Origin of the sequence: Micromonospora arborensis (genome assembly GCF_003205615.1) — a bacterium.
Taxonomy (GTDB): Bacteria; Actinomycetota; Actinomycetes; order Mycobacteriales; family Micromonosporaceae; genus Micromonospora; species Micromonospora arborensis.
On record NZ_PYBV01000001.1, the window covers coordinates 4864 to 59959 of the forward strand.

Annotated in this window: 56 protein-coding genes, 1 tRNA gene and 2 pseudogenes (1 of these 59 cut by a window edge); 27 read left to right on the top strand and 32 right to left on the bottom strand. The window is 70.8% G+C overall.

From position 1 onward, the window contains the following. Nucleotides 1-61 precede the first annotated feature (61 nt). Complete coding sequence (locus tag C7C45_RS00025; protein ID WP_167454593.1) at nt 62-1054, top strand: alpha/beta hydrolase; 993 nt, start codon at nt 62-64, stop codon at nt 1052-1054. A gap of 53 nt (nt 1055-1107) precedes the next feature. Here the strand turns inward: C7C45_RS00025 and C7C45_RS00030 are convergent, their stop codons facing one another. After that, nucleotides 1108-1803, bottom strand: a complete 696-nt coding sequence (locus C7C45_RS00030) for a hypothetical protein (RefSeq protein ID WP_110561698.1) — start codon at nt 1801-1803, stop codon at nt 1108-1110. Nucleotides 1804-1963: 160 nt separating this feature from the next. Here C7C45_RS00030 and C7C45_RS00035 point away from each other — a divergent pair. Next, nucleotides 1964-2036: transfer RNA gene (locus C7C45_RS00035), tRNA-Arg, on the top strand. Nucleotides 2037-2340: 304 nt separating this feature from the next. Here the strand turns inward: C7C45_RS00035 and C7C45_RS35430 are convergent. The 5 genes and pseudogenes from C7C45_RS35430 to C7C45_RS00060 form a co-directional block, all read right to left on the bottom strand. Next, nucleotides 2341-4902: an ABC transporter permease gene (locus C7C45_RS35430; RefSeq protein ID WP_110561528.1), complete on the bottom strand. Its 2562-nt coding sequence runs from the start codon at nt 4900-4902 to the stop codon at nt 2341-2343. Further along, a pseudogene (locus tag C7C45_RS00045) lies at nt 4899-5021 on the bottom strand (ABC transporter ATP-binding protein); the annotation flags it as partial. The pseudogene C7C45_RS00045 and the gene C7C45_RS35430, both read right to left, overlap by 4 nt. A gap of 117 nt (nt 5022-5138) precedes the next feature. Beyond that, nucleotides 5139-5408 (bottom strand): annotated as a pseudogene (locus C7C45_RS00050) (flavin reductase family protein); the annotation flags it as partial. A 438-nt stretch (nt 5409-5846) separates the two neighbouring features. Continuing rightward, on the bottom strand, nt 5847-6221 hold the full coding sequence (locus C7C45_RS00055) for a DUF1304 domain-containing protein (protein ID WP_110561530.1): 375 nt from the start codon (nt 6219-6221) through the stop codon (nt 5847-5849). A 1328-nt stretch (nt 6222-7549) separates the two neighbouring features. Next, nucleotides 7550-7852 carry a helix-turn-helix domain-containing protein gene (locus C7C45_RS00060; RefSeq protein ID WP_110561531.1) on the bottom strand — a complete coding sequence of 101 codons (303 nt, stop codon included), beginning with the start codon at nt 7850-7852 and terminating at the stop codon, nt 7550-7552. Between the two features lie 709 nt (nt 7853-8561). On the opposite strand from C7C45_RS00060, the gene C7C45_RS00065 reads away from it, so the two are divergent. Then, entirely contained in the window at nt 8562-8942 is a 381-nt protein-coding gene (locus C7C45_RS00065; protein ID WP_208641016.1) for a VOC family protein, read from the top strand. 72 nt (nt 8943-9014) lie between these two features. On the opposite strand, the gene C7C45_RS00070 is transcribed toward C7C45_RS00065, so the two are convergent. The 3 genes from C7C45_RS00070 to C7C45_RS00080 all read right to left on the bottom strand — a co-directional run bounded on the left by C7C45_RS00070 (nt 9015) and on the right by C7C45_RS00080 (nt 12719). Next, nucleotides 9015-9902: a discoidin domain-containing protein gene (locus tag C7C45_RS00070; protein ID WP_167454594.1), complete on the bottom strand. Its 888-nt coding sequence runs from the start codon at nt 9900-9902 to the stop codon at nt 9015-9017. Nucleotides 9903-9913: 11 nt separating this feature from the next. Then, on the bottom strand, nt 9914-11515 hold the full coding sequence (locus C7C45_RS00075) for an alkaline phosphatase D family protein (protein WP_208641017.1): 1602 nt from the start codon (nt 11513-11515) through the stop codon (nt 9914-9916). Nucleotides 11516-11720: 205 nt separating this feature from the next. Beyond that, nucleotides 11721-12719 (bottom strand): hypothetical protein, encoded by a 999-nt coding sequence (locus C7C45_RS00080; protein ID WP_110561534.1) that lies wholly within the window; start codon nt 12717-12719, stop codon nt 11721-11723. A gap of 132 nt (nt 12720-12851) precedes the next feature. On the opposite strand from C7C45_RS00080, the gene C7C45_RS00085 reads away from it, so the two are divergent. The 5 genes from C7C45_RS00085 to C7C45_RS00105 all read left to right on the top strand — a co-directional run bounded on the left by C7C45_RS00085 (nt 12852) and on the right by C7C45_RS00105 (nt 17222). After that, nucleotides 12852-13241, top strand: coding sequence for a VOC family protein (locus C7C45_RS00085; protein WP_110561700.1), 390 nt, complete (start codon nt 12852-12854; stop codon nt 13239-13241). Between the two features lie 123 nt (nt 13242-13364). Beyond that, the gene (locus tag C7C45_RS00090) at nt 13365-14546 is read left to right on the top strand and encodes a sensor histidine kinase (protein ID WP_110561535.1); all 1182 of its coding nucleotides are present in this window, start codon (nt 13365-13367) and stop codon (nt 14544-14546) included. After that, entirely contained in the window at nt 14536-15744 is a 1209-nt protein-coding gene (locus C7C45_RS00095; RefSeq protein ID WP_110561536.1) for a hypothetical protein, read from the top strand. The genes C7C45_RS00090 and C7C45_RS00095 overlap by 11 nt, the downstream gene beginning before the upstream one ends. After that, the gene (locus tag C7C45_RS00100; RefSeq protein WP_110561537.1) at nt 15717-16430 is read left to right on the top strand and encodes a response regulator transcription factor; all 714 of its coding nucleotides are present in this window, start codon (nt 15717-15719) and stop codon (nt 16428-16430) included. Before C7C45_RS00095 ends, C7C45_RS00100 begins: the two co-directional genes overlap by 28 nt. 72 nt (nt 16431-16502) lie before the next feature. Further along, entirely contained in the window at nt 16503-17222 is a 720-nt protein-coding gene (locus tag C7C45_RS00105) for a hypothetical protein (protein WP_110561701.1), read from the top strand. 69 nt (nt 17223-17291) lie between these two features. Here C7C45_RS00105 and C7C45_RS00110 read toward each other — a convergent pair whose 3' ends face one another. The 9 genes from C7C45_RS00110 to C7C45_RS00150 form a co-directional block, all read right to left on the bottom strand. Further along, nucleotides 17292-18044 (bottom strand): lysophospholipid acyltransferase family protein, encoded by a 753-nt coding sequence (locus tag C7C45_RS00110; protein WP_110561538.1) that lies wholly within the window; start codon nt 18042-18044, stop codon nt 17292-17294. Nucleotides 18045-18138: 94 nt separating this feature from the next. Then, on the bottom strand, nt 18139-20199 hold the full coding sequence (locus tag C7C45_RS00115) for an amylo-alpha-1,6-glucosidase (RefSeq protein ID WP_110561539.1): 2061 nt from the start codon (nt 20197-20199) through the stop codon (nt 18139-18141). Then, on the bottom strand, nt 20199-20570 hold the full coding sequence (locus tag C7C45_RS00120) for an SCP2 sterol-binding domain-containing protein (protein ID WP_110561702.1): 372 nt from the start codon (nt 20568-20570) through the stop codon (nt 20199-20201). The genes C7C45_RS00115 and C7C45_RS00120 overlap by 1 nt, the downstream gene beginning before the upstream one ends. Before the next feature lie 341 nt (nt 20571-20911). Beyond that, nucleotides 20912-21328, bottom strand: a complete 417-nt coding sequence (locus C7C45_RS00125; protein ID WP_110561540.1) for a CBS domain-containing protein — start codon at nt 21326-21328, stop codon at nt 20912-20914. A gap of 73 nt (nt 21329-21401) precedes the next feature. Continuing rightward, nucleotides 21402-22085, bottom strand: a complete 684-nt coding sequence (locus C7C45_RS00130) for a TMEM175 family protein (protein ID WP_110561541.1) — start codon at nt 22083-22085, stop codon at nt 21402-21404. A gap of 129 nt (nt 22086-22214) precedes the next feature. Beyond that, the gene (locus C7C45_RS00135; protein ID WP_280101359.1) at nt 22215-22655 is read right to left on the bottom strand and encodes a PPOX class F420-dependent oxidoreductase; all 441 of its coding nucleotides are present in this window, start codon (nt 22653-22655) and stop codon (nt 22215-22217) included. A 157-nt stretch (nt 22656-22812) separates the two neighbouring features. Then, nucleotides 22813-23838, bottom strand: coding sequence for an aspartate-semialdehyde dehydrogenase (locus C7C45_RS00140; protein ID WP_110561542.1), 1026 nt, complete (start codon nt 23836-23838; stop codon nt 22813-22815). Between the two features lie 231 nt (nt 23839-24069). Further along, nucleotides 24070-25407 (bottom strand): M16 family metallopeptidase, encoded by a 1338-nt coding sequence (locus C7C45_RS00145; protein ID WP_110561543.1) that lies wholly within the window; start codon nt 25405-25407, stop codon nt 24070-24072. Beyond that, nucleotides 25404-26693: a M16 family metallopeptidase gene (locus C7C45_RS00150; protein WP_110561544.1), complete on the bottom strand. Its 1290-nt coding sequence runs from the start codon at nt 26691-26693 to the stop codon at nt 25404-25406. The genes C7C45_RS00145 and C7C45_RS00150 overlap by 4 nt, the downstream gene beginning before the upstream one ends. A 101-nt stretch (nt 26694-26794) precedes the next feature. Between C7C45_RS00150 and C7C45_RS00155 the strand changes: the two genes are divergently transcribed. After that, a complete protein-coding gene (locus C7C45_RS00155) occupies nt 26795-27037 on the top strand; it encodes a hypothetical protein (protein ID WP_110561545.1) in 243 nt (80 codons plus the stop codon). On the opposite strand, the gene C7C45_RS00160 is transcribed toward C7C45_RS00155, so the two are convergent. Continuing rightward, nucleotides 27004-27219, bottom strand: coding sequence for a hypothetical protein (locus tag C7C45_RS00160; RefSeq protein ID WP_110561546.1), 216 nt, complete (start codon nt 27217-27219; stop codon nt 27004-27006). The two genes, C7C45_RS00155 and C7C45_RS00160, sit on opposite strands and share 34 nt — an antisense overlap. Before the next feature lie 298 nt (nt 27220-27517). Here C7C45_RS00160 and C7C45_RS00165 point away from each other — a divergent pair, with 298 nt between their 5' ends. From C7C45_RS00165 to C7C45_RS00175, 3 genes are all read left to right on the top strand, one after another. Further along, nucleotides 27518-28612, top strand: a complete 1095-nt coding sequence (locus C7C45_RS00165) for a 3-deoxy-7-phosphoheptulonate synthase (protein WP_110561547.1) — start codon at nt 27518-27520, stop codon at nt 28610-28612. A 445-nt stretch (nt 28613-29057) separates the two neighbouring features. Continuing rightward, nucleotides 29058-29282, top strand: a complete 225-nt coding sequence (locus C7C45_RS00170; protein ID WP_110561548.1) for a hypothetical protein — start codon at nt 29058-29060, stop codon at nt 29280-29282. Between the two features lie 48 nt (nt 29283-29330). Further along, nucleotides 29331-29525: a hypothetical protein gene (locus tag C7C45_RS00175; protein WP_110561549.1), complete on the top strand. Its 195-nt coding sequence runs from the start codon at nt 29331-29333 to the stop codon at nt 29523-29525. A 54-nt stretch (nt 29526-29579) separates the two neighbouring features. On the opposite strand, the gene C7C45_RS00180 is transcribed toward C7C45_RS00175, so the two are convergent. Genes C7C45_RS00180 through C7C45_RS00190 form a run of 3 tightly spaced genes read right to left on the bottom strand, consistent with a single transcriptional unit; the run spans nt 29580 to nt 30847 of the window. Next, entirely contained in the window at nt 29580-30116 is a 537-nt protein-coding gene (locus tag C7C45_RS00180; RefSeq protein ID WP_110561550.1) for a DUF1360 domain-containing protein, read from the bottom strand. Nucleotides 30117-30170: 54 nt separating this feature from the next. Further along, complete coding sequence (locus C7C45_RS00185; RefSeq protein ID WP_110561551.1) at nt 30171-30509, bottom strand: SRPBCC family protein; 339 nt, start codon at nt 30507-30509, stop codon at nt 30171-30173. Beyond that, on the bottom strand, nt 30509-30847 hold the full coding sequence (locus C7C45_RS00190; RefSeq protein ID WP_110561552.1) for a DUF6158 family protein: 339 nt from the start codon (nt 30845-30847) through the stop codon (nt 30509-30511). Before C7C45_RS00190 ends, C7C45_RS00185 begins: the two co-directional genes overlap by 1 nt. A 134-nt stretch (nt 30848-30981) precedes the next feature. Here C7C45_RS00190 and C7C45_RS00195 point away from each other — a divergent pair, with 134 nt between their 5' ends. Continuing rightward, entirely contained in the window at nt 30982-31404 is a 423-nt protein-coding gene (locus C7C45_RS00195) for a hypothetical protein (RefSeq protein ID WP_208641018.1), read from the top strand. Between the two features lie 25 nt (nt 31405-31429). Beyond that, nucleotides 31430-31759: a DUF3817 domain-containing protein gene (locus C7C45_RS00200; RefSeq protein WP_110561553.1), complete on the top strand. Its 330-nt coding sequence runs from the start codon at nt 31430-31432 to the stop codon at nt 31757-31759. A 48-nt stretch (nt 31760-31807) separates the two neighbouring features. On the opposite strand, the gene C7C45_RS00205 is transcribed toward C7C45_RS00200, so the two are convergent. Further along, nucleotides 31808-32308 (bottom strand): DUF6232 family protein, encoded by a 501-nt coding sequence (locus tag C7C45_RS00205; RefSeq protein WP_244200162.1) that lies wholly within the window; start codon nt 32306-32308, stop codon nt 31808-31810. A gap of 512 nt (nt 32309-32820) precedes the next feature. On the opposite strand from C7C45_RS00205, the gene C7C45_RS00210 reads away from it, so the two are divergent. After that, nucleotides 32821-33798, top strand: coding sequence for a C40 family peptidase (locus tag C7C45_RS00210; RefSeq protein ID WP_110561555.1), 978 nt, complete (start codon nt 32821-32823; stop codon nt 33796-33798). Nucleotides 33799-33870: 72 nt separating this feature from the next. Here the strand turns inward: C7C45_RS00210 and C7C45_RS00215 are convergent, their stop codons facing one another. The 4 genes from C7C45_RS00215 to C7C45_RS00235 form a co-directional block, all read right to left on the bottom strand. Beyond that, entirely contained in the window at nt 33871-34866 is a 996-nt protein-coding gene (locus C7C45_RS00215) for a sigma-70 family RNA polymerase sigma factor (RefSeq protein ID WP_110561556.1), read from the bottom strand. A gap of 379 nt (nt 34867-35245) precedes the next feature. Beyond that, the gene (gene murQ / locus C7C45_RS00225) at nt 35246-36202 is read right to left on the bottom strand and encodes an N-acetylmuramic acid 6-phosphate etherase (protein ID WP_110561558.1); all 957 of its coding nucleotides are present in this window, start codon (nt 36200-36202) and stop codon (nt 35246-35248) included. Then, a complete protein-coding gene (locus C7C45_RS00230; protein WP_110561559.1) occupies nt 36199-37113 on the bottom strand; it encodes a MurR/RpiR family transcriptional regulator in 915 nt (304 codons plus the stop codon). The genes murQ and C7C45_RS00230 overlap by 4 nt, the downstream gene beginning before the upstream one ends. 74 nt (nt 37114-37187) lie before the next feature. Beyond that, on the bottom strand, nt 37188-38204 hold the full coding sequence (locus tag C7C45_RS00235; protein ID WP_110561705.1) for an NAD-dependent epimerase/dehydratase family protein: 1017 nt from the start codon (nt 38202-38204) through the stop codon (nt 37188-37190). Between the two features lie 159 nt (nt 38205-38363). On the opposite strand from C7C45_RS00235, the gene C7C45_RS00240 reads away from it, so the two are divergent. Beyond that, a complete protein-coding gene (locus C7C45_RS00240; RefSeq protein ID WP_110561706.1) occupies nt 38364-39056 on the top strand; it encodes an SDR family NAD(P)-dependent oxidoreductase in 693 nt (230 codons plus the stop codon). On the opposite strand, the gene C7C45_RS00245 is transcribed toward C7C45_RS00240, so the two are convergent. Further along, nucleotides 39041-39712, bottom strand: a complete 672-nt coding sequence (locus C7C45_RS00245; RefSeq protein ID WP_110561560.1) for a nucleoside/nucleotide kinase family protein — start codon at nt 39710-39712, stop codon at nt 39041-39043. The two genes, C7C45_RS00240 and C7C45_RS00245, sit on opposite strands and share 16 nt — an antisense overlap. Before the next feature lie 183 nt (nt 39713-39895). Here C7C45_RS00245 and C7C45_RS00250 point away from each other — a divergent pair, with 183 nt between their 5' ends. From C7C45_RS00250 to C7C45_RS00270, 5 genes are all read left to right on the top strand, one after another. Then, on the top strand, nt 39896-40480 hold the full coding sequence (locus tag C7C45_RS00250; RefSeq protein ID WP_110561561.1) for a nucleotidyltransferase: 585 nt from the start codon (nt 39896-39898) through the stop codon (nt 40478-40480). Next, nucleotides 40477-40752, top strand: a complete 276-nt coding sequence (locus C7C45_RS00255; protein ID WP_110561562.1) for a BON domain-containing protein — start codon at nt 40477-40479, stop codon at nt 40750-40752. Before C7C45_RS00250 ends, C7C45_RS00255 begins: the two co-directional genes overlap by 4 nt. Nucleotides 40753-40762: 10 nt before the next feature. Next, nucleotides 40763-41539, top strand: coding sequence for a metallophosphoesterase family protein (locus C7C45_RS00260; RefSeq protein ID WP_110561563.1), 777 nt, complete (start codon nt 40763-40765; stop codon nt 41537-41539). Then, complete coding sequence (locus tag C7C45_RS33825) at nt 41530-41673, top strand: GPGG-motif small membrane protein (protein WP_007464364.1); 144 nt, start codon at nt 41530-41532, stop codon at nt 41671-41673. Before C7C45_RS00260 ends, C7C45_RS33825 begins: the two co-directional genes overlap by 10 nt. Before the next feature lie 505 nt (nt 41674-42178). After that, a complete protein-coding gene (locus C7C45_RS00270; RefSeq protein ID WP_110561707.1) occupies nt 42179-42673 on the top strand; it encodes a TspO/MBR family protein in 495 nt (164 codons plus the stop codon). 57 nt (nt 42674-42730) lie between these two features. Here the strand turns inward: C7C45_RS00270 and C7C45_RS00275 are convergent, their stop codons facing one another. Next, the gene (locus C7C45_RS00275; protein WP_110561564.1) at nt 42731-43504 is read right to left on the bottom strand and encodes a M23 family metallopeptidase; all 774 of its coding nucleotides are present in this window, start codon (nt 43502-43504) and stop codon (nt 42731-42733) included. Between the two features lie 251 nt (nt 43505-43755). On the opposite strand from C7C45_RS00275, the gene C7C45_RS00280 reads away from it, so the two are divergent. The 5 genes from C7C45_RS00280 to C7C45_RS00300 all read left to right on the top strand — a co-directional run bounded on the left by C7C45_RS00280 (nt 43756) and on the right by C7C45_RS00300 (nt 50007). Then, complete coding sequence (locus C7C45_RS00280; RefSeq protein WP_110561565.1) at nt 43756-45099, top strand: ABC transporter substrate-binding protein; 1344 nt, start codon at nt 43756-43758, stop codon at nt 45097-45099. Nucleotides 45100-45165: 66 nt separating this feature from the next. Next, a complete protein-coding gene (locus C7C45_RS00285; protein ID WP_110561566.1) occupies nt 45166-46212 on the top strand; it encodes a carbohydrate ABC transporter permease in 1047 nt (348 codons plus the stop codon). Between the two features lies 1 nt (nt 46213). Then, nucleotides 46214-47182, top strand: a complete 969-nt coding sequence (locus C7C45_RS00290; RefSeq protein WP_110561567.1) for a carbohydrate ABC transporter permease — start codon at nt 46214-46216, stop codon at nt 47180-47182. 69 nt (nt 47183-47251) lie between these two features. Continuing rightward, nucleotides 47252-48298, top strand: coding sequence for a LacI family DNA-binding transcriptional regulator (locus C7C45_RS00295; RefSeq protein ID WP_110561568.1), 1047 nt, complete (start codon nt 47252-47254; stop codon nt 48296-48298). A gap of 35 nt (nt 48299-48333) precedes the next feature. Then, nucleotides 48334-50007 carry a glycoside hydrolase family 13 protein gene (locus tag C7C45_RS00300; RefSeq protein ID WP_110561569.1) on the top strand — a complete coding sequence of 558 codons (1674 nt, stop codon included), beginning with the start codon at nt 48334-48336 and terminating at the stop codon, nt 50005-50007. Between the two features lie 91 nt (nt 50008-50098). Here the strand turns inward: C7C45_RS00300 and C7C45_RS00305 are convergent, their stop codons facing one another. The 3 genes from C7C45_RS00305 to xylA form a co-directional block, all read right to left on the bottom strand. Further along, complete coding sequence (locus C7C45_RS00305) at nt 50099-51517, bottom strand: MFS transporter (RefSeq protein ID WP_110561570.1); 1419 nt, start codon at nt 51515-51517, stop codon at nt 50099-50101. Nucleotides 51518-51610: 93 nt separating this feature from the next. Then, nucleotides 51611-53038 (bottom strand): xylulokinase, encoded by a 1428-nt coding sequence (gene xylB / locus C7C45_RS00310; protein ID WP_110561571.1) that lies wholly within the window; start codon nt 53036-53038, stop codon nt 51611-51613. A gap of 9 nt (nt 53039-53047) precedes the next feature. Continuing rightward, nucleotides 53048-54235, bottom strand: coding sequence for a xylose isomerase (xylA, locus tag C7C45_RS00315; RefSeq protein WP_110561572.1), 1188 nt, complete (start codon nt 54233-54235; stop codon nt 53048-53050). A gap of 78 nt (nt 54236-54313) precedes the next feature. On the opposite strand from xylA, the gene C7C45_RS00320 reads away from it, so the two are divergent. Next, a protein-coding gene (locus tag C7C45_RS00320) for an ROK family transcriptional regulator (RefSeq protein WP_208641019.1) crosses the window boundary here: on the top strand, nt 54314-55096 show its 5' portion. The gene runs 456 nt beyond the window's last position; 783 of the gene's 1239 nt are visible here — the first part of the coding sequence; the start codon lies at nt 54314-54316; its stop codon lies beyond the right edge, outside the window.

Genomic DNA, 55096 nt, shown 5'->3' on the forward strand with positions numbered 1-55096 from the left:
GGGTGGGGGGGGTGGGGGCGCGGGCTACCGCTGGGTAGGTTGGCGGCGTAGCGTCGCGGTCGTGGAACCGGACGTGTTGGGACCGCCGTACGAGCGGCAGACGATCGACCTGGGCACCGACGACGAAGGGCCGGTCGTCGCGACCCTCGTCCGACGCCGGGCCGAGCGCCCCACCGGACGGGCCGTCCTCTACGTCCACGGCTTCGTCGACTACTTCTTCCAGACCCACCTGGCCGACTTCTACGTCGAGCGGGGCTGGGATTTCTACGCACTCGACCTGCGCAAATATGGCCGCAGCCTGCTCCCGGGCCAGACGCCGAACTTCTGCCGCGACATCAGTGACTACTTCCCCGAGCTGGACGCCGCCGCCGAGATCATTCGCTCCGACGACGGGCACGACACCCTGCTGGCGATGGGCCACTCCACCGGCGGCCTGATCCTCTCGCTCTGGGCGGACGCCCGCGACCCCGGCACCATCGACGGCTTGGTGCTCAACAGCCCATTCTTCGACCTCAACGCACCCTGGGCGGTGCGCCGGCCCCTCGCGGCCGCCGTGTCCCGGCTGGGCCGCAGGGCGCCGCACCGCATCCTGCCGATCGGGCTGGGCACGGTGTACGGCGAGAGCCTGCACACCGACCACCGCGGCGAGTGGACCTATGACCTGGCGTGGAAGCCGCTGGCCGGGTTCCCGGTCCGGGCCGGCTGGCTGAACGCGATCCGCACCGGTCAACGCCGGCTACGCGCTGGTCTGGACATCCGGGTGCCGGTGCTGCTGGCCTGCTCGACCCGTTCCTTTCGGGGCACCAAGTGGCACGACAACGCGACTCTGGCGGACGCTGTGCTGGACGTCGAGCACATGGTCCGATACGCGCCCCGCCTCGGCCGCCACGTCACCCTGGCCCGCTTCGACGGTGGGCTGCACGACCTCACACTCTCCGGTCCCGCCGTACGGAAGAAGGTCTTCGACGAGGTCGGCCGCTGGGCCGAGGCGTTCCTCGCCGCAGGTCCCACCGCCCCGGCCGACACGGCAGGCGCGACGACGCCCGGCGGCTGACCGCCGACCAGGCCGGCAGGCGTTCCGGGTCGGCAGGCGTTCCGGGTCGCGGCTCAGACGTCGCCGGGCGTCGCCGGAAGGACGGCTCGGATCCGGTCGAAAGTCGCCACCGGGTGACCGCCGACGCCGGGTAGCACCAGGCCCAGGCAGTACAGCGACACTTCCCCGGTGGTGTCCGCCTGGACGACGAAGACCGGGGCGCCGACGTACCCCGGTGGCAGCTCCGTCGTGATCCGCACGTCGTCCCCGTCCCGGACCACCCGCTCGATCGCCACCTCCAACGGGCGCGACCCGTCGTCGCGTACCCCATGGGCCAGCACGAAGGCGGAACCGGCGTCGGCGCCGAGGCGGGCGACCACCTCGGGCCCGGCGGCGATCTTCGCGGGCACCGGCTGGACGCGCCAGCGCCAGCCGCCGTCGCCGGCATACCGGTGTAGGCCGGCGGTCGGCAGCACCGCGACCCCGTCGCCCGGGAAGCGGGCCCACCCGGGCACGATCTCGGCTGCGGAGACGACGGCCGGCGCGACCCCGGCCGGCTCGGTGACGCTCGCCCGCAGACTCAGCTCACCACCCGCCGCGCCGACCAGGTCGGCCGCCGTCAGCAGCGACTCCCCCACCGGGTCGTCCCCGCCCTGGAAGAAGAACGCGGTACCGACGTCGTCCGATGACCGGTACGGCAGGATGGCGCGACCGACGATCTGGCACAGCTCGTAGGCGACGTCGTTCTCGGCGTCGGGATCCAGCAGCACCAGCCAAAGGTACGGTCCGTGGTCGGGCCGGTCCGTGGGAACCCAGATGCTCATCGCGCGGTCGCCGTGAGACCCTGCTCGGCAACGTGGACGCGGGCACCCTTTTCGCCGCCGGGCAGTAGGACGGCGGTACCCTCTGGGCGCAACATGCACGCCACACGCGCCCGTAGCTCAGCGGATAGAGCAGGGGACTTCTAATCCCAAGGCCGCAGGTTCGAATCCTGCCGGGCGCGCCTCAAGAGACCTACTTGACGTCAGCGACACCGACCAATGGATCGGACGCGGCATCAGCTCGACGCGATAGGTTCATCCCGTGCTCCGATGACCCTGGAAGAGATCACAGCCGCGATCGGCGGAGCGGTCCACGACGCCGCCGATCACCGGGCGGGCAAGGAGCATTCATCGGATTTGCGCTGGGAGCGCTGCGCCAGAGATGGCTTGGGAGAGGAATTCGACACCCCATCGCGGACATGTCACCAGGGAGCGCGTCGTGTCCCGCCAGCGGGACACGACGCGCTACGACCATGGCAGCGTGGGCTACTCCCGAGCCAGCATCAGGGTGATCGGCGAACGTCCCACCCGCCGGGCCGGCAGCGCCGTGGCGAGCAGGCCGACAACCAGCGCCATGACGGCGAACAAGGCGATCTGCGCCGCGGGGAACGACAGGACAGCCGTGAGACTCCAATTCATCGCCGCAGCCACCGCCCAGCCGAGGCCGACCCCGAGCACGATACCGGCGGCCGCGCCGAGTGTCACCACGAAGAAGCCCTCCGCCATCAAGGTACGGCTCAGCTGCCGCCTGGTCAGCCCGAGAGCCCGCAACAAGCCGGACTCCCGTGTCCGCTCGACGATCGACAGCGACAGCGTGTTGGCCACGCTGAAGAAGGCGATCAGCACCGACAGCCCCAGTAGCGAGAGCAGCAGGCCGCGCAACGTCGACATCGCCTCAGTCCACTGCTTGATGCTCTGGGCACTGCTCACCGGAGTGATCGCGGGTTGCCCGGCGACCACGTCGGTGACGGCACGACGAAGCGCCGCGTCGGTGGCACCCGATGCCTGGGTCACGTAGACCGCCGATACCGGTAGCCCCGGTGCGACGCGGGTCAGGTCGTTACCCGAGACGGCGAACGGACCGAGTGGCGACATGGCGTCCAGGAGTGCCGCCACGCTGAGAGTGAGTTCGGTGCCGTTCGCAGATCTGGCGGTGAGCCGATCGCCCACCTCGACCCGCAGCTGACGCGCCAGCTTCGCTTCGAGAGCCACCTTGCCGGGACCAAAGCCGCGCAACGAACCCTCTGCCACAGCGGTCGGGGCCGCACGAGCGACCGTGTCGTCCACACCCTTCATCCGGATCGCCCGCCCGTTCACGATGACCTCGGTCGCCGAGCTGGGGCCGCGAGCGCCCACCACGGCGCCGACCTCCGGCCGGCCCTGCAGGGCAGCCATCACGTCCGTGCTGGCCATGGGGGTCGCGGAGTCCACCCGCAGCGTGTAGGCGAACGGGAAGTTCTGAGCAAAATCCTCCTCGATGGAGCGTGTCGCGGCCGCCGCGATCGTGCTGACCACGGTGACAAGGGTCAGGCCGATGCAGAGCGCCGCCGCTGTCGTGGCGGTCCGCTCCGGATTGCGGCGGGCGTTCTCCCCGGCGAGCCGTCCCGGGTGCCCGAGGATCCGCCCGAGGATGCGGCCGGCCGCGGACCCCAGTCGCGGGATGGCCAGCGGCGCAAAGATCAGCACCGCCGTGATCAGCGCCAGCGCGCCGACCACCACCGCGGCGATCGGGAGACGACCGGGCTGGGCGAGGGTGCGGGCGGCGACGACCCCGCCGACGACCAGCACGGCGGCGAGCGCCGCCAGCACGGTCGCCGTGCGGAGGCGGCGACCGGCAGAGCGCACCGGCGGCGGCGCCGCGTCCCGCAGGGCCTCCACCGGTCGGATGCGCGAGGCCTTCAGGGTCGGGCCCACGGCCGCCAGCATCGCGACCACCGGACCCAGAACGAACGCGACCAGCGCCGTACGAGGCTCAAGGAGCGGCGTGGCACCTCCGACGTCGATGCCCTCGCCCGAGCCGAAGACCCGCAACAGCACCCGCGCCGCGCCCAGGCCGAGCACCAGGCCGACCACCGAGGCGAGGAACCCGAGTAGCGCGGACTCTCCCAGTGCCCCCACGCGGACCTGCCGCCGGGTCGCCCCGACGCACCGCAGCAACGCCGTCTCCCGCAGACGTTGCGCGAGCAGGACGGAGAAGGTGTTGTAGGCCACGACCCCAGCGACGATCGTCGTGATGCCAGCGAACACCAGCAGGGCGTTGCTGAACCCGTCGAGGTCACGGGCAGCGTCGCGGGCTTCCTGTGCCCGAACAGCCGCGCCGGTACGGACGGCGTACCGGTCACCCAGTTGAGCGACCAGGCGGTCTCGCAGCGCCTCCTGCGACAGCCCTGAGGCTGCCACGGTCTCGATCCGGCCGAACGCGGTCGCCCTCAACAGTTGGACGGCCACCGCGTCCGTGGTGCCGACCACCACGCCGTCACCGAGGTCGTCCCGGCGGGTGTCCACGTCCATCAGACCGGTCACGGTGTACGGCTGCGGCCGGGCGTCGGAGCCGGCCGTGAGCAGCAATTGATCACCGATTCCGATCCGCTGCTCACTGGCGGTGTCGCGATCGATTGCGATGTCGGTGGGACCGGCCGGGGCCTGCCCCCGCACGAACCTGACGTCCCACAGTTGGGACTCGTCGGCGATCCCGATCAGTTGGGTACGGCTGGGCGCGGCTGCCAGCGTCCGGCCGTCCGGTCGGGCGGCCTTCACCGGCCCCCAGACCTGACCGTGCGCCGCGGCCACTCCGTCTACCGTGGCCACCTCGTCGAGCAGCGCCGCCGGCACGGTCCGGGCACTACCCGCCACGTCCTGCGGCTGACGTTCCACCACCACGTCGAGTGTGGCTGAGGTCCGGGTGAGTTGGTCCAACAGTGCCGCGCGCATGGTGTCGGTCACCATGAGCGTGCCGGCCACGAAGGCGACGCCGAGCGCGACGGCGAGCCCGGGAAGCAACAGCCGCGATGCCCGATGCACGACATTAGCCCAGGCCAGCTTCATCATCGGCCCTGCTCCAGCTTCTTCAAACCGTCCAGGACCAGGTCGGCGGTGGGTTCCATGAGTTCGCTGACGACGGTGCCGTCGACCAGGAAGAGCACCCGGTCGGCGCCGGAAGGGACGGTGACATTTACTCCCTTCAAGGCATCTATCGCAGACTCGCCGGCACCGAATCGTTTGCGCATAGCGGCTCCGGCCAGAGCGGGAGGGACGACGGTCTGCACTGGCTCCTCCTGGAAAGTTCACGTCACCGATTTCGGCCACACTTTATACCGACCCAAACCGTGTAATAGCGGTGTCGGATCCGCATCTTCCGTCGTCACGGCCTCCACCGCGCCGACAACGATGGTGTGATCACCGACCATATCCATCCGCACCACCCGGCACTCGCTGACCGCGTGGGCGGCGTCCACCAGGAACGGAAGCTGTCGCAGGGCGGTCGTACGCCACCTCGTTCCGGCGAATCGATCCGGGCAGTGACTGGCGAACAGATCCGTCGCGGCACGGCCATGCTCACTTAAGAACCCGCCAACCGTAGCCCTGGGTCAACTCCATCTCGAAGTCGTCTGGCCGACGGAGGCCGCCCCTTGTGCACCTCCGAACTTCGAAGCCGCTGAGCCCTCCGGAGCCTCACGCGACCCATGGGGAAGGGTGAGCCCGCCGTGAGCCCGGACGGCCACAGATCAACCGCCACAGACCAACACTGACCGGCACGCCTAGGGGTGTCTACCTGGCCAGATAGACACCCCTAGGGACTGCTGGTTACTCAGAAACACGATCGGGATTCAACTTCTAATCCCAAGGCCGCAGGTTCGAATCCTGCCGGGCACACAGGTACTTCCTCAATGTCTCCCGGACCCTGCTACAGCGGTCGTCGGAGCCCCGGTGGCGCAGGGATCCGTGCTAGGCGGCAGGTGGATGGGCGTGACCGGGCAGCTGGGTGATCGTAATTACGCCAGCGCTGCGATCAGCGCAATCAGCGGTGCGGTGCCTTGGATCAGGGCGCCGCGCGCCATCCGACGGTCGGCCAGCAGCAGTACACCGGCGGCGGCAAGCATGCATGCGCAGCTGAACAGCACCAGCGTGCGGCCGACGACCTGATTGCCAGCATTGACGGAGACCACGCCGCCAATGGCGCCGACAGCGAGGAACAGGTTGTACCAACCCTGGTTGAACGCCCACAGCCGTACGGCGTCCACATCGGCAGTTCGTGTCAGGAACCGCTGGTGGACCTTGGGTCGGCGAAACAGTACCGACTCCATTCCGAAGATGAAGACGTGGATGAGTCCGGCCAGTACAGCAAATACCTGTGCGATCGCGTTCATGTACGCAGTATGAGGTCTCCTCGTGGCCCTCCGTGACGTGGGGTAAGTGCTTCTTGATCGCACTGCGATGCCAGGACCGGTGCAGGCCGCCGCCCTCTGCCCGGAGGCCATTCGTACCGCCAAGTCAGCCACAGAGCTGCTTCGCAGCCTCGTCCACGGCGGCCCGCTCGACCTCTGGCAGAACGTGGGCGTAGTGCGGGCTCGTCGCCGCCTGGCTGGGCTGGGCCGGGCTGACGGCACCGGATTCCGATGAGGGTGCCGCCGGTCAAGGTCCGCGTGCAGTCCGGACGCCCCTGCGGCTACGTGCACGTCTTCCTGACTGGCAACCTTGCCGACCCGACTCACCCGCGCTGGTGCGACCGGGACGACTGCCAGCGCAGGGGTCAGCACCGCTCCCAAGCTAGCCACCTAGACACCAACAGGCCGGAGGCGTACGTCGTTGACGTGAGCTTGGTGCAAGCCCTACACCCTGCCGCTGGGCCGATGGTGAATCTGACCAGCATGGAGGGTAACGCCGCGACCTGCCTGGTCCTGTCGCTCAGACAGACGAGGGTGTTGCGGTACCGGCTGGCCAACCTGCTCGACGCGGCCATGCCGGCCCGCAACAACGGTGGTCGTAGCCCCTACCTACACGGCATTCGAAGCCGCCCACCTTGCCTTGGCGTTACCTCAGCAGCCTGTGCAGGCTGGTTGCGACCACAAGCCCCGTCAGCACGAGGGCGACGACACCCGCAGCAGCACCCGCAGCAACGCCAGCCTGGGCGGCTACGGTCAGGAAGCTGACGCAACCAGACAGCAGGCCGACAACCAGCGATATCGCAAGAATTACCAGGTCGCGAACGGTGAGAAGGGCCGCTCGACCCTCATCGTCGCCGGGGGGTGTAATGGAAGTATCGGACACGGTTGCTCCAGATGACGCGCTGATCTGCCTCGGACAGGAAGACCCCGCCTGCTGCAGCCCTCCGCGGTTACCGCCGCAGTGAGGACCCAGGCGGGATCTCAATGTGAAAACGAGGGCATCTCTGGATGCGTAGCGGATTTTTTGATCACAGTTCGGCTAAGCCGGCCCTTAACCGACCTTCAGCCCGAACCCGTTGCTTCTGCAACTTCCACGTCGTTGAACGTGCATAGAGGAGCGACGCTCGACAGCCTGGTCGCCGCCTCGGGCAGGAACGACCCCTTGTTACCGCAAGGGGTCGTTTGCATAAAGGCAGCTAACGATGCGCCTCAGGGTGGACGCTCCGGCGACTGCTCGACGAGAAGGCCTCGCCCTGCATCGACATGGTGGCCGCTGTCCAATGCTTCACGGCGAGGCCCGGAGGGTGTACTCAGCCCTGTTGGTGGCTCTCGTTGCGTCGGAGGGCCTCTGCGAGTTGGTCCTCAAGAATGATGATCCGGCAGGCCGCTGCCATGTCGGTGCCCTGGTCGCACATCTCCCGGGCTCGCGCGGCAAGGCGTAGCTGATAGCGGGAGTAGCGGCGGTGCCCGCCACCGGAGCGCTGCGGGTCGATCAGCTTCGCGTCGCCGAGCCGGCGCAGAAAGTCCTGCGAGCAGCCGAGGATCTCGGCGGCGCGGCCCATCGTGTAGGCGGGGTAGTCCTCGTCGTCGAGCATGTCGCCGGATTGGGTCATCGAACCTCCATCACGAGGGCCCCGGTGCTCGAAAGCACCGGGGCCCAAGGGTTGTGGGTCAGGAACACCATCTACCGACAGAACGTCGGCTTCTCTTGTCCGCACCGGCCGTCATTGACGGCATCGGGTGCGAGGATCGCATATGCGTGACCGGAGACCACCTCTCGTTCGATGGAAACTGCGGTGTCCGCGTCTAGCCCACCAATGCGGCTGACAGCGGGCGATCCAACGGTGTAGTGCCCTCCCTTGCCTCTGATTTCCTCTGCCGTACTTTCGTGCTGCCCGTCGGTGTCCGAGCCCCACGCGACTTCATGGCCCTGACACGTACGACGAACTCTCCTTGCCTCGGGTGCAGCCCTGAACCAGCCTTGGCCCCACCCGCTGTCACTACGGCAAGTTTCTGCCGCCAAACCGAGTGGGCCCACAGTTTCCCTGGCCCTACTCCTTCGCCCTCGTGCGGGGCGGCTACGTCAGCGTCTTTGTTTGCTCCATCTTCGACCTCAGGAACGTTAGCCGAAGACGACAAGGATATCTAGCGCTTCGCACATAGATTTTCTCCGAGGAGACACGTGGTCCTTCTGGGCGGTCAGAGAGATCATCAGGACAGCTTTGCTGACTCGGCGTGCCACTGGCGAGACGGGCAGGGCCAGCCGAGCCCACCAGCGGGCACAGTGTGGATCCACTGCGTTGATAGCGTCGGGTGGTGTCGATGTTCCGCAGTCCTCAGGTGATCCTGTTCAGCGAGGACGTCTCCCGCGCGGCCGTGTTCTACGTCGGTCTCGGCTTCACCGAGACCTTCCGGGTGCCGGTCGAGGGCGAGCCGATCCACATCGATCTCGTGCTCGACGGCTACAAGATCGGCATCGCCTCGGTGGCCTCCACCCGGGATGATCACGGGCTCGACCCCGTACCCGAGGGCCAGCGGGCGGCGGTGATCCTGTGGACCGACGACACCGCCGGCGCGTACGCCGCACTCACGGCGAACGGCGCTCCTGCCCTGGCCGCGCCTCACCGGTGGCTCGATCGCCTGCTGATCGCCTGGACGGCCGACCCGGACGGCAACCCGATCCAGATCGTCCAGAAGCTCTGACGACCCCGTCTGCACGCGCGCGTCCGGACCGAGAAACCTCGGCCCGGACGCGGTGTACGACGGAAGCCTCCGTCAGGAGGCGTACGCCTCGAGTTCCACCACCCGCGAGTAGCCGGCGGTCTCGTTGCTGGTCAGCGTGACGATCCGGAACGCGGTCGCGGTCAGCGGCGTGAAACTGGAGCTGACCTGACCGGCGACGTTGCCGCGCACCTGGGCGACGGTCTGCCAGTCCGCACCGACCCGCACCTGGACGTCCCAGTCGCGCAGGCCGTACTTCGCGGCCGGGTACTTGGTGGAGTCGAGCGTGTAGACGTCGACCCGGCCGATCGTCTCGGGCTTGTCGAACGTCACCTGCAGCCAGTCGGGGAAGGCGCCCTTGTTGGCGTCGTTCCAGCCGGTGGTGGTCGCCCAGTGGTTCGAGTCGCGGTCGCCGTCCACCGCACCGCAGGCCGGGTAGCTGGGCAGGTTCTCCGACGATGCCGTCACCGGCACGTACCTGGCGAGGTTGCCGGTGGTGTCGACCGGTCCCGGTGCGACCTCCACCGGCACCGACAGCCGGCTCTCACCGGACCGGACGGTGATCGTGTACTGGCCGGGGGCGGTGCCCCGGGGTGCGGTGACCGTGATCGGCACCTTCAGTGTGTAACCGGCGGGCAGGTAGCTGGAGACCAGGTTCCTGGACAGCGTCAGCGGCGCCTTCACCTCAAGGAACGCGTCGGCGTAGACGTCCGCGCGTCCGGTGTTGCCGAACTGGAGCTGGAAACCCTGGTTCGCGCAGGGAATCGGGTTGACCTGCACCAGGCTGACGTCCGAGGCGAGGCTCAACCGGGTCGGGGCGGGTCGGCCGGCGACCGCGGGGGCGGTGCCACCGATCGCCACCAGGGCGATGACGGCACCGGCGACCGCGGCCTTTCGGCCACGGGACAGGCCGACGAGCCGGCGCCAGAGAGTACGTGTCATGGCTTTACCCCTCATGCCGCGTGCAGGCCGGGGTTGCCGGCCTCGACGGTGAACGAACTGACAGTCTGGACGGGGGCGTCGTTGCGGTCGACGTACGGCACCGCCCGGTAGTCGGCCCGCAGCTCACGCTCGGTGAGCCGGACCCTGAGGTAGCCGCGCCGCTCGTTGACGAGCTTCAGGTGCGGGTTGCTGTCCAGGAACTTCTGCCCGGTCGCGGAGATCTCGCTGCCGTTGCCGCCGCTGCTGATCGACGTCGCCACCAGCTCCACGCCGTACGTCTGGGAGGCCGGGTCGGTGAAGTCGCGCTTCATGTCCAGCGCGTACGCGGCGTGCACGTCACCGGTGAGTACGACCGGGTTGCGTCCCCGCAGCGCGGCGAGGCCGTCGAGGGTGACCTTCTGCTCGGCGGCGTAGCCGTCCCAGGCATCCATGTTGTACAGGTCGCCGGCCGTCGGGTCCTGGTCCATCCGGCTCATGATCACCTGGTTGGCGAGCAGGTTCCAGGTCGCGTGGGAGGTGCGAACACCGTCCAGCAGCCAGCGTTGCTGCTGGGCGCCGGCGAGGGCACGGGCCGGGTCCCGTCGCTCCTCCGAGTCGACCTTCCAGCCGTCGGCCGACGCCTGGTCGGCGCGGTACTGGCGGGTGTCGAGCACGTTCAGCTCGGCCAGCCGCCCGAAGGTGAAGCGGCGGTAGAGCATGTAGTTGGGTCCCTGCGGGGCGGGCGAGCGCAGCGGCATGTGCTCCCAGTAGGCCCGGTACGCGCTGGCCCTGCGGACCAGGAAGTCCTCGACCGGGGCGTTGCTCTTGGAGGTCAGGCCCGCGTAGTTGTCCTGCACCTCGTGGTCGTCCCAGGTGGGGATCCACGGTGCCGCCTGGTGCGCGGCGCGCAGGTCGGGGTCGGACTTGTAGAGCGCGTACTGGAGGCGGTACCGGTCGAGCGTGTCGGCCTCGGTGCGGAACTGGTTCGGCACCGGGTCGGTGAGATTGCGCAGCCCACCGGAGGCGGAGACGCCGTACTCGTAGATGTAGTCGCCGAGGAACACCACCGCGTCGACGTCCTCGGCGGCGATGTGCTGGTGCGCCGTGTAGAAGCCGTCCGGGAAGGACTGGCAGGAGGCGACGGCGAAGGTGAGGTGGTCTACCCGCTGCCCGGGTGCCGGGGTGGTGCGGGTACGACCGACTGGGCTGAGGTACGTACCGACCTTGAAGCGGTACCAGTACTGCCGGCTCGGCTGCAGGCCGCGCACGTCCACGTGCACGCTGTAGCTGTACTCGGGTCGCGCGGTCGCGCGTCCGGAGCGGACGATCCGCCGGAACCGCTCGTCGCTGGCGACCTGCCACTCCACCTCGACCGCGTGGTACGGCATACCGCCCAACGGCTCGTACGGTCGCGGCGCCAGCCGGGTCCAGATCACCACCGCTTCGGGCAGCGGGTCACCGGAGGCGATGCCGAGGGTGAACGGGTCGTCGGGCAGCCGGTCGGTGGCGGCGGAGGCGCTCGACCCGCCGGGCAGGTTGGTGGCGAAGGCGAGCGCCGTCGCGGCACCGGTCACGGTCAGGAACCGCCGCCGCGCCAGACGGGCGGCCGGTCTGGGGTCTTCCACTGGGATCACGCGCAGGGTTCCTCTCGAAGGGACACGATTTGTCCTGCAGTCGTTGATCATTAAGTGGGAGCCAGATGACGCGCGGATGGCGGTCCGTTGAGCACCGCGTGGACCGGGGCCGACATCCACCCACCAGGGCGGGACAGCCTGCCGCGAAGGTGATGTTGGACTCCGCCTGCGGGAGTGCGGTCGAGCTGGCAGCGGGTCAGCCGGCTCAGAGAGGCCGCAGCAGGGTGGCCAGAGTGTCGTCGCCCTGGCCGAGCTGAGTCCCGCCGGTCGGTGCCACGATCAGGAAACGTCGACAGCCGTCGAGTTCGACGTACCTGTCGGAACCGCTGCCGTCCAGCGGGCGCAGCACCGCGAAGCGGGACGCCGGGGTGGCACAGTCGGCCACCGCTCGGCGGTTGGCCAACGCCCGGAGCACGCCCGCCTGGCGCTCGGCTGGGAGCGGCCCGCCGTACACGAAGTCACCCGCCGGTTTGCCGCCGCCCCGCTGGGACTCGGGCACCTGGTAGACGCAGAGGCGCATCGGCCCGGCGGCCGGCGACGTGGCCGCTCCGGGCGTCGCGGCGCGGCCGTTGGTGGTCTCCACCCACACCATGTCCGTCCACTGTTGCGCGCATCCGGCGGCCTCGGCCGCCGGGGAGCCGACCTGCCCGACGGTACGGGTGTCCACCGTGGTCCACTGCGACCCGTCCAGGGCGGCGAGGACCTCCGGGCGCGGTTTGCCGCAGGAGGTTGTCGGCAGGTACGGGCGCAGCCAGCGCCCCCGGTCGTCGAGCAGGGCCAGCCAGGGCGGGACGATCATGTTGGCGGTGCAGATGTTCTCGCCGTGTGCCCGCTGGTTGGGCAGGCGCAGCGCGGCGAGCAGTGGTGCGATCTCCTCGGCGCGTTGCTCGGTGGCGACCTGCTCGCGGCCTCCGTTCGGGGCCGGCCGGATCTGTCGACCGCAGATCACGGCGGCGACGGGGGTGAACGCGGGGTCGATGCGCCCGATCTTCGGCTCAGGTACGACGGGTGTCGGCGTCTGCGTGTGCGGCAGCGACAAGATGCCGCCGACGTGTGGTGCCGCTGTGGCGCAGGAGGTCCACGTCTCGGCGATCTCGGCCGGGCCGGGCTCGTCCGCCCCGCCCGACCCGATGTTCGTGCCACCGCAGCCGCTCAGCGCCACACCGAACAGAGCCACCACCAGTGCCGATCGGCCCGCCCGCATCCGGCTCACCACCTCTCCACCCGAAGATGGGACGGACGGCGCGCACCCCCGGTTCCGACGAGACAGACGGAACGGGTGACCAGCGGGGACGCCGCCGGCCAGGTGCCGAGCGCCCGCCGGCAGAATGGCCGAATGGCACATCTGGGGCTTGTCGCGCTGCTGGTCAGGGAGTACGACGAGGCGATCGACTTCTACGTCGGCGGCCTCGGGTTCGAGCTGGTGGAGGACACCGCCCGACCGGACGGTTCGCGCTGGGTGGTGGTCCGCCCAGCGGGCGCCCGGGAGACGGCGTTGCTGCTGGCCCGGCCGAGCACCGCCGAGCAGCGGGCCCGGGTCGGCGACCAGACCGGCGGCCGGGTCGGGCTGTTCCTCTACACCGAGGACTTCGCCCGGGACCACGCCCGGATGGTGGCCGCCGGGGTGCGTTTCCTGGAGGAACCACGGCACGAGGCGTACGGCTCGGTAGCGGTATTCGTCGATCTCTACGGCAATCGGTGGGACCTGCTCCAACCCGCGGCCTAATATGACGAATCTGCGACACATCGCGCACATTGGGTGATCAACGGCATTCAATCGTGTTATTCTCCCTCGTCGATCTCTGCCGTGCGGACCCGGACCGGGTCGTTGTCGGAAGGACACTTCCCGATGCCGACCGTTGCCGCCCAAACCGTGCCGCCGCCGCCCACCCTGGACAATCCGGCTGGTGGCGCGCTCGGCCTCATCTTCACCACGATGCCAGCGTTGCTGCGGCTGACCTGCGGTGTGATCGGCGCGGCGGTGGCCCTGTCGGTGCACGCCCCGCCGGTCGAGTCAGCCGTGCTACTGCCCGTTGTCGCCGCGTCGACCGGCTGGTCGCTCTGGTACGCGTACCGCGCGTGGCGGCACGGCATCACCCCGACCCTGGTCGCCGGTGACGTCGCGACAACCGCGGTGACCTGCCTGCTCATCCCCGCGCTGGTGGCGCCCGGGGTGCTGCCCGGTGAGGGCAGTTGGATCGCCGTGCTGGCCAGCACCACGGTGATCAACGCGCAGGCCACCGCCCCGGCGCGCTGGTCGATCCCGGCCGGGTTGCTCGTCGTCGCCGCGTACGCGACGGGCGCGCAGGTGGCCGGCAATGCCACCGAGGCTCGGGCGCACGCGGCCACTCTGCTGGTGCAGACCGCCTGCACGGCCATGATGGCGACGGTGATGCGCCGACGGATCGGCCGCGCGGACCGCGTGTTCGTCGAGCATCAGCGGCTGACCCGGGAGACGCTTGTCGCACGGGCCGCCCGCGACGCCGAACGCCAGCAGAATCGCGACCTGCACGACACGGTGCTCGGCACCCTCACCATGGTGGGGCTCGGCGCGGTTGCCGGCCCGACGGCCGCCTTTCGCGAGCGTTGTGCCGCCGACCTGCGTACCCTCGTCGCGCTCACCAACGCCGGCCCGGTGGCCGGCGACGGCCCGGTGCCGCTGGACGGGCGGTTGCGGGCGGTGGCGGGCCGGCTGCCCGAGCTGCCGGCGCACCTGGACCTGGCCTCGTGCGCGGTCCCGGCCGGTGTGGCCGAGGCGATCAGCGAGAGCACCTACGCGGCGCTGTCCAACGTGGTCCGCCACGCACCGGGCGCGCAGGTCACGCTGCGGCTGAGCCGGGACGCGATCGGCGTCGTGGTCGAGGTCGCCGACGACGGCCCCGGCTTCGACCCGACCACCGTCCCACCCCACCGGTACGGGTTGCGCGAGTCGATCCGCGGCCGGATGGCGGCGGTCGGCGGGCGGGCCGACGTGCGATCGGCAGCCGGCGCGGGCACCCGGATCCGACTGGAGTGGCCCGGTGTCGGCTGACCTCGGCGCCCCGGCGCACCCCATCCGCGGCCTGGAGGTGCCGGAGCGGACCAGCGGGTCCGCGCCCCCGGAGCCCACGTCCTCGGCGGGGCTCGCCGCACCGGCTGCCGTGGCGCACGCCTCCGACCGGGGCGCCCGGATCGTCGCCGTCGCCATCGCACTGGCCTGGCACGTCGCGATCGGGTTGCCGGCGGTGCTGGCCGCCCGCGCGGAGTTCGCCGTGCCGGCGGTGGTGCTCGGCGGCTGGGCGCTGGTCGCGGTGGTCGGCGCGGTGGCCGGGGTGCGGCTGCTGCGCGGCTCGCCGCTGCCGCCGTGGCCGCTGGCCGGGGTGCTGCTGGCCGTCGACGTGGCCGTCTTCGTCGCCGTCGGCGAGCGGCAGCTGTTCACCGCCGCCAACTGGGTGTGGGGCACGCTCGGTTGGTTCTTCGTGCTGGCGCTGTGGGGTCGCCGGGTGGTGGGGCTGATCGCGCTGCTGACCACGCACGCGGTGATCGCGCTGGTCGCCGTGCTCGGGCACGGCCCCGACCCGGCCGACGTGGCCCGTTACGTGATGTACGTCTACGGCACGTTCTCGCTGCCGGTGGCGGTGTTCGTGGGCAGCGCGGTGATCGTCAGCCTGGCTCGGGAGCGAGCCGCGGTCTCCGCTGCCGGTCATGGGCTGGCCGCGGAGCGGGATGCCGCCGAGCATGCCCTCCGGGAACGCCGGGACCGGCTCGCCCTGGCCAGCTCGGCAGCCGGGCGGGTGCTCGGGGAGTTGGCAGCCGGACAGGTCGACCCGGGCGACCCGGAGGTGCAGCGCCGGTGCATGCTCGCCGCCGCCCGGCTACGCCGACTGATCGCGGAGTCCGACGACGTTCCCGACCCGCTGCTGCACGAGTTGCGGGCCGCCGCCGACCTGGCCGAACGCAACGGTCTGCCGATCGACCTGGTCACCATCGGCACCCCGCCGCCACTGCCGGTGGAGATCCGCCGTCGGCTGGCCGACCCGCTCAACGGCATCCTCGCGGACGCCCGAGGCTGGGCCCGACTGACCGTGGTGTCCGGTCCGAACGAGGTGGTGGTCAGCCTGGTGACTCCGGACCGGGAGGGGCCGGAGGCCACCGGCCCACCCCCCGGGGAGCACGACGACGGGCAGGTGGAGCACCTCTACGAACGGGACGGAAGCATCAGATGGGCGCAGACCCAGTGGCGGCGGTGACCGGCGACCGGCCGATCGGAGTGGCGATCGTCGACGACCACCCGGTGGTGGTCGAGGGTGTACGCGCCTGGCTCGCCACCGAACCACGACTGACGGTACTGGCCACCGGGGACGACCCGGACGCTGTGCTGCGGGCGGCGCCGAACGCCGACGTCGTCCTGCTCGACCTGCGGCTGCACGGGCGGATGGCGCTGGACAAGTTGGCCGAGCTGAGCGCCACCGGGCGGCGGGTGGTGGTCTACTCGGAGCACACCGACCCGGCGACCATGCTCGCCGCACTGGACGCCGGGGCGGTGGCGTTCCTGGCCAAGCACGAAGGTCGGGAGCACTGCGTCGCCACCGTGCTGGCCGCCGCGAGCGATCGGCCGTACGTGCCGCCGGCACTGGCCGGGGCGATGGTCGGCGATCCACGGCCGGACCGGCCGACGCTGTCCGACAAGGAGCGGGAGGCGCTGCTGCTCTGGTTCCAGTCGATGTCCAAGGCGTCGGTGGCCCGTCGGATGCAGATCAGCGAGCACACGGTGAAGCAGTACGTGGACCGTGCGCGGATCAAGTACACCCGGGCGGGGCGGCCAGCCGCCACGAAGGCGGCATTACTCGCCCGCGCGATCGAGGACGGCCTCGTCCGCCCGGAGGAGATCGGCATCTACCGGTCACAGGCGACGCACGACCGGCCGACCCCCTAACGGGCGTCATGACAGCCGTCTCCCGATCCGCCAGGCTTCACAGCACAGCCATCTGACCGGGAGGTCGTGACGATGCACGCCGACGCGTCCCCCTTTTTCATCGCTCCCCACCGGTTCGACGCCCCGGACGACGATGTCGGGCCGACCCTGGACTACCGCTACCACCTGCGCCCGGTCCCCGGCGAGCGGGTGCTCGGACGGCACCGGCTGCTGGTCGCGGGTTACCTGCTCGGGCCGACGGAGACACGGCGCGGCTGGCAGCTCCCCGAGCCGGTCTCGGTGACCGTCACCGACCAGCGGATCTGTTGGGTGGGCAGCGGCTCGCAACTGTCGCTGGTCGTCGACGAAACGCCACGGTCCCGGCCGCCCGCCCGCCTCAACGGCCTGATGAGCGGGCAGATCCGTTGGCAGTGGCCGTCCCGGTTGGAGCTGCCGGCAGCCGAGCACGACGCGGCGCAGTTGCTGATCGTCTGCGACGCGCTACGCACCATCCAGCAGCCGGCCCTGGCCCTGGGCGGGCCGGCCGGTGAGGTCGCCGCACTGGCCCGGCAGGTCCGCCGGGCGGTGGCCATGTTCCGGCTCACCCGCCCCCAACTGGTCGACCTGTCGGCGCAGGAGCGCGACGTGCTGCTGCTGCGGGCCGGCCCCGGCCTACTCGCCGGGGACACCCGGGTCACGCTGCCCGGCTCGCTGCCGGTGGAGTTCCACTCCCGCGACGACTACTACCGTTCGGGGCCGGAGCCGACCCCGTGCAGCGGGCTCGCAGGCGGCGCAGCATCCGGGCATCGGTGAAACCGACGGTTCGCGCGGCGCCGGCAGACACCATCTGACCGGGTGCGCAACGACCCGGCCAACTCGTCGTCAGGCGCTGGTCGTACGACGTTCGTCGGCGTCGTCCAGGGCGGCGGCCTCCTCCGGCGTGGGCGCGCTGCCGCCCAGGTGTGCGGGGAGCCACCAGGTGTCGTCCGGGCCGGCCGGCGCGTCCGGGTACTCCCGCTGGGCCCGATCGACGAGCGCGTTGAGCCGGGTCTTCAGCTCGGCGTCGAGCATGTTCGGATCCGAGAAATCCGCCGGGTTGATCGGCTCGCCGATCAGAACGGTGATCGGCGTGTGCCGGCGGGTGAGCGTGCGCGGGTGGCCCTTCGTCCAGAGCCGCTGGGTGCCCCACAGCGCGACCGGCAACACCGGCACCTTCGCCGAGCGGGCCATCCGGATGGTGCCGCTCTTGAGCTCCTTGACGGTGAACGACTGGCTGATCGTCGCCTCGGGGAAGACGCCGACGACCTCACCGCGCTTGAGCGCGGCCACGGCGGCGCGGAACGAGGCCGCGCCCGCCTGCCGGTCGACCGGGATGTGCCGCATCCCCCGCATCAACGGTCCGGAGATCTTGTGCGTGAAGACCGACTGCTTGGCCATGAACCGCACCAGCCGACCCGACGCGTTCGCACCCAGACCGGCGAAGATGAAGTCGAGGTAGCTGACGTGGTTGCTGGCCAGCACCGCCCCGCCGGTGCGGGGTACGTGGTGCGCGCCCTCGATAGTGATCTTCAGGTCGAGAAGACGGAACAACGTCTTGGCGGTGGCGATAACGGGCGGGTACACGAGCTCCGGCATCCGCAGAATCTACCCTGCCCGCCTGGAGTTCGGTTGGGTGGCGACCGGCGGTGGCGCGGGCGGCACGCCACCGCCGGGTCGGCGGCCGATTCGGTCAGTCGGCGAGGTTGTCCAGGTCCAGTCGACCCCGGGCGAAAGCGTCCACCCGACCCCAGCGACCCGGGATGTCCAGCACCTCGATGCGACCCATCCCCACCGGCAGCCGTGGCTCGACCGCCAGGTGACCCTCGTGCGGCTCCAGACCGAGCATGGTGCGCAGCAGCAGCAGTGGCGCACCGGTCGACCAGGCCTGCGGGCTGCACGCCGTCGGGTACTCCACCGGGAACTTGGTGAGCTCCCGCGGATAGCCGCCGAACGCCTCCGGCAACCGGCCGTCGAAGTAGGTGGCCGCGTCCAGGATGCCGTTGGCGATGGTCGCGGCCTCCTCGGCGAAGCCGTAACGGCGCAGGCCCCAGGCGATGAACGAGTTGTCGAACGGCCAGATCGTGCCGTTGTGGTAACCGATCGGGTTGTACCGGGCCTCCCCCTCGGCGAGCGTCCGCACACCCCAGCCGGAGAAGAGCCGCGGCCCCACCAGGTGCTGAGCGATCTTCTCCGCTCGCTCGGGCTCGACGATCCCGCTCCACAGCAGGTGGCCGATGTTTGAGCTGAGGATGTCGCACTGGCGGCCGTCCGGGTCCAGGGCCAGGGCGTAGTACTCGCCGTCCTCCACCCACCAGTCCCGGTTGAACCGCTCCCTCAGCTCTGCCGCCTCCCGCTCCAACCGGTCGGCGAACTCCGGGTCGTCCCAGAACTCCCGAGCCATCCGGGCTGCGCGGACCTTCGCGTCGTACGCGTACCCCTGCACCTCGCAGGTGGCCCGCGGGAACGGCGGCAGCGTGCCGTCGGAGTAGGAGATCGAGTCCCAGGAGTCCTTCCAGCACTGGTTTTCCAGGCCGGTGTCGGTGTTCCGCCGCTCGTACCAGATGTAGCCGTTGCCGACCAGGTCGGCGTAGTTGTCGATCCACCTCAGCGCCGCCCGGGACTCCTGCTCCAACTCCTTGACCAGCGCCACGTCCCCGGTCCACCGCTCGTACTCGTCGAGTAGCACGACGAACAACGGCGTCGCGTCCACCGAGCCGTAGTACGGCGAGTGCGGCTGCTCCTCGAAGGCCGCGGTTTCGCCGTAACGCATCTCGTGCAGGATGCGCCCCGGGTCCTCGTCCCGGAAGTCGTCGAACCGGCTGCCCTGCAGGGAGGCGAGGATACGCAGCGTCGTCTTCGACAACTGCGGGGTGAACGGCAGCGTCTGCAGGCAGGTGAGGATGCTGTCCCGACCGAACATCGTCATGAACCAGGGCAGGCCGGCGGCTGGCAGGGTGGCCCCGCCCAGCGACAGGGGCGAGAAGCGCAGCGCCGCCAGGTCGATCAGGCTGCGCCGGTAGGTGCTGGCCACCCGGCCGTGCTGACTGTTGACCTTGGGCGCGTCCGCGATCCACCGCTCCAGGTCGTGCTGCAGGGCAAGCCGCTCGGTGCCATGCGTGCGCAGTCCGAAACGCAGATCCCGACCGCCGGGCCCGACCGCCTGCGTCTGGACGTCGATCGCGGCTTCCCACTGCTCGTTCGGTTCCAGGTGGACGGTGTACGCGAAACCCCTGTTGTCGTAACGGGCCGCCATCGACGAGGAGATGACCGTCTCCCGCTGGAAGTTGCCCCGGCGATAGCCCAACCGCAGTCGGTCCGGCTCGACCTCGGTGTAGATCTCGCCCTTCTTGTTGAGGATCTCGTCCTTGACCTGGAACAGGTCGGCGAAATCCGACGCCGCGTCCATCCGGACTTCCAGATCGACCGGCTTCTCGTCATGGTTGAGGATGGTGAGCTGCTCTCGGAAGCTGCCGCCCACCGCGCGTTCCCGGATGATCGACAACTTCGCGTCCACGTAGTGCGTGGCCATCCCCGGGACGAGGAAGAACCGCGACTCGAAGTACTGCAGGTCGTCGTAGGAGAGCGAGTTCAGCCGCTCACCGTTGACCGTCAGCACCCAGGTGGACAGGAATCGGGTGTCGATGGAGAACAGCCCGGTCGGCTCGCTCGGAGTCGCCTCGATGTCACCGGTGTCCTCGCAGACGACGAACGTGTTGCCGTCCAGGATCCGGACCGTGTTGCTCTGCCCCATCAGTACACCTCCCCCGCGAAGCGCCGACGAGGCCCACGGGAGTCCGGGGAACTCGGGAAGATCCGCTCCACCTGCACCACCAGCCGCGCGTCGCCGGTCACCGTCATGTCCCCGCGCAACAACGCGGCCAGGCCGTGTTCACGGCCCGCGGCGATGTCGTCGAAGAGGACCGGGCTCGCGCCGATCACCGTGTCGGCCTCCTGGTTCTCCTGACTCACGTCCATCTGGCCGCGGTCGATCCTCAGCAGCCAGTGCCGGGTCTGCGCCCCCTCGTGCAGGTCGATACGCAGTGTCCCGGAGGCCTTCGCCAGCAGGGGCTCGTACCCCCGCCGGTCCAGATCCTCGAAGAACCTCGTGGTCGCGTCCACCATCGGGTCCACTCCTCCCAGTTGCCGGGCCCGGGATCCCACTTCCGCGCTCAAGTCGCGCGGGCGGCCGGCGTTGCACGTCCCCGCACGGGTCCCCGCCGCCACCCCGGTCAACCTCGCCCAGATCGGGTGAACAGCCGCCCCCACGCTCCCCCGCCCCCTGCCCCCTGCCCCGCCCGCGCCGGCCTGCGCCGCCCTGCACCGCCCTGCGCCGGTGATCAAGAGGTTCGCGTCACCACTTTCGGCGTGTCGTGACGGAAACCTCTTGATCACCAAGGGGGTGGAGGGGACAGCGGAGCGCCGGCCCTCCCGCATCGGGAGAGCCGGCGCCCGGCGGCGGACGGTCAGTTGTTCGGGTCGTCGGCGCTGATGTCCGCGAGCACCGACTGCGGTTCGCGCTCGACGGCGAGGTCACCCATCGACACCAGGCCGACAAGGCGCCCGTCGTCGATCACCGGGAGCCGGCGTACGGCATACGTACGCATCAGGTCCGCGGCGGCCACCACGTCGTCGTACTGACTCACCGTGATCACGTCGCGGGTGGTGATCTGGCTCAGCCGGGTCGAGCCCGGCTCCATGTTCTCCGCGACACCTCGGACCGTGATGTCCCGGTCCGTGACGATGCCGACCACGCTGTCGCCGTCGGTCACCACCACATCACCAATCGCGCTGTCCCGCATCTCCTGCGCGGCTGCGATGAGCGTCTCGTTGCCGTCCATCGTCACCAACCGGGTCGTCATGAACTCTCCGACCGTTGTCATGGTGCTCCCCTCTCGGTGTCGGCACGGCCCGTCTACCCGCCGCCCAGGAGGGGGTAACGCCGATCGCCGGTGACTATCCGTGGGGGTGCCGCAGGCGCCGCAGCTCGTACAGGCCACTGCTGGTCAGGGAGTAGAAGATCGGCAGCACCAGGAAGATCGCCAGGGCGAACAGCGAGTTGACCAGGTATCCGACGAGAATCGCCAGCGCGTACCCCAGGACACCGGCCGCGGCCCGCGCCCGTTCCGTGGGGAAGAACCCGCCCGACACGGCCTCGTCCAGCAGATCGTGATGTCGGGCCAGATAGTGGTACAGCCCCAGCCAGGTCACCGAGAGCAGCCCGCCGACCAGGCCGTAGAGGACCACGCCGGCCCGCTGGTCCGCCTGGTCACCCTCCCGTAAGGCCTGCGACAGGACCGAGGTGGCGAACGGCAACAGCGCGGTGCTGAACAGCACCGCGAGGTTGTACCACTGAAGGCCCTTGCCACTGCTGGTGACCCGGTTGAAGGCGGACCGGTGGTTCAGCCAACTGACCGCCACGAAGACGTACGACGTGACGTAGGCGAGGTACGCCGGCCACTGCTCGACAAGTGCGTGCCGCAGCTGACCGCGTTCGACCCGAGGTGGCTGCAGGTCGAGCACCAGCAGCGTGATGATGATGGCGAAGACACCGTCGCTGAACGACAGCAGGCGGGAGGTTTCCCGGCGCAGCGTCGGGCCGCCGGGTGGGGTCTCGTCGCTGGTCCTGTCGACGCCCATCCATCCCTCCCCCGACGTTCCGTGACGGCACGGGAGGGCGGTATACCCGTCGGCGGGCGAGACACCCGCCTACGGGCAGCGCGCCCCGGCTGCGCTGCCTACCGCGGGCGGATGGCGAGGGCGAGCGCGTCAGCCCCGGGGCGGCATGCCGTAGATCCGCTCCACGTGCAGGCGCAGCACCAGCCGCCCCTCGTCGACCATGGCCTGGCGGTATTCGTCCCAGTCGGGGTGTTCGCCGCTCACTGCCCGGTACAGCGCCACGAGCTCCTCGACGGTCTCGTCGCCGGGTTCGGCGGCCGGTGTGGTCAGCTCGGCGCGACCCTCGACCACCGCGTACGCCCAGCCGTCATCGGTGGCGACGTGGAAGCTGGCTCGCGGGTCGCGGCGCAGGTTGGCCGTCTTGGCCCGGCCGTCGGTGACCGAGACGCGGATCAGGCCCGCGTCCCGATCGAAGGAGTAGACCACGGTGGAGAGCTGTGGCCGCCCGTCACGCTTGATGGTCGCGAGAACGCCCATCGAACGCTTGGCCACCAGATCCGTCAACGCCTGCTGAGTACGGTCATCCGGCACGTTTCCTCCAGGTGGGACGGTCGACTTCGTCCCATCCAAGCACGACCGGTGGACCATCAGCGGCCCCTCGAACGGCACCCGGGCCATCGCCGACGTCGGCGATGGCCCGGGTGATGGCGAAGACCCGGGGACGACGAAGACCCGGGGACGGCGACGGTCAGCGGCGCTCGGCGGCGACCAGCTCGGCGATCTGCACCGCGTTCAGCGCGGCGCCCTTGCGCAGGTTGTCGTTGGAGCAGAACAGCGCCAGCCCGTACTCGGCGGTTTCGTCGGCGCGGATCCGTCCCACGTAGGTCGGGTCCTGCCCGGCGGCCTGCAACGGCGTCGGCACGTCGGTCAGTGCCACGCCGGGCGCGTCGGCCAGCAGCTCGTGGGCGCGCTGCGGGGTGAGCGGCCGGGCGAACCGGGCGTTGATCTGCAGCGAGTGGCCGGTGAAGACCGGCACCCGGACGCAGGTGCCGGAGACCAACAGGTCGGGGATCTCCAGGATCTTGCGGCTCTCGTTGCGCAGCTTCTGTTCCTCGTCGGTCTCGAAGGAGCCGTCGTCGACGATCGAACCCGCCAGCGGGAGGACGTTGAAGGCGATCGGCTCGGCGAACGAGCGCGGCGCGGGGAACTCCACGGCCGACCCGTCGAAGGCCAGCCCGGCGGCGTGCTCGGCAACCTTGCGGACCTGCTCGTCCAGCTCGGCGACGCCGGCCAGCCCGGCACCGGAAACCGCCTGGTACGTGGACACGACCAGGCCGACCAGGCCCGCCTCGGCGTGCAGCGGGCGCAGCACCGGCATCGCGGCCATCGTGGTGCAGTTGGGGTTGGCGATGATGCCCTTCGGGCGGTCGAGGGCGGCATGCGGGTTGACCTCGGCGACCACCAGCGGCACCAGCGGGTCCATCCGGAACGCGGAGGAGTTGTCGATCACCACGGCGCCGGCCTCGGCTACCCGGGGGGCCAACTCGCGGGCGGTGCCCTTACCGGCCGAGAAGAGCACGATGTCCAGCTCGGAATAGTCCGCGGTCGCGGCGTCCTCGACGGTCACCTCGCCGTCGCGCCACGGCAGCGTACGCCCGGCGGACCGCGCCGAGGCGAACAACCGCACCTGCTCCGCCGGGAACTCCCGTTCCGCCAGCACCCGCCGCATCACGCCACCGACCTGGCCGGTGGCCCCCACAATGCCGATCCTCATGCCCGCGAGGCTACCCAGCCCACCCCCACGAACGGGACCCCTTTCCCACCCACCGCCCGCGTCCCGCATCACACCCACCCACTCCCGCTCCCCCACCCACTCCCGCTCCCCCGCTCCCGCCCCCACCCCCAACACACGCGTTGATCAAGAGGTTTGCGTCAGAAATCGCGCTCGGCTTGACGCGAACCTCTTGATCAACCGCAGGGGCGCAGGGGCGCAGGGGCGCGGCTGTTAGGGGAGCAGGTCGCCTAGGGCTGCTGCGGTTAGTTCGTCGCGGATGATGGCGGCGTCGCCCTCGATGACCAGGGTCAACGCGTCCGGGTGCAGGTGGGTGGCCGCTGCCGCGGAGACCTGATCCACGTCGGCGGCGAGCAGCGACTCACGCAACCGGGCGTGGTAGTCGTCCGGTAGGTCGTGCACCACCAGCGTGGTCAGCGCGGAGGCGATGGCCCTAGGGCTCTGCAACTCGACCGAGAGCTGCCCGGCCCGCCAGGAGCGGGCCACCGCCAGCTCGTCCTCGGTCACCCCGCTGGCCTGGGTACGGTTGATCTCGCCCACCGCCTCGACCAGGGCTGGCACGGTGACTGCGGTCTGCACACCGGAGCTGACCGCGAACCGACCGAACCGCCGGGACGAGGCGAAATCACCCCGAACCCCATAGGTGTAGCCGTGCACCTCACGGAGCAGGTGATTGAGCCGGGAGGTGAACGCCCCGCCGAGCACGGTGCCGGCGAGCGTCATCGGCACGTGGTCGGGGTGCGCCCGGTGCGGCGACGGGTGGCCCAGCCGCAGCGTGGACTGCACCGAGCCGGGCCGGTCCACCAGAATGATCCGTCGGCCGGCGTGCAGCGGCACCTCGAGCGGGCCGCCGCGCTCGGCCGGGCCGCCACCGGTGCCGGCGAACGCCGCGGCGGCCAGCGCGTCCAGGTCGATCCGGTCCAGGTCGCCGGCGACGATCAGGGTGCCGGGGCGCAGGAACCACTCGGAGTGGAAGACCGTCACGTCCTCCACGTCCAACCCGGCGACCGACTCCGGGTCGCCGTACATCGGGCGCCCCCAGCGGTTCTCGGCACCGAACAGGTCCGCGCGCAACGCGGCGTCGGCACGTGGACCCGGGTTGGCCCAGTCCATCCGCAGCGCGGTCGCCTCGTCGTCGCGGACCCGGCGCACGTCGGCCGGGTCCAGCCTGGGCGTCCGGACCGCCTCGGCGAGCAGTTCCACGGCCGCGCTGAGCCGGTCCACCGGGATCACCACGCTGGCCTGGAACGAGTCCCAGTCCAACCCGGTCGACAACGCGGTGCCGAGCCCCTCGACGGCGAGCGCGTACGCGGCGGCGTCCCGCTGTGCGGTCCCCTCCTCCAACGCCTTGGCCAGCACCCCGGACAGGCCCTCCTTGCCGAGCGGCTCCTGGCCCGCGCCCACGTCGAGCAGCAGCAGAGCGACGGCGAGGTTCTGCCCGGGCAGGTGCGCGGCGACAACCTGACCGCCGGCCACGGCGCGGCGAACCACCGGCGGGAACCGGTACGGGCGGGCGGCACCCGGGCCGGGACGGTCGGCGATCAACGTCATGAGGTCTCCTCGGGCAGGTAGGTCAGGATCACCCGGTCGGTGGCGAGCACATCGGCGGCGGCCTCGGCGATCTGCTCGGCGGTGACCGCGAGCAGGGCCGGCAACTGGTCCACGATGCGGGCCGGGTCGCCGAACTGCGTGGCGTACCGGCCGAGCAGGTCGGCACGGCCGTCCACCGTGGACAACTGACGCCACCACCCGGTGCTGAGCATGGCCTTGGCCCGATCCAGCTCCGCGGCGGTGACCGGCACGGTGGCCAGTTCGTCGACGACCTCGGCCAGCCCTTCGGCCAGCCGCTCGGCGCTCACTCCGGCGCGGGCGGTGGCGGTGGCGATGAGCGGTGCCGGGGCGTGCGCGAGGTCCACCCCGTACGCCCCGACCAGGTCCGGCTGGGCGAGCCGTTCACCGTCGGCGAGCCGCTGGTAGAGCCGGCTGCCCCGGCCGCTGCCGAGGACGGTGGCGAGAACGTTGATCACGTGGTAGCCGGGGCTGCCGAACGGGTAGGTGCGGTGGGCGATGTACACCCGCGGCGCCGGCACGTCGGCGCTTACCGACTCGACGGCCGTCTGCCCGGTCGTCGGAACGCTGCGGCCGTCCGGGGCCGACGGGATGTCGTCGCGCGCGGGCAGCGCGCCGAAGTACTTGTCGGCCAGCGCGAACACGTCGGAGGCGGTGGTGTCGCCGACAACGGTGAGCACCGCGTTGTTGGGCGCGTAGTAGGTCTGGTGGAACGCCTGGAAGGTGGCGAGGTCGGCGGCGTTCAGGTCAGCCATCGAGCCGATCGTGGCGTGATGGTACGGGTGCCCCTGCGGGTAGAGCAGCGGCAACAGGCGCAGCCACGCATCCCCGTACGGGACGTTCTCGTAACGCTGCCGGCGCTCGTTCTTGACCACGTCCCGTTGGTTGTCCAGCGTCTCCTGTGTGAGCGCGGGGACCAGGCCGCCCATCCGGTCGGCCTCCAACCAGAGCGCCAACTCCAGGTGCTCGGCCGGGACCGTCTCGAAGTAGTTGGTCCGGTCCGGGTTGGTCGTGGCGTTCAGCGAGCCGCCGGAGCCCTGGATCAGTTTCATGTGCTCGGTCTTCGCCACGTTCACCGAGCCCTCGAACATCAGGTGTTCGAAGAGGTGGGCGAAGCCGGTCTGCCCGGCCGGTTCGTGCCGGGAGCCAACGTCGTACCAGAGGTTGACGGCGACGGCCGGCGCGGTGCGGTCTTCACTCACCACCACGCGCAGGCCGTTGTCCAGTCGGGACGTCTCGATGGGCCAGGGGTAACCGCTCTCGGGCATCCCCCGACGCTATCTGATCTCGGGGGCGGAAAGGTGACGTGTGGTCGGCCGGCGAGCCGGTCGCAAGGCATCGAGGCCGTCGGCCGGGGTACCGCAGGGAGATGACCGTCACTCCGCCTCCGTCCCGGGCCGCCACCGCCGTCGAACGTGCCAGCGCCGCGCTCAGCCGGCGGCGCCGCGGCCGGTTGCTGCACCCGGCCGGTCGCTCGTTCGTCGGCGAGACGGTGATCTGGGGTACGCCCGGACCACCCACCGCCGACCCCGACTCGATCGATCTTGGCAGCAGCCGCCGGGGACGCCGGGCGACCGCTCAGTCCGGCGGCTCGACCGCGGCCACCGTCTGATCGGAGGTACGGCGTTCCAGCACCGTGTCCGGGGCCGCGTTCTGGTCCGCCGTACGGATGTCCGATTCGGTGAGGATGGCCGCCGCCTGCGCCTCCGGGTCGTCGCTGCCCACCGCGGCTTCCTCGGGTAGGAGGTGCGCCCTCGACTCCACCCGGTTCTGATCGCTCTGCTCGTCAGTCATGGCTCCCCTGTTACCCCGACCCCACCTTCGGCACGCGGTGTTCGTCGCGCGGCCTTCGGCACGTGTTCGTCGCGCGCATCCTGGGACGACTACGAAGTAGCCCGTCCGGTCGGGTACGCTGGCCCGGTGACGCGTTCCTATCGATGGTTTAGACAGCCGGCTCGCAAGCCGGTGACTTCACCATGAACTGACGTCACCACGGACCGAGCCGGCTGGGCAGGAGCTGTCGTTCCTGCCCTTTTGCGTACGAGCAGCCGGCTCGTCCCGGGCACCGGCCCCGGGCACGGTCGGCGAAAGGATGCCCACCGTGACGACCCCGGAGACCGATCGGGTCAGCGATCAGCGGATCGACCGTGTCGTGCCGCTGACCACGCCCGCCCTCCTGCACCACGAGTTGCCCCTGGACGCCCCGCTCGCCGCGGCCGTACTCGACGGCCGTCGCGCGGTGGGTCGCGTGCTGGACCGCGAGGACGACCGCCTGCTGGTGGTTGTCGGCCCCTGCTCGGTCCACGATCCGGCTGCCGCACTCGACTACGCGCAGCGGCTGCGCACCGCCGCCGACCGGCTCGCCGATGACCTGCTGATCGTCATGCGGGTCTACTTCGAGAAGCCCCGCTCCACCGTCGGCTGGAAGGGTCTGATCAACGACCCGGGCCTGGACGGCAGCGGAGACGTCAACACCGGCCTGCGGCTGGCCCGGGCGTTGCTGCTCGACGTGCTGCGCGTCGGCCTGCCGGTGGGCTGTGAGTTCCTCGACCCGATCACGCCGCAGTACATCGCGGACACGGTGGCCTGGGGCGCAATCGGTGCCCGGACCGTGGAGAGCCAGGTGCACCGCCAGCTCGCCTCCGGCCTGTCCATGCCGATCGGCATGAAGAACCGCCCGGACGGCAGCATCGGCACGGCGGTGGACGCGATCCGCGCCGCCGGAGTGCCGCACGTCTTCCCCGGCATCGACTTCTCCGGCACCCCGGCGATCATGCACACCCGGGGCAACACGGATGGTCACCTGGTGCTGCGCGGTGGGGGCGGTCGGCCCAATTACGACGCGCAGTCGGTTGGCGGCGCACTCGACCTGCTCCGCGCGGCCGGGTTGCCGGAGCGGCTGGTGATCGACGCCAGTCACGCCAACAGCGGCAAGGACCACCGTAACCAGCCGCTGGTCGCCGCCGACGTGGCCGCCCAACTGGCTGCCGGTCAGCGCGGGATCACCGGCGTGATGCTCGAGTCGTTCCTGCTGCCCGGTCGGCAGGACCTCGACCCGACCCGGGAGCTGGAGTACGGCCGCTCGGTCACCGACGCCTGCCTCGGCTGGGACGACACCGCCGAGGTGCTCGACCACCTGGCGTCCGCGGTGCGGGCCCGCCGGGCCACCCTGCCAACGACAGTGTGACGGCCGACACCACGGTGCACGGAACACGGGTGGGGGTCGACTGGTTGACTGGGGTGTCGGTGTGTCCAGTGTCCCCGGGCCTCACCTAAATAGCCTTCGCGGAATACCGTCCGGCTGGAGCCGCGTAGTGCCACTCGCCGAGAGGCGACCTGCACACCGACACCAGCGCCGCCCCCGGCCCACAAGGCCGGGGGCGGCGCTGTCGTTCGCAGACGCGAACCCAGCCTGACCCGGCCGGCGCGCCGAGGCAGCTGGCCAGGCCACTGTCGCGACCCCCTTTGCTCTGCTTCAACCGAGGCAACAGGAACGGCCGAAAACTGTTGCCTCGGTGGAAGCAGAGCAAAGGCAGGCAGCAGGGTCACCCGGCCCGGAAGCCGCAGGCGCGCAGGCGCGCGGACCCGCTCGCGTGACGTTTGACCGATTCCGGCCCGGGTAGCTGATCGGCGTGACCGACGACGCATCCGTGGCCGGCGAGCCGGACACCCGGGCCCTCGACGACCTGCTCGACGACATCTACCGGGCGCAGGAGCGGGTCACCCAGGCAGAGATCTACCGCCAGGCGGTGGCCGCCGAGCTCCCGCCGGACCTGCTCGCCCGCATCGACGCGCTGCCCGAGGGCGAGTACGCGGTGGACGAGGCGAGCGATCTGCTGGGCGGCTCCATCGCGTGAGCGGCCTGGGCGGTTCCACCGCCTGAGCCACGCAGAAGGGACACCGACATGACGCACCACGAGGACCACGACGAGAAGGTGGCGGCGCTGGGTCAACCGCCGAAGGGCAGGGACACCACGCCCGAGCCGGACTTCGCCAACGAACACGACCGCACCGCCGTGGATCGGGACATCGTCACCGGGGCGGACGAGGACGAGCGGGAACCGGAGTCGCCGCACGGCTGGTCCGGCATGCAGCGCTGAGGCGTACCCGCAGCGGGGGCCGGCATCCGCCGGCCCCCGCTGCCGTTGCCTGGGTCAGTCGTCGTGCCCACCCTCGGCGGCCTGCTGCGCCGTCGCGTACGCCATCTGCAGGAAGTCGGACGCGGCGACCGCCGTCAGCGCGGTGGCCACCAGCCGGGTCAACCGGGGTGCGAGCACCAGGCCACCGGTCAGCCCGGTGGCCACCCAGACCGCCAGGCAGAACGGGCAGCTCAACAGCTCGCCGATGGCGTGCCGGGTGGGGCTGCCCGAGTCGCGGACCTGCTCCATCACCTCACCGCTGCCGATCGGGCGGTCGTAGCGGGTGAACGGCGCCCGCAGCGGGCTGGTCACCGCGTCCTTGGACAGCAGCCGGCTCAGCTTGTGCGTGGCGATGGAGAGCAGCACCACGTCGGATGGGGCGGGACGCTCCGGCACCGGCTGGCCGGTCACCTTGACCAGGCCGGCGAGTGCCCCGGTCACCCCGGCGTAGGCACCCATCGCCACCAGGTAGCCGCCGAGCGGCCGGTGTTCGTGCGGCGCGTACGCCCGACGCAGCCGCGCCGCCTTCTGTCGCAGGCCAGTGTCGCTCACCTGGTCTCCTCGTGTCTTGTGGGGGTGCGGGAGCGGCGGCGTCCCGTGGCCGACTCAGCCGGCCTGGAGGTTGTCGGCGACCTCGCGGGCCAGGTTGGTGAGCGCTTCGTCGGCCAACTGGTCCGGGCCCGGCCCGCCCGAGGGGTCGGCCAGGTCGAGCTGGATCCGGGCGCCGCCGGAATCGGCCGGCTCGACCCGGATCTCGGCGGACCAGTCAGCGGTGTCACCGTCACCCCATCGAGCCCGCAGCTCCTCGCCGTTGATCTCCGCGGCCGGGCTGCCGTCGCCGCGCAGCGGCTCCGGCAGCCAGGCTGAGGCTCGCTCGGGGTCGGTGGCCGTGTTGAAGACCACCTCGGGTGGCGCGGACATGCCGCGCACCGCGCGCGCCGCCATCAGGAGTCCCGCAGGCGGCCGGGGTCAACCTCCCGGCCCGGGTGGCGGGCCAGGTACTCGGTCTCCAGCTCCGCGGTGCGCCGCAGGTGGTTGGCGAGCGCGGAGTCCGCCGCGTGCCGCAGGGTGTCGAGGCGGGTGCGGTGCAGGCTGTGCATCTCGCGGATCAGATCCTCGTCGGTCAACTCCGTCGGGTCGATGCCGAGCAGGTCGCCGTCGAGATCCGTGGCGCCCGCCGGGTCGGCCAGGTGATCGCCGCCCCACTCGGGCACCCGCTGCTCCGGGCTCATGTCCGTGCTGCCGCTGGACGCAAAGCCGTCCTCACGTACCGATCCGGTCATCGTCGCCCCCCTTGATCTCGTTTGGGCTGGCGTCTAGACGAATGCCCAGGCGCGGTGACGCCAAACCCTCTCGGCGGTGCGACAGCTACGACACGGTGTCGGAGACCGGCACCGTGCCCGGTACCCTCGATGCCATGAGGCGGCTCTGGACCCCGACGTGGATCGCACGTCACGTGGCCATGGTCGTGCTGGCCCTGGGCTTCCTCGGGCTGGGCTGGTGGCAGGTCAGCCGGGCCGCCGCGGGCAACAGCCTGAGCTGGGGGTACGCGGTCGAGTGGCCGATCTTCGCCGGCTTCGTGGTCTACGTCTGGTGGCGCGAGGTGAAGCTGGCCCGCCGCGGCGCGGACGAGGCCGACGCGCCGCCGGCGGATCCGGCCGACGCGCCGGCACCGGCTGTCACCGCAGGGTCCCGACCGGCGGTACGCCGACCGGTGCGGGTGTCCCGGGTGCCGGTCGACGGCGACGCCGTCGAGGACACGGACCTGGCCGCCTACAACCACTACCTGTCATGGTTGAGCGCCAATCCGGGCGCCCGGCCCGGTGACTATCCCGGCTGAGCCGGGCTCGGAAGGACGGACGAAGGTGGGCGCTGCCCTTACCCGGTACCGCGTGATCGCCTGGATCGTGGGCGTGGTGCTGATCGTGCTGGTCGTGATCGGCATGCCGTTGAAGTACGTGTTCGACAACGCGGTCGTGGTGGAGACGGTGGGGCCGGCGCACGGCTTCCTCTACATGATCTATCTGGTGGCCGCGTTCGACCTCAGTCGCCGAGCCGACTGGCCGCTGAAGCGGATGCTGCTGGTGATGTTGGCCGGCACCGTGCCGTTCGTCTCGTTCTTCGCCGAGCGCCGGGTCACCGCTTGGCTGGCCGCGCCGCAGGTGGCACGGGCTCCGGAGCCGGTCGCCCGCTGAGCGGCCGGTGGGCCGACGCCACCTCGGCGCCGGCCCACCGTCGTCGAGTCAGCGACTGGGCCGCCACGGGTCGGCCGACGCGAGCGGGTCGACCCAGCCGCCGTACCGGTTGACCTCCCGGGCCCGTAACAGCGCCCGGGTGACCTGGCCGAACTGCCGCTCGTCGTCGGCACTGAACAGCAGCACCTCCGCTCCCCGGTGCCACCCCCACAGCTCGTGCGGCGGTGGGCGCCAGCGGTCGCCGACCAGGGCCAGCGCGGCGGGGAGCAAGAGCACCGCGCCGAGGATGAGGTACGCCCCGGCGGTCAGGCGTTGCAACCCGCCGGTGAAGCCGAGCAGCATCGCGACACCGCCGAGCATGCTGGCGGTGAGGACAACGGCCCGGACGGCGATCCGGTCGTGCGGGCCTCGGGTGGTGCGCAGGTGGGTCAGGTCGGCGATCCGGTAACTGGTTCGGCCGACGGTGAACCGGTCGACGGTGACGATGATGCCGGGCCGTGCGTACAGCAGGGTCGACCGTGCGCCCGGCACCGTTCGCGGCGGTCGCACTCTTGCGCCTTCACGATCCACGGTTCCTCCCGCGGGGGACGGTTGGCCGGGTCGACCCGCTGGGGACAGACGTCCTACCCGCCGACGGGATTCCCGGCTCCGGCCCTCATTGTGTTGTGGCCCCGCCAGCCGGCCTGCGCATTTACGAACTCTCGACAGCTCCCCCGAACCGGGGACATCGCCGAGAAACAGCATCCATTTCTACTTTTATCGGTTATGGGCGGCAGGAATCCGGCGGCATGCGCCCGGAACGACAAAGGCCGCATATCCGTCATATATCCACGAAGAGGGCGTCCGGATTTGTCGCAGCAGGTGTCATCAACGCCACCCACCGCAGGGACACGACCCGCCTCTCCGCCAACTTTCGCCCCTGCTTCAACTGCGAGCGACATCCGTCCCGGGTTAGGTTGGGCGAGCCGGTCCGGCCCAGTGCCGTCCGCCCGGATGGCCCCGGCCGGTGTCGCCGAGGGCTTCAGCAGCTCCGGCGGCCGTGGGAGGGGGGCCTTTCGCTCTTGTCATCCCTGAGAAACCTGCTGCGCACCGTGGCGCTGGTCGGCATGTCGGCCGCGCTGATCGCCCCGACGGCGGTGGCCCACGCCGAGCCGTCACCGGCCGACCTGACCCGCCGGATCGAGACGTCCTCGGCCGAGTTGGAGCGGGTCGTCGAGTCGTACAACAAGCTGCGTGAGGAGATCAAGACAAACGAGGCCGCGGTGGCGCGATTACAAGCCCGCATCGGTCCACTGGAACAGCAGGCCCAGCAGAGCCGGGCCGACGTGGCCGAGCTGGCCAACACCGCGTACAAGAGCGGCGCTCTGCGTACCGCGGACGCCCTGCTAGGTCCCGGGGGCGCCTCCGGGCTGCTGGACCGGCTCGGCACGATCGACCAGCTGACCCGCCAGCGGCAGGACCGCATCTCCGGTTTCACCGCCGACCAGCGGCGGCTGCTCGACGAGAAGGCCGGTCTGGACGCCACACTGACCCGGCAGGCCGCGCAGGCGCGTCAGCTCGCGGCGGGCAAGAAGCAGATCGAACAGGATCTGGCCAAGCTGTACGAGCTGCGCCGGCAGGCGTACGGGGCGGCCACCGAGCGACCCGAACCCAGGGCCGCGGCGGCCGAGGCCAAGAACGTGCCCGCGGTGGCCGGTGATGCCGGCGCCGCCGTGCGCTACGCGTTCGGCGCGGTGGGCAAGCCGTACGTCTGGGCAGCCGACGGGCCGAACGGCTACGACTGCTCCGGGCTGACCTCGGCGGCCTGGCGGGCGGCCGGAAAGTCCCTGCCGCACAACACCCGCATGCAGTGGAGCGCGGTCGCCCACATCGGCCGGGGTGACCTGCGCCCGGGCGACCTGGTCTTCTACAGCGGGCTCGGGCACGTCGCCCTCTACGTGGGCGACGGTCAGGTGATCGACGCGCCGAGCGCCGGTCGCAACGTGCTCAAGCGGGGCATGAACATGATGTCCATCCAGGGCTACGGCCGGGTTCGCTAACAACGACCGGCTACGGCGAACGGCCGGCGTCCCCCTATCGGACGCCGGCCGTTCGCCGTCATTACTACCAGGTCAGGCTGCCTGCAGCCCCTCCGCCCGGGCCAGCTCACGCAGCCGGCCGAGGGCCTGGATCTCCAGTTGCCGGATCCGCTCGCGGGACAGCGAGAACCGGGACGCGACCTCGGTGAGCGAGTGCTCCCGGCCGTCCTCCAGCCCGTAGCGGGCCCGCATGATGCCGGCGGACCGGTCGTCGAGGTGGTTGAGCAGCCCTTCGATGCGCTGCCGCTCCAGGCCGCTGAGGACGATGTCCTCCGGCGACGGCGCGTCACTGTCGGCGACCAGGTCGCCGAGGCTGGTGTCGCCGTCGTCGCCGACGGGCGTGTCCAGCGACACGGTGTCCTGCGACCAGCGGCGCAGCTCGTTGACCCGCTCGACGGTGACGCCGAGGGAGGCCGCGATCTGCTCCGGCTCCGGGTCGGAGCCCAGCTCACGAGTCAGCTGCCGGGCCACGTTGCGCATCCGGTTGACGTCCTCCACGAGGTGCACCGGCAGACGCACGGTGCGCTCCTGCTGGGCGATCGCCCGGCTGATCGCCTGGCGGATCCACCAGGTGGCGTAGGTGGAGAACTTGTAACCACGCTCGTAGTCGAACTTCTCGACCGCCCGGACCAGGCCGGTGTTGCCCTCCTGGATCAGATCCAGCATGGGCATGCCCGACCGCACGTAGCGGCGGGCGATCGACACGACCAGTCGGAGGTTGGCGCGGATGAAGAGGTCCTTCGCGCGCTCCCCCTCGACGACGAGCCACTCCAGGTCGGCCCGGTCCCGGTCCATACCGCCGGCGACGGCGTCCTCACCGAGCAGGTGCTCGGCGTAGAGGCCGGCCTCGATCGCCTTGGAGAGTTCGACCTCCCGGGCGGCGTCCAGCAGTGGCGTCCGGGAGATCTCGTGCAGGTAGACGCCGACCAGGTCGCGCTCCTCGGCCACCTGATCGGTGCGCATGCCGATGTTCTTGTCCACGTTGCCCACGGTCCCCTCGCTCGCGCCGGTTGCCCGGTTCCTTGCCATTCCCCACGTCCGTCAACCCCTGGTAACTTCTGCTGTGCCCACCGGTGCTGACACCTACACAACAGATGAGACGTGCCGGGGATTCCATGTCGTGAGTCGAAAGTGTCACGAATGCCTGAGTAGTAGCTGAGAGCACGGTCCATGTTTGCTGTCAGCATCCCGTCGGGTGGCTCGCCGCTGGGCACCACGTACGGGTTTACCGCACCATGGCAACACCGCCCGCCGCGGGGGCACAGCGACCCGGGTCACCACCACGCTGCGATCCTGGTCACTGGCAGATACGCACCAGGGGACGGGTCGGTTCATCCACGAGGGTGTTATTACCCCCCGGCCAGATGAACAATCCGAAGCCCCGTTCGCTTCCCGGGGCGTCCGCGGGCTAGGTGGCGAGCAGCGCGAGCGCCCCGCGTACCTGGTCGGCGGAGCGGGCCAGCGCGGCCCGGGCGGCCTCCACCTCGGCACCGGAGACCAGGGAGACGAGCGCCGTCTTCAGGTCACCGTCAGCCTCGGTGAGAGCCTGCCGGGAGATCTCCTCCGAGCAGCCGGTCGCCTCGACCAGAATCGAGATCATTCGGCCACGGAGTTTCGCGTTGGTGGCCACCATATCGATCATGAGGTTCGAGTAGACCCGCCCCAGTCGCACCATGACGGCGGTCGAGAACGCGTTGAGCACCAACTTCTGCGCCGTGCCCGCCTTCATCCGGGTCGACCCGGTGACCACCTCGGGTCCGGTGTCCACCCCGATGAACACGTCCACCGACCGGGCGGCCTCCGCCTCCGGATTGGCGCAGAGCAGCACCGTCGAAGCGCCCTTGGCGCGGGCCGCGCCGAGCGCCCCGAGGACGTACGGGGTGCGTCCGCTGGCCGCCAGACCAACCACCAGGTCACCGGCGCGCACACAACTGGCCGCCTCGACCGCGCCGCCCCGGTCGTCGTCCTCGGCGTCCTCCACGGCCCGCAGCATGGCGTCCGGACCTCCGGCGAGGTGGGCGCAGAACCAGTGCCGGGGCGAGTTGAAGGTGGGGGCGAGCTCGGCCGCGTCGAGCACACCCAGCCGGCCGGAGGTGCCCGCCCCGAAGTAGTGCACCCGGTGGCCGCCGAGCAGCGCCGCGACCGCCAGGTCGACGGTGGTGGCGATCTCGTCGAGCACCGCGGCGACCGCCGCCGGCACCCGCCGGTCCGCCTCGTTGATGACGGTGAGGACGTCCCGGGTCGACATCAGGTCAAGGTCGACGCTGAGCGGGTTGCGCCGCTCGGTGGGTGCGCCCACCCGGACCGTCGGGCGGGCGGGCGGTGCTGGCGTGTCCTCGTCCGGCTCCACTGCGCCGGCCGTCATGCCCGCCTCCGGTTGGCACCCACCCGGTGCGACTGGACCGCCTCGGCTGTCGCCTCGAGGGCCTTGCGGGCCCGGGCCCGGTTGCGGGCGGCCACCCCGACGAAGAGACAGTCGACCACGGTGAGCTGGGCCAGCCGGCTGGCCGTCGCGCCGGAGCGGTAGGTGGTCTCCCGCGCGGCCGTGGTCAACACGAAGTCCGCCACCTCGGTGATCGGCGAGCGTGGGAAGTTCGTCAGCGCCACGGTGACGGCACCCCGGGTACGGGCCTGCTCCAGCACCTCGATCACGTCGGAGGTGGTGCCGGTGTGCGAGATGCCGAACGCCACGTCTCCCCGGCCGAGGAGCGCGGCCGAGGTCAGCGCGGTGTGCACGTCCGGGAAGTAGAAGGCGATCCGGCCGATGCGGTGCAGCTTCTGCTGGAAGTCGGACGCGACGAAACCACTGGCGCCGGCGCCGTAGATGTCGATCCGACCGGCGCCGCTGATCGCCTCGACGACCTGCTCGCAGGCGGCCGGGTCGAGCTGTTCGGCGGTCTCCTCGACCGCGCGGGCGTCGTTGAAGGCGATGGTGGCGATGATCTGGGCGAGGTCGGCGCCGGGCGGGATGTCTCCGCCGACCACCCGGGCGTCCGGCGGCTCGATCCGGCGGGCGGCCTCGGCGGCGAGCCGGATGCGCAGCTGGGGGTAGCCGTCCATGCCCACCGAACGGCAGAACCGGATGACTGTCGCCTCGGATGTCTCCGCGGCGGTGGCGAGGTCGGTGATGGTCCGCCGGGCGGCGGCGGCCGGGTCGGAGACGACCAGCCGGGCAACCCGCTGCTCGGCGGGAGACAGCGACGGCAACAGCCCGCTGATGTGGACGATCAGCCCACCGGGCTCCTGACTCGCAGAAATCTTCGGACTCTTCGCCACGGGTGAAACTTACTTTCACCAAGCGTGAGCGTCAACTATGACAGGCCGGGTAGGAACGCAGTCGTTGGCCGGAATCACCGATCCCGCACAGCCTTCCACTCCCGCAGTATCGCCGCCTCATCCGCCGGGTCGAGTCCACCCTGCCGTACGTCGGCCGGGTGCGCTCTCATCCAGGACGCGGTCGCCCGAACGGTGTCGGGGAGCGGACGGACCGCCAACCCGGCGTCCCGCGCCGGCCCGGCGTCCCGGTCCAGCAGGCCGGCGGACTCCGGCAGCCGCACCCAGAGCGGCAGGGCCCGCTCCCCCGACCACTCGCGTACGTCGTGGGCCAGCAGGAACTCCTGGTCGACCCAGGTGAGGACCGGATCGGCGACACCCAGCCCGGCGGCGACCCCGTTCAGCAGATCGGCCCGGGACATCGCCGGCCCGACACCGTCGTACGTGCCGCCGAGGCGGGTGTCGGCGGCGTGCAGCAACCAGCCGGCCAGATCTGCCACGTCCACGAACTGCACCCGGTCGCTGGGCGTGCCGGGTGCGAGCACCTCCCCACCGGCCGACAGCCGACGCACCCAGTACGGGAAGCGGTCGCTCGGGTCCTCGGCGCCGACGATCAGCCCCGCCCGGCAGATGAACGAACGATCCACGCCCATCCACTCCCGGACCAGCCGCTCGATGCTCACCTTGCACTCGCCGTACCAGCGGTGGTCCGGTCCCACCGGACCGTCCACGTCCGCTGGGGCCGGTGGCAGCACCGGCGCGTCGGTCGCGGTCTGACCCGGGGTGGTGTTGTCCGCGTACACCGAGATCGTCGACACGAAGGACCAGTGTCCGACGTGGTCGGCGAGCGCGGCGAGCGCGTGCCTGGCGTGACTGATCTGGCGGGTCACATCGATGACGGCGTCGAAGCTCTCGCCGGCGAGCTGCGCCAAAGCCTGGGGATCGTCCCGGTCCACCGGCACGAACCGGACCCCGGCCGGCGCGACCCCGGACACGCCCCGGGCCGCGCAGGTCACCTCGTGACCCTGCTCGACGGCGAGCTGGGCCGTCGCCCGGCCAAGGAATCGAGTGCCACCCAGGATGAGAATTCGCATCGACCGATCCTGCGCCACCGAGGTCCGTTTGAACGACCCACTCTGCCCAGGGCAGACCGCGATCATGGAGTGGTTGCCACCCCCCTCGGCGTGTCGCAGCAATAACCTCATGATCGACGGAGGGGGGTGGGGGTGGGGGTGGGGGTTAGCGTGGGGTGCATGGTTGTGGGCAGTGTTTTGGTTACCGGGGGTTCTGGTGGGCTGGGCAGGGCGGTGGTGGCCGCGTTCGTCGAGGCGGGTTGGCGGGTGGTCGTACCCGAGCGGACCGCCCGGCCCGGCTCGGGCCCGGCGGCGGACGAGCTGGTCCGGCTGGTCGCGGGCCTGACCGAACCGGAGGGGGCCGCGCGGGCGGTCGAGGTCGCCGCCGACACGCCGGCCGCGCCGCTGCGGGCGGTGGTCAACCTGGTCGGCGGGTACGCCAGCGGCGGCCTCGTGCACGAGACGCCGGTCGAGGAGTTCGAACGGATGCTCACCCTCAACCTGCGGCCGACCTACCTGGTCACCCAGGCCGCGCTGCCCCACCTGGTGGCGGCCGGTGGCGGCGCGGTGGTCTGCGTCTCGGCCCGCGCGGCCCTCGCCCCCTTCCCCGGCGCGGCCGGCTACGTGACGGCCAAGGCGGCGGTGCTGGCCTTCGCCAACGCGGTCGCGGTGGAGTACCGGTCCCGCAACGTGCGCTGCAACACCGTGCTGCCCAGCGTCATCGACAGCCCGGCGAACCGGGCCGCCCAGCCGGACGCCGACCACTCCCGCTGGGTGCCCCCGGCGGAGATCGCGACGGTGATCCGATTCCTCGCGTCGGCCGAGTCGGCCCCGACCAGCGGCGCCACCGTCCCGGTCTACGGGCGGGCCTGAGCCGTCAACGGGTCACCGTCACCGCGCGGCGTCCCGGGCGACGGCGGCAGCCAGGTCCCCAGGTACGCCTGGATCTGCTCGGTCACCTCCTGGGCCGGGCGGCCCGCGTCCACCAGCACGAAGCTCGGGTATTCGGGCAGGGCCCGGTAGGCGGTGTCCGCCGCTGTCAACCAACCCATCGTCTCGTGGTCGGTGCCGCGCTCCTCGATGCGCCGGTACGCCTCCGCCGGGTCGACGGCGAGCAGGAAGGTCACCTCCGGTGTCGGGAACAGCCGGTAGCCGGCCCGCGCGAGCCGCTCCCAGCGCTGCCCGCCGTTCGCCCGGATGCTCGCGTACTGGCAGGCCGAGTAGCGGTCCATCACTGCCGTCCGGCCGGTGAGCAGGCAACTGAGCAGGGCTGCCGCGATGGCGAGCCAGCGCAGCACGGACTCCACCGCCAGGACGCCGTCGCGCCCGACGAGCCGTTGCGCGTCGGGCCGCCCGAGCCGGTGGGCGAGGCGACCGAGCCAGCGCCGCCCGCTGGCGTTGCGGCGGTATTTCGCGGGGCGGCCGGCGGCGGTCAACGCGTCGGCCAGCCGGTGTGCCTGAGTGGTCTTGCCCGAACCGTCGATGCCGATCAGGGCGACGGTGCGCAATCGGGCCCTGCCGCGTCGCATCCCCGATGATCTGGCCACCCTCCACAGGTTATCCGACCCATGCACCTGGTCCGCGAGGTTTGCGGTGCTTCATCCCTGTTGACACCCGACCGCGACACAACCAGGTGTGGCCGACCGTAATGCCGGGTACCGGAGTCTGAAATCCAACCGCCGGTCCAACCGACATGACGACGGGAGAACCAGATGGCTGAGCGCGGGGACGAGAGTCTGGTGCACACCCTCAAGAAGGTCGCCGCCGTGCTCAAGCAGTCCGAGATCCCGTTCGCCCTGGGCGGCAGCTTCGCCGTGTACGCCCACGGGGGCCACTCCAGCGAGCACGACGTCGACTTCCTGATCCGGGAGGCCGACGTGGAACAGGCGCTGGAGGCCCTGGTGGCCGCCGGCTTCGTCGCTCAGCGCCCACCGGAGGACTGGCTGGTCAAGGTCTTCGACGACGACCGGATGGTGGACCTCATCCATCGGCCGATCGAGACACCGGTCACCGAGGAGACGTTCGCCGACACGGTCATCCGGCCGGTGGACGCCATCCACATGCCGGTCCTGTCCGCCACCCAGCTGATGGTGCACAAACTGCTCAGCTTCTCCCAGCACTACTGCGACTTCGCCCGCGGCCTGCCGCTGGCCCGCTCGCTGCGGGAGCAGATCGACTGGGAACGGGTACGCAAGGAGACGCAGCACTCGCCGTACGCGGAGGCGTTCCTGGTGCTGCTGGACCGGCTGGAGGTGGTGCCGGCTGTCGGCACCCAGCCAGGAGAGGGGACATCGTGACCCATCATCGCGACATCGGCGCCGGGCCACCGGACGAGTACGTCGAGGCGGAGATCCAGCGGCTGCTCGCCGAGGACCCCGCCGTCGCCGAACAAGGGATCACCGTGGTCCGACGAGAACGCGCCCTCGTGCTCTACGGCGAGGTGGAGAGCCCGCACCGGCGTGCGGAGATCCTGCGCCGGGTGTCCGAGCGCTTCCCTGACGTGCCGATCGCCAGCGACATCGGGGTGATCCGCGCCCAGGCGCCCACGGAGATCGAGCAACTGCCCTGAGGGAGGTTCCATGGTGATCCGGATCGCCGCTGTGGGTGACGTGCATCTGGACGAGGACGTGGTCGGCCGGTTCCGACCCGCGTTGGAGGAGTTGCCGGAGTGCGCCGACGTGCTGCTGCTGGCCGGGGACCTGACCCGGCACGGCACCGAGGCCGAGGCGCGCTGCGTGGCAGAGGAGTTCGGCGGGTTGGCCGTGCCGGTCGTGACCGTGCTGGGCAACCACGACCACCAGTGTGACCAGGTGCCGCAGGTGGTCAAGGTGCTCGAAGAAGCGGGCATCACCGTGCTGGAGGGTAACGGCGTGGTGTTGGACTGCGCGGGCGGCCGACTCGGCATCGCCGGCGTCAAGGGCTTCGGCGGCGGGTTCGCCGGGCGGTGCGCGAGCGACTTCGGCGAGCCGGAGATGAAGGCGTTCGTGCGGACCACCACCGACAGCGCGGACCGCCTCGGCGCTGCGCTGCGCTCACTGGACTGCGACATGCTGGTCGCGCTCACCCACTACGCGCCGGTGCCGGACACGCTGGCCGGCGAACCGTTGGAGATCTACCCGTTCCTCGGTTCGTACCAGTTGGGGCAGGCGATCGACTCCGCCCCCACGGCGCTTGCCCTGCACGGGCACGCACATGCCGGCACCGAGCGCGGCACGACCCCCGGCGGGGTACGCGTCCGCAACGTCGCGCACCCGGTGATCAAGCAGGCGTACAGCGTCTTCCACGTTGGCGATCAACTTGATACCGACCAGGTTTCCCCGCTCGGCCAGTCGGGTATCCAGAGGTCATGGAGCTGATTCTTTGGATTCTCGCAGTCGTACTCGTGGTCGCCGGCATCCTCGCGCTGTTCCGCCGGCAGATCCTGTGGGGCATCGTCCTCATCGTCGTCGGGCTGTTGGTCGGCCCGGGTGGTGTCAGCATCTTCAATTAGCGTTCACACTTTTTAACACCGGGACCCGCCGGGGTCGCCGCGGCCAGAGCTTCGTCCTCCCGACAGAAGCACCGGTCGCAGCGGCCCCGGCGCTTTTTCGCGGGCGCTCCCGCCCCCTGACCCCGGCCTCGGTCCGACCGCAGATGCCCCGCTGAGCCCCTGTAGAGCTGCCCCAGATCTGGGGCGGCGGGTCAGGGGCACGGCCGGGACGGCCGCGACGGCCGCGACGGCCGCACCAGGCGCGACGGGCGCAACGGCCGCGACGGGCGCGACGGCCGCGACGGGCGCAACGGCCGCGACGGCCGCAACGGCCGCGACGGCCGCAACGGCCGCGACGGCCGCACCAGGCGCACCAGGCGCGACGGGCGCGACGGGTGCGACGGCCCGCGGTCCGTTGATGGGGCAGCTCTACAGGGCCACGCTGGTGGCGGTGGGGCCGGTGCGGGTGCCCGACACCCCCGCCGTCGACGGTTTGAGCCGACGCTGGATGGAAATTATCTCGACCATGGAGATAGCTCAGGGGGCGCCCAAGACCTCCGGCCGACGGCGGTGGTGGGCCCTCGCGGGCTTTGCGGCGGCGGTCTTCGTCGCGGCCGCGATCGGAGGGCTGGGGGTGCAGGGCACCACCCACGAGTACGCGAGCCTGCGGCAGCCCGGTTGGGCACCGCCCTCGTGGCTCTTCGGCCCGGTCTGGACGCTGCTCTACGCGCTGATCGCGGTGGCCGGCTGGCTGGTGTGGCGCCGGGTCGGCTTCTCCTCCGCCCTCTGGGCGTGGACCGCCCAGCTCGTGCTCAACGCGATCTGGACCCCGCTGTTCTTCGGCGCGGGGCAGTACGGTCTGGCGTTCGCCGAGATCGTGCTGATGTGGTTGGCGATCGGGCTCACCGTGGCGCTCTTCGCCCGGGTGTCCCGAGTCGCGGCTGCGCTGCTCCTGCCCTACTGGGCCTGGGTCACCTTCGCCGCCGCGCTGAACCTGTCGATCTGGCGGCTCAACTCCTGACCGGAGAGTCTCCGGCGAGCGGTCGCCCGCCCACCGGAGACCATCGTCATTCCGCCCTCAGCAGCGGGGGACGTTCGGGATGTAGCCGTCGTGCCCGGTGTACACGTACGCGTCGGCGATGTACCTACCGGAGCCGATCCGGTCCCAGATCGAACTGGTCCCGTACGTGCCGGTGACCGTGGTGCCACTGGTCTGGCAGGCGATGGTCACTCGGGTGCCGTCGGCGACGGTGCCCACCGAGGCGTACCCGGTGCCGGGGCCGGAGCGCACGGTCAACGGGGTGCCGCTGGTGTCGACCGTGCCGTTGCCGCTGCCCGAGGAGCACCCGTTGTCGCTGGTGTAGGTCTTGGAGCCCCAGTACAGGGCGAGGCTGCCGTTGAACCGGACCTGGACGTCGTTGCCGTCGAGGCGCTGCTCGTAGTGCAGGTGTGGGCCGGTCGAGCCGCCGGTGCTGCCGACCCAGCCGAGCACCTTGCCGTAGCCGACCGTCTGCCCGACCGAGACGTTGAAGCCGTTGAGGTGGGCGTAGTAGGTGCTGTAACCGCCCCCGTGGTTGATCCGGACGTACTTGCCGTAGCTGGTGCCGCCGAGATCGGTCACCCGGTCGACGGTGCCGGGGGCGCTGGCCACCACCGGGTCGCCGAGGTCGTCGGTGCGGTTGAAGTCGACGGCGTACGCCGGGCTGTGGTCCGACCTGGTCTGCCCGGACCAGGACTGGCCGCACGGGAACGGCACCTTGAACGTCGGCGCGGCCAGGGCCGGGCTCGCCGGCGTCAGCACTCCCCCGACGAGCAGACCCGTCACCAACAGGCTGATCCACCGCTTACGCATGCAGCTCCTCCTATGTCGAAAACCTTCGATGAGGCGCCCCTAGCCTGACAGATATCGTCAGCCTTCGAAAGGGTCCGAGATCCGGCCCGGGAGCGCGCCCGGGAAGCGGCGCTGAGGTTTCCGGATTGTTACTCGCTCGTGTCTGACTGGGGGTGGACCAGGCCGGATGCAAGCGCTTACATGTGTGCACGCCCAATCGGACCGGCGACGGGTCACCAGCAGAGACCGCGCCGGCTAGGAAGGAGGACGGCATGGCGGTCTTTACCAGACCACGCCAGGCCTTCGTGATCGCCGGTGTACTCGGGCTGGCGCTCAGCGCCACCGCTTGCGGTACCGGCGACGACAAGAAGAGCAACAACGCGGGCTCGGCCGAGTGCGCCGCGTACGACAAGTACGAGGGCCACGACGGCAAGAAGGTTTCCATCTACGCGTCCATCCGCGACGCCGAGGCCGACCTGCTCGAGCGCTCGTGGAAGACGTTCGAGGACTGCACCGGCATCGAGATCGACTACGAGGGCAACGCCGAGTTCGAGGCGCAGCTCCCGGTCCGGGTCGACGGCGGCAACGCGCCCGACCTGGCCTTCGTACCCCAGCCGGGTCTGGTCAAGCGGTTCGCCGACGCCGGCAAGCTGAAGTCCCTCGGTGCCGACACCAAGACGATGGCCGAGCAGAACCTGCCGGCCGACTGGCTGAAGTACGGCACCGTCAACGGCACCCTCTACGGTGTGCCGCTCGGCGCCAACGTGAAGTCCTTCGTCTGGTACTCGCCGAAGCTCTTCAAGGAGAAGGGCTGGACGGTCCCGACCAGCTGGGACGACATGATCAAGCTCAGCGACACCATCGCCGCGAGCGGCATCAAGCCGTGGTGCGCCGGCATCGAGTCCGGTGACGCCACCGGCTGGCCGGCCACCGACTGGGTCGAGGACGTGATCCTGCGTACGCAGGGCCCCGAGGTCTACGACCAGTGGACCACCCACGCCATCCCGTTCAACGACCCGCGGATCGTCGACGCGGTCAACCGGGCCGGCACGATCCTGAAGAACGAGAAGTACATGAACGGCGGCTTCGGCGGCGTGAAGAGCATCGGCACCACCGCGTTCGGTGAGGCCGGCCTGCCCGTCACCACCGGCAAGTGCGCCATGCACCGGCAGGCGTCCTTCTACGCCAACCAGTTCCCCGAGGGCACCAAGGTGTCCGAGGACGGCGACGCGTTCGCGTTCTACTTCCCGGCCATCGACACGGCCAAGGGCAAGCCGGTGCTCGGCGCGGGCGAGTTCGTCGTCGGGTACGCCGACCGCCCCGAGGTGCAGGCGGTGCAGACGTACCTCGCCTCCAGCGAGTACGTCAACAGCCGCGCGAAGCTCGGCAACTGGGTCACGGCGAACAACAAGCTGGACATCGCCAACGTCGCCAGCCCGATCGACAAGCTCTCCGTCCAGATTCTTCAGGACAAGAGCGGCGTCTTCCGCTTCGACGGATCCGACCTGATGCCGGCCGCGGTCGGCGCGGGGACGTTCTGGAAGGGCATGGTCGAGTGGATCAACGGCAAGGACACCGCGTCGGTGCTCCAGGGCATCGAGAGCAGCTGGAAGTGATCTGAGCGGTGGGCCGGTCCGCACCCGCGGACCGGCCCACCGGCGGATCTGGACCTGGGAGGGTCGATGGAGTTCGACTTCGCTGAGGAACAGCCGAAGTTCCTCATGCTGATGTACGGGCTGATCGCTTTCGTCGTGGTGGTGGGCGGTCTGCTCCTGCTGCTCGACGTGGTGCCGGCCTGGTTCGCTCGGCGCCGGGAGGCGCAGCTGGTCGCCGCGTCCGCCAGCGGCGCCCCGCTCCCCCGCCGACGCAGGCAGGGGGAGGGACTCTTCGCGCTCTTCTTCCTGCTGCCGACGCTGCTACTGCTCACGGTCGGATTGGTCGTTCCGGCCATCCGCACCACGCTGCTCTCCTTCATGGACGCGGGCAGCACCAACTGGGTGGGGCTGCGCAACTACGGCTGGATGTTCTCCGACGACTCGATCGTCCGGGTCCTGATCAACACCCTGATCTGGGTCGTTCTGGTCCCGCTGATCGCGACCGGGTTCGGCCTCATCTACGCCGTGCTGGTGGACAAGGCCCGGTTCGAGGCCGTGGCCAAGTCACTGATCTTCCTGCCGATGGCCATCTCCTTCGTCGGCGCCAGCATCATCTGGAAGTTCGTCTACGCCTACCGTGGTGACGGTGACCAGATCGGTCTGCTCAACCAGATCGTGGTCAGCCTCGGCGGTGAGCCGAAGCAGTGGCTGCTCGAATCGCCCCTGAACACGCTGCTGCTGATCGTCATCATGGTCTGGATCCAGGCCGGTTTCGCCATGGTGGTGCTCTCCGCCGCGATCAAGGCGATCCCCGGCGACATCGTCGAAGCCGCCCGACTCGACGGCGTCAGCCCGTGGCAGATGTTCTGGCAGATCACCATGCCGAGCATCCGGCCGGCGCTGATCGTCGTGGTGGTGACACTCACGATCGCCACGCTCAAGGTCTTCGACATCGTCCGGACCGCGACCAACGGCAACTACGACACCAGCGTGATCGCCAGCGAGATGTACAACCAAGCCTTCCGGTACGGCCAGAACGGGCAGGGCTCCGCACTCGCGGTCTTCCTCTTCCTCCTGGTCATCCCGGTCGTGATTTACCAGATCCGCAACCTCCGTCAACAGCGGGAGGGCTGAGATGACGACCGCAACGCCGACCGTCGCCGTCGGCACCCAGAAGACCGACGGCACCCCGTCCACCACCGCCGGCCGGGTCCGTAAACGGTTGAACAGCCGTACCGCGACGCTGATCTCCATCATCATCGCCGTGTTCTGGACCATCCCGACCTTCGGTCTGCTCATCTCCTCCCTCCGACCCGAGGACGAGATCAAGACGACCGGTTGGTGGACGGCGTTCACCAACCCACAGTTCACGCTGGAGAACTACCAGCAGGTCCTCTTCGGACGCTCGTCGTCCTCCGGGCAGCTCGCCAGCTACTTCATCAACTCGCTGGCGATCACCGTCCCGTCGGTGCTCTTCCCGCTCGCCTTCGCGTCCCTCGCCGCGTACGCGCTGGCCTGGATCAAGTTCCGTGGCCGGGACTGGCTCTACATCGCGATCTTCGCGTTGCAGATCGTCCCGTTGCAGATGGCCCTGGTGCCGCTGCTGAAGTTCTTCTCCACCGGCGTCACCGTCGGCGGCGTCACCCTGATGCCGGCCTGGGACCTGGTCGACGAGCAGAAGTTCGCCCAGGTGTGGTTCGCGCACACCTGCTTCGCACTCCCGTTCGCCGTCTTCCTGCTGCACAACTTCATCTCGCAGCTACCCGGGGACCTGATGGAGGCGGCCCGGGTCGACGGGGCCACCCACCCGAAGATCTTCCGTACCATCGTGCTGCCGCTGATCGCCCCGGCGCTGGCCGCCTTCGGCATCTTCCAGTTCCTCTGGGTCTGGAACGACCTGCTGGTGGCGCTGATCTTCGCCGGCGGCGGCAACGAGACCGCCCCGCTCACCGTCCGGCTCGCCGAGATGGCCGGCACCCGGGGCAACGAGTGGCAGCGGTTGACCGCCGGCGCGTTCGTCTCCATCGTCGTACCGCTCATTGTCTTCCTGTCCCTGCAGCGCTTCTTCGTGCGCGGCCTGCTCGCCGGCAGCGTCAAGGGCTGACCCGCTCGTCCACCGTCGCCCGGCCCCTCGGGCGGCGGTGGACGAGCCGGGCACCGAGCGGGGGGAACCGTGACGAAGATCGATGATGTCGCCCGGTTGGCCGGGGTGTCCACGGCCACCGTCTCGCGGGCCCTACGCGGGTTGCCGACGGTCTCGGCCGCCACCCGACGCCGGGTGCTCGCCGCCGCCGAGCAGCTCGACTACGAGGTCTCACCGAGCGCGTCCCGGCTCGCCGGTGGCCGGACCGGCACCGTCGCGGTGGTGGTCCCCCGGATCACCCGCTGGTTCTTCAGCACCGTCGTCGAGGCGGTCGAGGAGTACCTCCACCAGTCCGGCTACGACCTGCTGCTCTACAACCTGGGCGGCCGGGAGCAGGTCCGCCAGCGGGTCCTGCGCACGGCCAACCTGCACAAGCGGGTGGACGCCATCATGCTCGTCGCCACACCACTGCGGCCGGCCGACCTGACCGCACTGGCCACCCTGGACCTGCCCGGAGTGACCATCAGCTCGGGGAGCAGGGTGCCCAACTGGCCGTGCGTACGGATCGACGACGTGGCGGCCGCCCGAACCGCCACCCGGCACCTGATCGACCTCGGCCACCACCGGATCGCGCACATCTGCGGTGACCCGGACGACGAGTTGGCCTTCACCACCCACCTCGACCGTCGCCGCGGATACCAGGAGGAGCTGCGCTCCGCCGGCCTGCGGCCCGACCCGAGCCTGGACGTCGAGTCCACCTTCACGATCGACGGCGGCAACCGGGCCGCCGTCGAGTTGCTGGCCCGCGGCGAACCACCGACCGCGATCGTCGCCGCCTGCGACGAGATGGCGATGGGCGCGATGACCGCGGTGCGCGACGCCGGGCTGCGGGTGCCGCAGGATGTCAGTGTGATCGGCATCGACGACCACGACCTGGCTGGCGTGCTCGGGCTCAGCACCATCGCCCAGCCCGCCGCCGAGCAGGGCCGGATGGCCGCTCGGATGCTGCTCGACCTGCTCGGCGCCCGCCCGCTGGGAGCCACCGTGCGGCAGCGGAGAGCCGGCTGCGACACGCCGGTGATCCTGCCCACTCGGCTGGTGGTCCGGGACTCGACCGCACCACCCCGGGCACACTGAACTCCACCACCCACAGCTCGACACGGGAGACGACCCTGAACACCGATCCGACGCAGCAGACCCCCGCCGGTCACCCGGTCACCGGCTGGTGGACCGAGGCGACCATCTACCAGATCTACCCCCGCTCGTTCGCCGACTCGGACGGTGACGGGATCGGTGACCTGCCCGGCATCACCGCCCGCCTCGACCACCTGGTCGAGTTGGGCGTGGACGCGGTGTGGCTGTCGCCGTTCTACCCGTCACCGCAGGCCGACGCCGGCTACGACGTGGCCGACTACCGCGACATCGAGCCGCTGTTCGGCACCCTCGCCGACGCGGACAAGCTGATCGCCGACGCGCACTCCCGCAACCTGCGGGTGATCGTCGACCTGGTTCCGAACCACACCTCCTCGGCGCACCGCTGGTTCCAGGCGGCCCTTTCGGCCGCACCGGGCAGCCCGGAACGGTCGCGGTACATCTTCCGCGACGGCCTCGGCCTGGCCGGCGACCAGCCGCCGAACGACTGGCAGAGCGTCTTCGGCGGCCCCGCCTGGACCCGGACGGTGGGCCCGGACGGGCAACCCGGCCAGTGGTACCTGCACCTGTTCGACACGGCGCAGCCGGACCTCAACTGGGACAACCCTGAGGTGCACGCCGAGTTCCTGGACGTGCTGCGGTTCTGGCTGGACCGCGGGGTGGACGGCTTCCGGGTCGACGTGGCGCACGGCCTGATCAAGCAGGCCGACCTGGCCGACTGGCAGGAGCCACAGGAGATCCTCTCCGGCAACGAGGTCGACAAACCGCGCCCGCCGATGTGGGACCAGGACGGCGTGCACGAGATCTACCGGCAGTGGCGGCAGGTTTTGAACAGCTACCCCGGCGAGCGGGTGCTGGTCGCCGAGGCATGGGTGGAGCCGGCCGAGCGGCTGGCACGCTACGTCCGCCCGGACGAGATGCACCAGGCCTTCAACTTCGAGTACCTGCTCGCCTCGTGGACCGCACCGGCCCAGTACGCGGTGATCACCCGTTCACTGGAAGCGACCGACTCGGTCGGCGCGCCGACCACCTGGGTGCTGTCCAACCACGACGTGGTGCGGCACGCCTCCCGGCTCGGCCTGCCGATCGGCACCGTACGGCCCAACGGCATCGGCATCGGCGACCCGCAGCCGGACGCCGCGCTCGGCCTGCGCCGGGCCCGGGCGGCCACCCTGCTGATGCTCGCCCTGCCCGGCTCCGCCTACCTCTACCAGGGTGAGGAGCTGGGGCTGCCCGAGCACACCACACTGCCCGACGAGGCCCGGCAGGACCCGACCTGGGCCCGGAGCGGGCACACCCAGCGCGGCCGGGACGGCTGCCGGGTGCCGATCCCGTGGGAGGCCGACGCCCCGTCCTACGGCTTCGGGCCGACCGACGCGAGCTGGCTGCCGCAGCCATCGCTCTGGGCGGAGTACGCGCTGGACCGCCAGCGCGACGTGCCCGGCTCGACGTACGAGCTGTACCGTGCCGCGCTACGGCTGCGCCGCGCCCACGGGCTGGGTCGGGGCACCCTGGAGTGGGTGTCCTCCGGCGACGAGGTGCTGACCTTCCGCAACGCGGGGCTGACCGTGCTGACCAACTTCGGTGCTGCCCCGGTGCCGGTACCGGCCGGCGCCGAGGTGCTCGTCAGCAGCGCACCACTGGACGACGACGGCGCGGTCCCGACCGACGTGACCGTCTGGCTGCGCGGCTGACCCCAACCCCGACCGGCCCATTCCGTCGACCCATGCTCCCGAGTGGGCCGACGGGATGGGCCGGCTCCCGCCGCGCAGGGGGCGCGGGCTGTCAGAGGTGGTCGGCGCGGGATTGCAGCAGGTCGTGCACGTTCTCGATGTCCGCTGGTGAGGTCCGCGAGGCGAGCCAGTACATGACGCCGGTGGGTATGAAGAAGAGCTGGAACGCGGCCAGCCCGACCGCGAAGTTCAGCGGCGGAGGAAATGCCGCTCGCAACCCCTGGAACGCCACCCCGACCAACCCGTTGCCGGCCGCCCGACCGATCCCGTTGACCAGGTTGCCCAGGCTGTAGACCGTCCCCCGGTGCTCCGGTGGGTTCACGTCGGCGATCAGCGCGAACCAGTTCGGCGAGTTGGCCGAGGTCAGCGCGAGCGCGACGACCGCGGTGAGCAGGCTCAGCCCCACCGACGGCTCGGTGAACACACTGGCCAGTACCGCGCCGACCACCGCGCCGCCGCTGGCGCCGTCCGGCACGTCGATGGTCACCGGAACGAAGAACAGCACCAGGTAGAACGGCAGCGCGGCGAGGATGCCGACCGCGGCGACCAACGCCCGACCCCGAGGGGTACGCCGTTGCACCGCGTCGCCGATCAGCCCACCCACGATGGAGAGCACCCCGCCGAGCTGGAACAACGTGGCGAAGACGCTGCCCACCACCACCGCGGTCGACGTCGAGTAGCCCTGGGCCTCGGCCCGTTCGGCGAAGAGCACCGGCAGCCACACCAGCGAGCCGAACGCGGCCTGCGCGGTCAGACCCTGCAGGATCAGCCACCGGTTGGTCCGGCGGGCGAGGATGCGCGGCAGGTCGGCGCGGCTGATCCGATAGTCGTACTCGGCGCCGGCGTCCAACCTGTCGGCCAGCTCCGGCTCGCTCTGGCCCCGCCGGATGTCGTACGTGAACAGGTAGGCCAGGGCGGCGACCAGGCCGACGCCGGTCAGGGTCAGGAACGGCCGCCGCCAGTCGGTTGCCCCGAGCAGCCCGCCGACGAGCGTGCCCGCCAGGGTGCCAACCCCCTGGGAGAGGCCCCAGAAGCTCATCACCAGCCCTCGCCGGGTCGGTGAGATCAGGTCGGTGACCACCGAGAAGCCCACCGAGCCGACCGCGCCGAGACCGACCGCCGCGACCAACTGTGCGGCCAGGAACGTCAGGTAACCGCCCGCGAGTGCACTGCCGCCGGTGCCCGCCGCCCAGACCAGCGTGCCCACCATGAGCAGCGGCTTGCGGTTGGTCCGGTCACCGACGTACGCCCAGCCGACTGCGGCGACCGCGCTGACCAGGAAGCTGATCGCGGTGACCAGACCGAGCAGCCGCCCCGACACGTCGAACGCGTCGGAGATCGGGCCGTACAGCGGCGGGACCAGCCCGATCGCCACATTGTCCAGCGAGGCGAGCAGCACGAACACCACGACGCTGTACAACCGGTGCCCCGGGCCACCGCCCCGGCCGTGCCCGCCACTGGTCACCGTCATGACGGGCAGCCAACCAGACTCCGTCGCGGAGGTCGTCACGCGGGTGGGTGCCGGTCGGCTTCCGCCGGCACCCACCCGCGTCGATCCCGAGCCTCAGCGTCGGTCGAGGACCAACCCGCGGGCCGCGGCGTACTGGTCGCGCACGGCGGGGACGGGCTCCGCCGCGTACTCCTCGGTGCCCTCGACCGCCCAGGTGGGCGGCGTGGGACCGCCCAGGGCGACCCAGGCGGCCTGCCGGGCGGCGCCGTCGGCGACGTACTCCCCGGCCGGCGGCACGACGACCGGGCAGCCGAAGACCTGCGGCGCGATCCGACGCACCGCGGCCGACCGGGCTCCGCCGCCGACCAGGATGACCCGGCGGACGGTGGCACCCTGCGCGGTCAGTGCGTCCAGGCCGTCGGCGAGCGCGCAGAGCATGCCCTCCACGGCGGCCCGCGCCAGGTGCGCGGGGGTCGACGTGCGCAGGGTCAGCCCGTGCACCGCGCCGGTGGCGAGCGGCCGGTTCGGCGTCCGCTCACCCTCCAGGTACGGCACCATGACCAGCCCGTCCGCTCCGGCTGGCGCGGAGAGGGCCAGCTCGGCCAGCTCGTCCAGGCTGACGCCGAGCATCGCGGCGGCGGCGTCCAGCACACGGGCCGCGTTGAGCGTGCAGACCAGCGGCAGGAAGCGACCGGACGCGTCGGCGAAGCCCGCCACGGCTCCGCTCTCGTCGGCGGCCGGTACGTCGGCGACGCTGAACACGGTGCCGGAGGTGCCGATCGAGACGACCACGTCGCCCGGGCCGGCACCGACGCCGAGCGCGGCGGCGGCGTTGTCCCCGGTGCCCGCGCCGAGCAGCGCGCCGCCCGACCCACCCAGCTCGTCGGCCAGCTTTCCCGCCGAATCACCCGGACCGAGCACCTCGGGCACCACCAACTGCCGGCCGAAGCCCCGCTCCAGCAGGTCCAGTCGGTAGTCGCCGGTGGCTGGCGACCAGTAACCGGTGCCACTGGCGTCACCACGGTCGGTGCGCAGCGCGTCCAAGCCCGGTGCGCCGGCCAGCCGCCACGTCAACCAGTCGTGCGGCAGACAGACGGCGGCCACCCGGGCTGCCAGCTCCGGCTCGTGGGTGGCCAGCCACCGCAGTTTGGTGATGGTGAAGCTGGCCACCGGGACACTGCCGGCGGCCTCGGCCCAGAACCGACGCCCGGCCGCGCCGCCGCCGGCCTCCTCGACGAGATCGGCGGCGGCGTCGGCGGATCGGGTGTCGTTCCACAGCAGTGCCGGGCGGACCACCCGGCCGTCCTCGTCGAGACACACCATGCCGTGCTGCTGGCCGGCGACGGAGATCGCCGCCACGTCGGCCAACCCGCCGGCCTGGTCGACGGCGCTACGCAGCGCCTGCCACCAGGCTTCCGGGTCGACCTCGGTGCCGTCCGGGTGTGGTGCCCGGCCCTGCCGGAGCAGGGCACCGGTCTCCGCGTCCCGGATGACCACCTTGCAGGACTGGGTGGACGAGTCAACGCCTGCGACCAACGGCATGGCGCGGCCTCAGCGGGCGCCGAGCAGGTGCTCGACGGCGAGCTGGTTGAGCCGGACGAAGGCGAAGCCCCGCTCGGCCACCGCGTCCACGTCCACATCCTCGAACGCGGACCGGTCGGCCAGGAACTCCTCGTAGCCCTCGCCCTCGTTGAGCGTCGGCGTGTTCAGGTCGCCGACCTTGCTGGCGGCGAGCGCCTCGACCACCTCGGGGTCGGCGCGGAACGCCGCCGCCCGCTCCTTGAGCAGCAGGTACGTGCTCATGTTGGCCGCCGCGGAAGCCCAGACGCCGTCCATGTCCTCGGTGCGGGAGGGCTTGTAGTCGAAGTGCCGGGGGCCGTCGTAGGCCGGGCCGCCGTTCGGGCCGCCGTTCTCCAGGAGGTCCACCAGGGCGAACGCGTTCATCAGGTCACCGTGACCGAAGACCAGGTCCTGGTCGTACTTGATGCCGCGCTGGCCGTTGAGGTCCAGGTGGAACAGCTTGCCCTGCCAGAGCGCCTGGGCGATGCCGTGGGCGTAGTTGAGCCCGGCCATCTGCTCGTGGCCGACCTCCGGGTTGAGACCGACCAGCTCCGGGTGGGCCAGCTGGGAGATGAAACCGAGCGCGTGCCCGATGGTCGGCAGCAGGATGTCGCCGCGCGGCTCGTTGGGCTTGGGCTCCAGGGCGAACCGCAGGCCGTAGCCCTTGTCGATGGAGTACTGGGTGAGCAGGTCCACCGCCTCGCGGTAGCGGTCCAGGGCGGCGCGGACGTCCTTGGCGAGGTCGTACTCGGAGCCCTCGCGGCCGCCCCACATCACGAAGGTGCTCGCGCCCAGCTCGGCGGCCAGGTCGACCTGACGCAGCACCTTGCGCAGCGCGTACCGACGGACGTCGCGGTCGTTGCTGGTGAAGCCGCCGTCCTTGAAGATCGGGTGGGTGAAGAGGTTGGTGGTGACCATCGGCACCACCAGGCCGGTCTCGTCGAGGGCCTTGCGGAACCGGGCGATGTGCTGGTCGCGGGTGGCCGCGTCGGCCCCGAACGGGATCAGGTCGTCGTCGTGGAAGGTGATGCCGTACGCGCCCAGCTCGGCGAGTCGGTGCACCGCCTCGACCGCGTCGAGCTCGGGGCGGGTCGCGTCACCGAACGGGTCGCGGGCCTGCCAGCCGACGGTCCAGAGCCCGAAGGAGAACTTGTCGGCGGGAGTGGGACGGGGTGCCATGAGCGACCTCCGGGGTGGTGTTGTCGGCTATTTGTTCAGCCATTGAATTATTTGCCCGCCGTATGGCACTGTCAAGGGGTGAGCCTCACCCACGCCCCGGCCGGCGCTGTCCGTCAGGGCAGTCTGCGCGAGCTCAACCTCGCCCTGGTGCTCGGCCGGATCGCCGCAGCCCACCGGCCCCCGTCCCGGGCCGACCTCGCGACCGCCACCGGCCTGACCAGAGCCACCGTCTCCGCGGTGGTCGAGGACCTGCTCGCCGGCCGGTTGGTCAGCGAGTCCGACCCGGCACCCCGCTCCGGCGCCGGCCGTCCCGCACGTGGGCTGGTCCTCGCCGACCAGGGGCCGGCCGGGCTCGGCCTGGAGGTCAACGTCGACTACCTGACGGTCTGCGTGGTGGACCTCACCGGCCAGGTCCGGCATCGCACCGTGCACCGGGCCGACCTGCGCCCGGTGGCCCCCGCCGATGCTCTGGCCAAGCTGGTCGAGATGGCCGGCGCGGCCCGCGACGACGCTGCCGGGCAGGGCCTCACCCTGGTCGGGGCCGCGCTCGCGGTGCCCGGCCTGGTGGACGACACCGGGGTGGTCCGGCTCGCACCGAACCTCGGCTGGCGCGACGTGCCGGTGCCCGCGCTGCTCGCCGAGCATCCTCCGCTCATCGAGCAGGTGCCCGGCATCCCGGCACTGGTGGTGGACAACGAGGCCAACTTCGCCGCACTCGGCGAGCTGCACTCCCGGCCACCCGGCCCGTCCAGCTTCCTGCACATATCCGGAGAGGTGGGCATCGGCGCCGGCATCGTGCTGGACGGGGCACTGTTCCGCGGCGTCCGCGGTTGGAGCGGCGAGATCGGGCACCTGCCGGTC

Excerpts from the sequence above, each read along its gene's own strand:
- C7C45_RS35430 (WP_110561528.1), bottom strand. The coding sequence starts at position 4,902 with ATGATGAAGCTGGCCTGGGCTAATGTCGTGCATCGGGCATCGCGGCTG.
- C7C45_RS00055 (WP_110561530.1), bottom strand. The coding sequence starts at position 6,221 with ATGAACGCGATCGCACAGGTATTTGCTGTACTGGCCGGACTCATCCAC.
- C7C45_RS00060 (WP_110561531.1), bottom strand. The coding sequence starts at position 7,852 with ATGACCCAATCCGGCGACATGCTCGACGACGAGGACTACCCCGCCTAC.
- C7C45_RS00065 (WP_208641016.1), top strand. The coding sequence starts at position 8,562 with ATGTTCCGCAGTCCTCAGGTGATCCTGTTCAGCGAGGACGTCTCCCGC.
- C7C45_RS00070 (WP_167454594.1), bottom strand. The coding sequence starts at position 9,902 with ATGACACGTACTCTCTGGCGCCGGCTCGTCGGCCTGTCCCGTGGCCGA.
- C7C45_RS00080 (WP_110561534.1), bottom strand. The coding sequence starts at position 12,719 with ATGCGGGCGGGCCGATCGGCACTGGTGGTGGCTCTGTTCGGTGTGGCG.
- C7C45_RS00085 (WP_110561700.1), top strand. The coding sequence starts at position 12,852 with ATGGCACATCTGGGGCTTGTCGCGCTGCTGGTCAGGGAGTACGACGAG.
- C7C45_RS00090 (WP_110561535.1), top strand. The coding sequence starts at position 13,365 with ATGCCGACCGTTGCCGCCCAAACCGTGCCGCCGCCGCCCACCCTGGAC.
- C7C45_RS00100 (WP_110561537.1), top strand. The coding sequence starts at position 15,717 with ATGGGCGCAGACCCAGTGGCGGCGGTGACCGGCGACCGGCCGATCGGA.
- C7C45_RS00105 (WP_110561701.1), top strand. The coding sequence starts at position 16,503 with ATGCACGCCGACGCGTCCCCCTTTTTCATCGCTCCCCACCGGTTCGAC.
- C7C45_RS00110 (WP_110561538.1), bottom strand. The coding sequence starts at position 18,044 with ATGCCGGAGCTCGTGTACCCGCCCGTTATCGCCACCGCCAAGACGTTG.
- C7C45_RS00115 (WP_110561539.1), bottom strand. The coding sequence starts at position 20,199 with ATGGGGCAGAGCAACACGGTCCGGATCCTGGACGGCAACACGTTCGTC.
- C7C45_RS00120 (WP_110561702.1), bottom strand. The coding sequence starts at position 20,570 with ATGGTGGACGCGACCACGAGGTTCTTCGAGGATCTGGACCGGCGGGGG.
- C7C45_RS00125 (WP_110561540.1), bottom strand. The coding sequence starts at position 21,328 with ATGACAACGGTCGGAGAGTTCATGACGACCCGGTTGGTGACGATGGAC.
- C7C45_RS00130 (WP_110561541.1), bottom strand. The coding sequence starts at position 22,085 with ATGGGCGTCGACAGGACCAGCGACGAGACCCCACCCGGCGGCCCGACG.
- C7C45_RS00140 (WP_110561542.1), bottom strand. The coding sequence starts at position 23,838 with ATGAGGATCGGCATTGTGGGGGCCACCGGCCAGGTCGGTGGCGTGATG.
- C7C45_RS00145 (WP_110561543.1), bottom strand. The coding sequence starts at position 25,407 with ATGACGTTGATCGCCGACCGTCCCGGCCCGGGTGCCGCCCGCCCGTAC.
- C7C45_RS00150 (WP_110561544.1), bottom strand. The coding sequence starts at position 26,693 with ATGCCCGAGAGCGGTTACCCCTGGCCCATCGAGACGTCCCGACTGGAC.
- C7C45_RS00155 (WP_110561545.1), top strand. The coding sequence starts at position 26,795 with ATGACCGTCACTCCGCCTCCGTCCCGGGCCGCCACCGCCGTCGAACGT.
- C7C45_RS00160 (WP_110561546.1), bottom strand. The coding sequence starts at position 27,219 with ATGACTGACGAGCAGAGCGATCAGAACCGGGTGGAGTCGAGGGCGCAC.
- C7C45_RS00165 (WP_110561547.1), top strand. The coding sequence starts at position 27,518 with ATGCCCACCGTGACGACCCCGGAGACCGATCGGGTCAGCGATCAGCGG.
- C7C45_RS00175 (WP_110561549.1), top strand. The coding sequence starts at position 29,331 with ATGACGCACCACGAGGACCACGACGAGAAGGTGGCGGCGCTGGGTCAA.
- C7C45_RS00185 (WP_110561551.1), bottom strand. The coding sequence starts at position 30,509 with ATGGCGGCGCGCGCGGTGCGCGGCATGTCCGCGCCACCCGAGGTGGTC.
- C7C45_RS00190 (WP_110561552.1), bottom strand. The coding sequence starts at position 30,847 with ATGACCGGATCGGTACGTGAGGACGGCTTTGCGTCCAGCGGCAGCACG.
- C7C45_RS00195 (WP_208641018.1), top strand. The coding sequence starts at position 30,982 with ATGAGGCGGCTCTGGACCCCGACGTGGATCGCACGTCACGTGGCCATG.
- C7C45_RS00215 (WP_110561556.1), bottom strand. The coding sequence starts at position 34,866 with ATGGCAAGGAACCGGGCAACCGGCGCGAGCGAGGGGACCGTGGGCAAC.
- murQ (WP_110561558.1), bottom strand. The coding sequence starts at position 36,202 with ATGACGGCCGGCGCAGTGGAGCCGGACGAGGACACGCCAGCACCGCCC.
- C7C45_RS00235 (WP_110561705.1), bottom strand. The coding sequence starts at position 38,204 with ATGCGAATTCTCATCCTGGGTGGCACTCGATTCCTTGGCCGGGCGACG.
- C7C45_RS00240 (WP_110561706.1), top strand. The coding sequence starts at position 38,364 with ATGGTTGTGGGCAGTGTTTTGGTTACCGGGGGTTCTGGTGGGCTGGGC.
- C7C45_RS00245 (WP_110561560.1), bottom strand. The coding sequence starts at position 39,712 with ATGCGACGCGGCAGGGCCCGATTGCGCACCGTCGCCCTGATCGGCATC.
- C7C45_RS00250 (WP_110561561.1), top strand. The coding sequence starts at position 39,896 with ATGGCTGAGCGCGGGGACGAGAGTCTGGTGCACACCCTCAAGAAGGTC.
- C7C45_RS00260 (WP_110561563.1), top strand. The coding sequence starts at position 40,763 with ATGGTGATCCGGATCGCCGCTGTGGGTGACGTGCATCTGGACGAGGAC.
- C7C45_RS33825 (WP_007464364.1), top strand. The coding sequence starts at position 41,530 with ATGGAGCTGATTCTTTGGATTCTCGCAGTCGTACTCGTGGTCGCCGGC.
- C7C45_RS00270 (WP_110561707.1), top strand. The coding sequence starts at position 42,179 with ATGGAGATAGCTCAGGGGGCGCCCAAGACCTCCGGCCGACGGCGGTGG.
- C7C45_RS00275 (WP_110561564.1), bottom strand. The coding sequence starts at position 43,504 with ATGCGTAAGCGGTGGATCAGCCTGTTGGTGACGGGTCTGCTCGTCGGG.
- C7C45_RS00280 (WP_110561565.1), top strand. The coding sequence starts at position 43,756 with ATGGCGGTCTTTACCAGACCACGCCAGGCCTTCGTGATCGCCGGTGTA.
- C7C45_RS00285 (WP_110561566.1), top strand. The coding sequence starts at position 45,166 with ATGGAGTTCGACTTCGCTGAGGAACAGCCGAAGTTCCTCATGCTGATG.
- C7C45_RS00290 (WP_110561567.1), top strand. The coding sequence starts at position 46,214 with ATGACGACCGCAACGCCGACCGTCGCCGTCGGCACCCAGAAGACCGAC.
- C7C45_RS00305 (WP_110561570.1), bottom strand. The coding sequence starts at position 51,517 with ATGACGGTGACCAGTGGCGGGCACGGCCGGGGCGGTGGCCCGGGGCAC.
- xylB (WP_110561571.1), bottom strand. The coding sequence starts at position 53,038 with ATGCCGTTGGTCGCAGGCGTTGACTCGTCCACCCAGTCCTGCAAGGTG.
- xylA (WP_110561572.1), bottom strand. The coding sequence starts at position 54,235 with ATGGCACCCCGTCCCACTCCCGCCGACAAGTTCTCCTTCGGGCTCTGG.